51 protein-coding genes and 1 tRNA gene (2 of these 52 only partly in view) are annotated in these 56423 nt (G+C 68.1%); 16 read left to right on the top strand and 36 right to left on the bottom strand.

Going from position 1 to position 56423, the window contains the following annotated elements:
• Both cyoE and G3W89_RS23500 read left to right on the top strand, forming a co-directional pair.
• Window positions 1–542, top strand: partial view of a heme o synthase gene (gene cyoE / locus G3W89_RS23505; RefSeq protein WP_162576419.1) — the 3' portion only. 364 nt of this gene lie to the left of the window's left edge; 542 of the gene's 906 nt are visible here — the last part of the coding sequence; the start codon falls outside the window, past its left edge; its stop codon occupies window positions 540–542.
• 8 nt (window positions 543–550) lie between these two features.
• Window positions 551–1159: an SCO family protein gene (locus G3W89_RS23500; RefSeq protein ID WP_174258278.1), complete on the top strand. Its 609-nt coding sequence runs from the start codon at window positions 551–553 to the stop codon at window positions 1157–1159.
• Window positions 1160–1261: 102 nt separating this feature from the next.
• Here the strand turns inward: G3W89_RS23500 and rpoH are convergent, their stop codons facing one another.
• From rpoH to ftsY, 3 genes are all read right to left on the bottom strand, one after another.
• Window positions 1262–2197 carry an RNA polymerase sigma factor RpoH gene (gene rpoH, locus G3W89_RS23495; protein WP_162576417.1) on the bottom strand — a complete coding sequence of 312 codons (936 nt, stop codon included), beginning with the start codon at window positions 2195–2197 and terminating at the stop codon, window positions 1262–1264.
• 161 nt (window positions 2198–2358) lie between these two features.
• Window positions 2359–2820, bottom strand: a complete 462-nt coding sequence (locus G3W89_RS23490; RefSeq protein WP_162576416.1) for an Mpo1 family 2-hydroxy fatty acid dioxygenase — start codon at window positions 2818–2820, stop codon at window positions 2359–2361.
• A gap of 61 nt (window positions 2821–2881) precedes the next feature.
• On the bottom strand, window positions 2882–4108 hold the full coding sequence (gene ftsY, locus G3W89_RS23485) for a signal recognition particle-docking protein FtsY (protein ID WP_162576415.1): 1227 nt from the start codon (window positions 4106–4108) through the stop codon (window positions 2882–2884).
• Between the two features lie 29 nt (window positions 4109–4137).
• On the opposite strand from ftsY, the gene G3W89_RS23480 reads away from it, so the two are divergent.
• The 8 genes from G3W89_RS23480 to pcp all read left to right on the top strand — a co-directional run bounded on the left by G3W89_RS23480 (window position 4138) and on the right by pcp (window position 11452).
• A complete protein-coding gene (locus G3W89_RS23480) occupies window positions 4138–5595 on the top strand; it encodes a M16 family metallopeptidase (RefSeq protein WP_162576414.1) in 1458 nt (485 codons plus the stop codon).
• A gap of 19 nt (window positions 5596–5614) precedes the next feature.
• On the top strand, window positions 5615–7039 hold the full coding sequence (locus tag G3W89_RS23475) for a M16 family metallopeptidase (protein WP_162576413.1): 1425 nt from the start codon (window positions 5615–5617) through the stop codon (window positions 7037–7039).
• A gap of 120 nt (window positions 7040–7159) precedes the next feature.
• Complete coding sequence (locus tag G3W89_RS23470) at window positions 7160–7813, top strand: RsmD family RNA methyltransferase (RefSeq protein ID WP_162576412.1); 654 nt, start codon at window positions 7160–7162, stop codon at window positions 7811–7813.
• A 43-nt stretch (window positions 7814–7856) separates the two neighbouring features.
• Window positions 7857–8360 (top strand): pantetheine-phosphate adenylyltransferase, encoded by a 504-nt coding sequence (gene coaD, locus G3W89_RS23465; protein ID WP_162576411.1) that lies wholly within the window; start codon window positions 7857–7859, stop codon window positions 8358–8360.
• Window positions 8357–9013 carry a 5-oxoprolinase subunit PxpB gene (gene pxpB, locus G3W89_RS23460; protein ID WP_162576410.1) on the top strand — a complete coding sequence of 219 codons (657 nt, stop codon included), beginning with the start codon at window positions 8357–8359 and terminating at the stop codon, window positions 9011–9013. The genes coaD and pxpB overlap by 4 nt, the downstream gene beginning before the upstream one ends.
• Window positions 9010–10053: a biotin-dependent carboxyltransferase family protein gene (locus G3W89_RS23455; protein WP_162576409.1), complete on the top strand. Its 1044-nt coding sequence runs from the start codon at window positions 9010–9012 to the stop codon at window positions 10051–10053. Before pxpB ends, G3W89_RS23455 begins: the two co-directional genes overlap by 4 nt.
• Window positions 10043–10783, top strand: coding sequence for a 5-oxoprolinase subunit PxpA (gene pxpA, locus G3W89_RS23450; RefSeq protein ID WP_162576408.1), 741 nt, complete (start codon window positions 10043–10045; stop codon window positions 10781–10783). The genes G3W89_RS23455 and pxpA overlap by 11 nt, the downstream gene beginning before the upstream one ends.
• 15 nt (window positions 10784–10798) lie before the next feature.
• Window positions 10799–11452 (top strand): pyroglutamyl-peptidase I, encoded by a 654-nt coding sequence (pcp, locus tag G3W89_RS23445; protein WP_162576407.1) that lies wholly within the window; start codon window positions 10799–10801, stop codon window positions 11450–11452.
• On the opposite strand, the gene G3W89_RS23440 is transcribed toward pcp, so the two are convergent.
• The 16 genes from G3W89_RS23440 to G3W89_RS23365 form a co-directional block, all read right to left on the bottom strand.
• The gene (locus tag G3W89_RS23440) at window positions 11449–12813 is read right to left on the bottom strand and encodes a sigma-54-dependent transcriptional regulator (RefSeq protein WP_162576406.1); all 1365 of its coding nucleotides are present in this window, start codon (window positions 12811–12813) and stop codon (window positions 11449–11451) included. The two genes, pcp and G3W89_RS23440, sit on opposite strands and share 4 nt — an antisense overlap.
• Complete coding sequence (locus G3W89_RS23435) at window positions 12810–14645, bottom strand: sensor histidine kinase (protein ID WP_162577619.1); 1836 nt, start codon at window positions 14643–14645, stop codon at window positions 12810–12812. Before G3W89_RS23435 ends, G3W89_RS23440 begins: the two co-directional genes overlap by 4 nt.
• 88 nt (window positions 14646–14733) lie before the next feature.
• Window positions 14734–15729, bottom strand: coding sequence for a cytochrome d ubiquinol oxidase subunit II (locus G3W89_RS23430; RefSeq protein ID WP_162577618.1), 996 nt, complete (start codon window positions 15727–15729; stop codon window positions 14734–14736).
• A gap of 5 nt (window positions 15730–15734) precedes the next feature.
• A complete protein-coding gene (locus G3W89_RS23425; RefSeq protein WP_162576405.1) occupies window positions 15735–17159 on the bottom strand; it encodes a cytochrome ubiquinol oxidase subunit I in 1425 nt (474 codons plus the stop codon).
• 46 nt (window positions 17160–17205) lie between these two features.
• Window positions 17206–17859: a DUF6781 family protein gene (locus G3W89_RS23420; RefSeq protein WP_162576404.1), complete on the bottom strand. Its 654-nt coding sequence runs from the start codon at window positions 17857–17859 to the stop codon at window positions 17206–17208.
• Between the two features lie 10 nt (window positions 17860–17869).
• Entirely contained in the window at window positions 17870–18622 is a 753-nt protein-coding gene (phbB, locus tag G3W89_RS23415; protein ID WP_162576403.1) for an acetoacetyl-CoA reductase, read from the bottom strand.
• A 57-nt stretch (window positions 18623–18679) separates the two neighbouring features.
• Window positions 18680–19864 (bottom strand): acetyl-CoA C-acetyltransferase, encoded by a 1185-nt coding sequence (locus tag G3W89_RS23410; protein WP_162576402.1) that lies wholly within the window; start codon window positions 19862–19864, stop codon window positions 18680–18682.
• 48 nt (window positions 19865–19912) lie between these two features.
• The gene (locus G3W89_RS23405) at window positions 19913–21382 is read right to left on the bottom strand and encodes a PHA/PHB synthase family protein (protein ID WP_162576401.1); all 1470 of its coding nucleotides are present in this window, start codon (window positions 21380–21382) and stop codon (window positions 19913–19915) included.
• A gap of 12 nt (window positions 21383–21394) precedes the next feature.
• Complete coding sequence (locus G3W89_RS23400; RefSeq protein ID WP_162576400.1) at window positions 21395–22729, bottom strand: NAD(P)/FAD-dependent oxidoreductase; 1335 nt, start codon at window positions 22727–22729, stop codon at window positions 21395–21397.
• Window positions 22730–22771: 42 nt separating this feature from the next.
• A complete protein-coding gene (locus G3W89_RS23395) occupies window positions 22772–24115 on the bottom strand; it encodes a dicarboxylate/amino acid:cation symporter (RefSeq protein WP_162576399.1) in 1344 nt (447 codons plus the stop codon).
• Window positions 24116–24209: 94 nt separating this feature from the next.
• Window positions 24210–26492, bottom strand: coding sequence for an NADP-dependent malic enzyme (locus G3W89_RS23390; RefSeq protein ID WP_162576398.1), 2283 nt, complete (start codon window positions 26490–26492; stop codon window positions 24210–24212).
• A gap of 29 nt (window positions 26493–26521) precedes the next feature.
• Complete coding sequence (locus G3W89_RS23385) at window positions 26522–27313, bottom strand: alpha/beta fold hydrolase (protein WP_162576397.1); 792 nt, start codon at window positions 27311–27313, stop codon at window positions 26522–26524.
• A 9-nt stretch (window positions 27314–27322) separates the two neighbouring features.
• Window positions 27323–29134: a dihydrolipoyl dehydrogenase gene (lpdA, locus tag G3W89_RS23380; protein WP_162576396.1), complete on the bottom strand. Its 1812-nt coding sequence runs from the start codon at window positions 29132–29134 to the stop codon at window positions 27323–27325.
• A 13-nt stretch (window positions 29135–29147) separates the two neighbouring features.
• Window positions 29148–30752, bottom strand: coding sequence for a dihydrolipoyllysine-residue acetyltransferase (locus G3W89_RS23375; RefSeq protein WP_162576395.1), 1605 nt, complete (start codon window positions 30750–30752; stop codon window positions 29148–29150).
• A 10-nt stretch (window positions 30753–30762) separates the two neighbouring features.
• A complete protein-coding gene (gene aceE / locus G3W89_RS23370) occupies window positions 30763–33435 on the bottom strand; it encodes a pyruvate dehydrogenase (acetyl-transferring), homodimeric type (protein ID WP_162576394.1) in 2673 nt (890 codons plus the stop codon).
• Window positions 33436–33672: 237 nt separating this feature from the next.
• Window positions 33673–34377 (bottom strand): alpha/beta fold hydrolase, encoded by a 705-nt coding sequence (locus G3W89_RS23365; protein ID WP_232076699.1) that lies wholly within the window; start codon window positions 34375–34377, stop codon window positions 33673–33675.
• A 79-nt stretch (window positions 34378–34456) separates the two neighbouring features.
• On the opposite strand from G3W89_RS23365, the gene G3W89_RS23360 reads away from it, so the two are divergent.
• The gene (locus G3W89_RS23360) at window positions 34457–35128 is read left to right on the top strand and encodes a histidine phosphatase family protein (RefSeq protein ID WP_162576392.1); all 672 of its coding nucleotides are present in this window, start codon (window positions 34457–34459) and stop codon (window positions 35126–35128) included.
• 57 nt (window positions 35129–35185) lie between these two features.
• Here G3W89_RS23360 and G3W89_RS23355 read toward each other — a convergent pair whose 3' ends face one another.
• The gene (locus G3W89_RS23355) at window positions 35186–38185 is read right to left on the bottom strand and encodes a transglycosylase domain-containing protein (protein WP_162576391.1); all 3000 of its coding nucleotides are present in this window, start codon (window positions 38183–38185) and stop codon (window positions 35186–35188) included.
• A gap of 150 nt (window positions 38186–38335) precedes the next feature.
• Between G3W89_RS23355 and G3W89_RS23350 the strand changes: the two genes are divergently transcribed.
• The gene (locus tag G3W89_RS23350; RefSeq protein ID WP_162576390.1) at window positions 38336–38698 is read left to right on the top strand and encodes an SPW repeat protein; all 363 of its coding nucleotides are present in this window, start codon (window positions 38336–38338) and stop codon (window positions 38696–38698) included.
• Window positions 38699–38713: 15 nt separating this feature from the next.
• On the opposite strand, the gene G3W89_RS23345 is transcribed toward G3W89_RS23350, so the two are convergent.
• A complete protein-coding gene (locus tag G3W89_RS23345) occupies window positions 38714–40072 on the bottom strand; it encodes a tetratricopeptide repeat protein (protein WP_162576389.1) in 1359 nt (452 codons plus the stop codon).
• A 194-nt stretch (window positions 40073–40266) separates the two neighbouring features.
• Between G3W89_RS23345 and G3W89_RS23340 the strand changes: the two genes are divergently transcribed.
• Window positions 40267–40794 carry a hypothetical protein gene (locus tag G3W89_RS23340; RefSeq protein ID WP_162576388.1) on the top strand — a complete coding sequence of 176 codons (528 nt, stop codon included), beginning with the start codon at window positions 40267–40269 and terminating at the stop codon, window positions 40792–40794.
• 74 nt (window positions 40795–40868) lie between these two features.
• On the opposite strand, the gene G3W89_RS23335 is transcribed toward G3W89_RS23340, so the two are convergent.
• On the bottom strand, window positions 40869–41267 hold the full coding sequence (locus G3W89_RS23335; RefSeq protein ID WP_162576387.1) for a tautomerase family protein: 399 nt from the start codon (window positions 41265–41267) through the stop codon (window positions 40869–40871).
• Window positions 41268–41375: 108 nt separating this feature from the next.
• Between G3W89_RS23335 and G3W89_RS23330 the strand changes: the two genes are divergently transcribed.
• The gene (locus G3W89_RS23330) at window positions 41376–42239 is read left to right on the top strand and encodes a LysR family transcriptional regulator (RefSeq protein ID WP_162576386.1); all 864 of its coding nucleotides are present in this window, start codon (window positions 41376–41378) and stop codon (window positions 42237–42239) included.
• 15 nt (window positions 42240–42254) lie between these two features.
• On the opposite strand, the gene G3W89_RS23325 is transcribed toward G3W89_RS23330, so the two are convergent.
• From G3W89_RS23325 to G3W89_RS23300, 6 genes are all read right to left on the bottom strand, one after another.
• On the bottom strand, window positions 42255–43652 hold the full coding sequence (locus G3W89_RS23325) for an amidase (RefSeq protein ID WP_162576385.1): 1398 nt from the start codon (window positions 43650–43652) through the stop codon (window positions 42255–42257).
• Between the two features lie 2 nt (window positions 43653–43654).
• Entirely contained in the window at window positions 43655–45148 is a 1494-nt protein-coding gene (locus tag G3W89_RS23320; RefSeq protein ID WP_162576384.1) for an ABC transporter substrate-binding protein, read from the bottom strand.
• An 85-nt stretch (window positions 45149–45233) separates the two neighbouring features.
• Window positions 45234–46040: an ATP-binding cassette domain-containing protein gene (locus G3W89_RS23315; protein ID WP_162576383.1), complete on the bottom strand. Its 807-nt coding sequence runs from the start codon at window positions 46038–46040 to the stop codon at window positions 45234–45236.
• On the bottom strand, window positions 46037–47023 hold the full coding sequence (locus tag G3W89_RS23310) for an ABC transporter ATP-binding protein (RefSeq protein WP_162576382.1): 987 nt from the start codon (window positions 47021–47023) through the stop codon (window positions 46037–46039). Before G3W89_RS23310 ends, G3W89_RS23315 begins: the two co-directional genes overlap by 4 nt.
• Before the next feature lie 12 nt (window positions 47024–47035).
• Window positions 47036–47917, bottom strand: a complete 882-nt coding sequence (locus G3W89_RS23305; protein WP_162576381.1) for an ABC transporter permease — start codon at window positions 47915–47917, stop codon at window positions 47036–47038.
• Window positions 47914–48864: an ABC transporter permease gene (locus tag G3W89_RS23300; protein WP_162576380.1), complete on the bottom strand. Its 951-nt coding sequence runs from the start codon at window positions 48862–48864 to the stop codon at window positions 47914–47916. Before G3W89_RS23300 ends, G3W89_RS23305 begins: the two co-directional genes overlap by 4 nt.
• Before the next feature lie 101 nt (window positions 48865–48965).
• Between G3W89_RS23300 and G3W89_RS23295 the strand changes: the two genes are divergently transcribed.
• Window positions 48966–49256, top strand: a complete 291-nt coding sequence (locus G3W89_RS23295; protein WP_162576379.1) for a YfhL family 4Fe-4S dicluster ferredoxin — start codon at window positions 48966–48968, stop codon at window positions 49254–49256.
• Here the strand turns inward: G3W89_RS23295 and G3W89_RS23290 are convergent.
• The 8 genes from G3W89_RS23290 to G3W89_RS23255 all read right to left on the bottom strand — a co-directional run bounded on the left by G3W89_RS23290 (window position 49253) and on the right by G3W89_RS23255 (window position 55569).
• The gene (locus G3W89_RS23290; RefSeq protein WP_162576378.1) at window positions 49253–49699 is read right to left on the bottom strand and encodes a hypothetical protein; all 447 of its coding nucleotides are present in this window, start codon (window positions 49697–49699) and stop codon (window positions 49253–49255) included. The genes G3W89_RS23295 and G3W89_RS23290 overlap by 4 nt on opposite strands.
• A 36-nt stretch (window positions 49700–49735) precedes the next feature.
• A complete protein-coding gene (gene pth, locus G3W89_RS23285) occupies window positions 49736–50368 on the bottom strand; it encodes an aminoacyl-tRNA hydrolase (protein WP_162576377.1) in 633 nt (210 codons plus the stop codon).
• An 83-nt stretch (window positions 50369–50451) separates the two neighbouring features.
• A complete protein-coding gene (locus G3W89_RS23280; RefSeq protein ID WP_162576376.1) occupies window positions 50452–51108 on the bottom strand; it encodes a 50S ribosomal protein L25/general stress protein Ctc in 657 nt (218 codons plus the stop codon).
• A 98-nt stretch (window positions 51109–51206) separates the two neighbouring features.
• Window positions 51207–52181, bottom strand: coding sequence for a ribose-phosphate pyrophosphokinase (locus tag G3W89_RS23275; RefSeq protein WP_162576375.1), 975 nt, complete (start codon window positions 52179–52181; stop codon window positions 51207–51209).
• A 68-nt stretch (window positions 52182–52249) separates the two neighbouring features.
• A tRNA-Gln gene (locus G3W89_RS23270) sits at window positions 52250–52326 on the bottom strand.
• 68 nt (window positions 52327–52394) lie between these two features.
• On the bottom strand, window positions 52395–53258 hold the full coding sequence (ispE, locus tag G3W89_RS23265) for a 4-(cytidine 5'-diphospho)-2-C-methyl-D-erythritol kinase (protein WP_162576374.1): 864 nt from the start codon (window positions 53256–53258) through the stop codon (window positions 52395–52397).
• Window positions 53255–53749, bottom strand: coding sequence for a lipoprotein insertase outer membrane protein LolB (locus tag G3W89_RS23260; protein ID WP_162576373.1), 495 nt, complete (start codon window positions 53747–53749; stop codon window positions 53255–53257). Before G3W89_RS23260 ends, ispE begins: the two co-directional genes overlap by 4 nt.
• Window positions 53746–55569, bottom strand: a complete 1824-nt coding sequence (locus tag G3W89_RS23255; RefSeq protein WP_162576372.1) for a tetratricopeptide repeat protein — start codon at window positions 55567–55569, stop codon at window positions 53746–53748. Before G3W89_RS23255 ends, G3W89_RS23260 begins: the two co-directional genes overlap by 4 nt.
• Window positions 55570–55650: 81 nt before the next feature.
• Here G3W89_RS23255 and mutM point away from each other — a divergent pair, with 81 nt between their 5' ends.
• On the top strand, window positions 55651–56423 hold the 5' portion of the coding sequence (gene mutM / locus G3W89_RS23250) for a bifunctional DNA-formamidopyrimidine glycosylase/DNA-(apurinic or apyrimidinic site) lyase (protein ID WP_162576371.1). It continues 43 nt past the right edge of the window; only the first 773 of its 816 coding nucleotides appear in the window; its start codon is at window positions 55651–55653; its stop codon lies beyond the right edge, outside the window.

Raw genomic sequence — 56423 nt, 5'->3', positions numbered from 1 at the left:
ATCCGCTCACCATGTGGCTCACCTTCGCGACCTTCGTCGGCTATGCGGTGATCTACACCGTGATCCTCAAACCGCTCACCCCGCAGAACATCGTGATCGGCGGCGCTTCCGGCGCCATGCCGCCGGTGCTGGGTTGGGCCGCGATGACGGGTGAGGTGAGCCCCGAGGCGCTGATCCTCTTCCTCATCATCTTCCTGTGGACGCCGCCGCATTTCTGGGCACTGGCGCTGTACCGCGTGGAGGACTACCGCAAGGCGGGCCTGCCGATGCTCCCGGTGACGCACGGCAACGAGTTCACGCGCCTGCAGGTGCTGCTCTACACCTTCATCCTGTTTGCCGCATGCCTCATGCCATTCATCTATGGCATGAGCGGTTGGCTCTACCTGGCGGTCGCGGTGGTGGTGAGCATCGGCTTCACCGGCTATGCCTTTGCACTGTGGCGCAGCTACTCGGACATGTTGGCGCGCAAGACCTTCCGCTTCTCGCTCATCCACCTGAGCGTGCTCTTTGCCGCCCTGCTGATCGACCACTACCTGCGATGAATGAATCCATGAACAAGCGCCACGCTCTTCGACTGATGGCCTACAGCGGGCTGGCGGCGCTCGCGGGCATGGGCCTCGCGGCCTGCTCGGAAAAGAAGCCCAGCTTCAATGCCGTGGACATCACCGGCGCCGACTATGCCAAGGGCTTCACGCTCGGCGATGCCGAAGGCAAGCAGCGCACGCTGGCCGACTTCAAGGGCAAGGTCGTCGTCATGTTCTTTGGCTACGCGCAGTGTCCGGACGTCTGCCCGACCACCATGAGCGAGATGGCGCAAGTCAAGCAGCAACTCGGCAGTGACGGCGACAAGCTGCAGGTCCTGTTCGTCACCGTGGACCCCGAGCGCGATACGCCCGCTGTGATGAAGGCCTACATGGAGGCCTTCGATCCAGGTTTCGTCGCGTTGATTCCGACGCCGGAGCAACTGCCCGCGCTGGCGAAGGACTACAAGGTCTACTACAAGAAGGTCGAGGGCAAGACGCCGACGAGTTATTCGATGGACCACTCTGCCGCCAGCTTCGTCTATGACACCCAGGGCCGCGTGCGGCTGTACGCCCGTTACGGCGCGGGCGTGCCGGCGATGGTGTCGGACGTCAAGGCTCTGCTGAAGTCCGCCTGAGGCGCAGGCGCGCTGCGCATCGCCGAGGCCTCCGGGCCTGCCGGCCAGTGGCCATAAAAAAGCCCGGGCGCTGCCGGGCTTCAATGGGTGCGCTTCAAGCGCTCAGGCGAATTCCGCCAGTGCCTTCTTCATCTTCTTCATGGCCGCCGACTCGATCTGGCGGATGCGTTCGGCGCTCACCCCATACACTGCGGCGAGGTCGTGCAGCGTCATTCCGCCCGAGCCGTCGTCGTTGACCTTGAGCCAGCGTTCTTCCACGATCCGGCGGCTGCGATCGTCCAGCGTCGCCAGGGCGGTCGAGATGCCGTCGGTCGACAGCCGGTCGCGCTGACGCGATTCGATCTGCGCCGTGGGCTCCTGCGAGGCGTCGGCCAGGTAGGCGATGGGGCCGAAGCCGTCATCGCCGTCATCGGAGGGGCTGGGGTCGAGCAGCACGTCGCCGCCCGACATGCGCGTTTCCATCTCGAGCACTTCCTCGGGCTTGACGTTCAGCCGGGTTGCCATCTGGGAGACCTCGTCCGCGCTCAGGGTATCGCGGTGGGTGTCGCCGTCCGCCGAGCCGGCCTTGAAGCCCTGCTTCATCGAGCGCAGGTTGAAGAACAGCTTGCGCTGAGCCTTGGTCGTCGCAACCTTGACCATGCGCCAGTTCTTCAGGATGTACTCGTGGATCTCGGCCTTGATCCAGTGCATGGCATAGCTGACCAGGCGCACGCCCTGGTCGGGATCGAAGCGCTTGACCGCCTTCATCAGGCCGACGTTTCCTTCCTGGATCAGGTCGCCGTGAGGCAAGCCATAGCCCAGGTACTGGCGGGAAATCGAGATCACGAGGCGCAGGTGTGAAAGCACCAGCGCACCGGCGGCTTCCAGGTCATTGTGGTCGCGAAGCCGGCGCGCAAAGCGCTGCTCTTCCTCCTGCGTCAGCAGGGGGAGCCGGTTGGCTGCGGAAATATAGGCGTCCAGGTTACCCAGCGAGGGCACCATCGACCACGGATTGGCGACGGCGAGCTGGTTGGCGGGGGCTCCGGACATTGCTGTCATTGGGAAAACTCCTTGGTTCGGGGGCATGTTAGCACTCGGTTGGAGGGAGTGCTAAGCTAAGGGTTCCCCCGGAGTTTCAATGGGGTGGATAGCCAGAAGCTATCCAGGTTCCGTCCCTTGAGGATAGGACAACGCCGACTCTTGGCTGCAGAAATCGACTGTCACCAGCGGATGCGAAGGCGCAGGAACAGTCTGGACAGAACGAACAGCGGTCCGACCCACAGGTACTGGACATCTTCGAAGAAGGAGGGTTTCTTGCCCTCGATCTTGTGTCCGATGAACTGGAAGATCCAGGCCACGACAAAGATCGTGGCAGAAATCGGGAGCACAAGGTCTCCCATCGCATGCACCGCGGCCAGCGCCAGCGCGATGCAGATGCCCATCGCGATGAGCAAGCTCGCTGAGCGCAGCATCAGATAGTAGACCGCACTGGCGCCCACGAAGGCGTAGGCCACCCACGGATGAAGGGCGTACAGCAGGCCGACGATGCTCAGCATGATTGCCGGGATGGCGATCATGTGGATCGCCTCGTTGGTCGGGTTCTGGTGGCTCTCGCCGTAGTGGGCGAGCAGCCGGTCGACCTTGCGGTCGGTGTCCGGCAGGGACGTGGCGGCGCTGTGCATGGCGGTCTCCTGGCGGGCTCTGCGGCCCCTCCTCATGATGCCAGAAGCCCATTGGCCAGGGCTACCCCATCAGCGCCTGGGCGAACTCCCGGGCCTTGAAGGTCTCGAGGTCTTCGAGCTTCTCGCCAACCCCGATGAAGTACACCGGAACCGGCCGCTCGCGCGCGATCGCGCACAGCACCCCACCCTTGGCCGTGCCGTCCAGCTTGGTGATGACCAGGCCGGTCAAACCCAGCGCTTCGTCGAAGGCACGCACCTGCGCCAGGGCGTTCTGCCCCGTATTGCCGTCGATCACGAGCAGCACCTCGTGCGGCGCGGTGGCGTCCGCCCGTGCTACCACGCGCTTGATCTTCTTGAGCTCGTCCATCAGGTGCAGCTGGGTCGGCAGCCGGCCGGCGGTGTCGACCAGCACCACGTCCTTGCCTCGCGCCTTGCCGGCATTGACCGCGTCGAAGCTCACCGCGGCCGGGTCGCCCCCTTCCTGGCTCACGATCTCGACCGTGTTGCGGTCGGCCCAGACCAGCAGTTGCTCGCGCGCCGCGGCGCGGAAGGTGTCGGCCGCCGCCAGCAGCACCGAAGCGCCCTCGTTGGAGAGATGCTTTGTGAGCTTGCCGATCGAAGTGGTCTTGCCGGCGCCGTTGACACCCGCCACCATGATCACCGTCGGCGTGTGCTCGCCGATCACCAGGTCCTTTTCGAGCGGGCGCAGCAGGTCCGTGATGGCCTCGGCCAGCAGCAGCTTGACCTGCGAGGCCTCCGTCGCCATGGCGCTGCGAACGCGCCGGCGCAGGTCGTCGAGCAGGTATTCCGTGGCCTTCACGCCCGTGTCGGCCATCAGCAGGGCCTCTTCAAGCTCGTCGTAGAGGGCGTCATCGATCTGGGCGTTGACGAAGGCGGCGGTGATGCTGTTGCCCGTCTTGCGCAAACCTGTCTTGAGTTTGCTGAGCCAGCCGCTGCGCTCGGGAGGCGCGGCTTCCGCGGGCGCCGTCGCCAACGCCGGCACTGGCACTGGCACTGGCACTGGCACTGGCACTGGCACCGGCACTGGCACCGGCACCGGCACCGGCACGGGTGTCTCGGGGACGGGGGCAGAGACGGGTGCCTCAGGTGCTGCAGGCGCGGCCGGGGACGGGGCAGCCGCGGGCGGCTCGGCCGGCTTGCCGCCGAACCAGCTGGATGGCGAGAGCAACGAGCGGGCGGGCGCCGGCGGCTCAGCGGTCGTTTCGGCAGGCGCCGGCGCCGGCGCAGAGCTGTCGGGGGCCGGCTTTTTTTTGAAGAAGCTGAACATCGGGGCGTTTTTACAATCCGACCCATTCTATGAAACACCCCTCGCCACGCCGTGCTGCGTCTGGTGCGGTGCTGGCCTCGGTGCTGATGGCGCCCTGGGCCGGAGCTGCCCTGGCGCAGACACCCTCGCTTGACGCGCCTGCCCCTGCCGCAGCTATCCAGGCGGTCCAGGCCCGCCAGTTCACCCTTGCCAACGGCATGACCCTGATCGTCAAGCCCGACCGGCGTGCCCCGACGGCGGTCCAGATGCTCTGGGTGCGGGTCGGCTCCTTCGACGAGGTCGACGGCACCTCGGGCGTGGCGCACGTGCTCGAGCACATGATGTTCAAGGGCACCAGGACGCTCAAGCCCGGCGAGTTCTCGCGCCGGGTCGCCGCCCTGGGCGGGCGCGAGAACGCCTTCACCACGCGCGACTACACCGGCTACTACCAGCAGATCCCGGCCGACAAGCTGGAGCAGGTGATGTCGCTGGAATCCGACCGCTTCGCCAACAACCAGTGGGCCGACGAAGAATTCAAGCGCGAGATCGAGGTCGTCAAGGAGGAGCGCCGCCTGCGCACCGACGACCAGCCGCGCGCCCTGCTCGGCGAGCAGCAGAACGCCGCCATCTTCACCGCCTCGCCCTACCACCGCCCCATCGTCGGGTGGATGAGCGACCTCGACGCCATGACGCCGGGCGACGCGCGCGCCTTCTTCCAGCGCTGGTACGTGCCTGCGAACGCGGCGGTCGTGGTGGCGGGCGATGTCGATGTGGAGCGCGTGCGCGCCCTGGCCGAAAAATACTACGGCCGAATTCCGAGCCGCGCCGTGCCCGAGCGCAAGCCGCGCATCGAGCCGCCGCAGCGCGGCATCCGGCGCCTCGACTTCAAGGCGCCGGCCGAGCAGGCCTACGTCTCGCTGGCTTTCCGCGCACCGCAGATCCCGGCCACCGACCAGTTCGACGGCGCGAGCGATGCCTATGCACTGACGGTGCTGTCCGCCGTGCTCGACGGCTATCCCGGCGCCCGTCTCGACCGCGCGCTCACGCAGGGACCGGGCCGCGTGGCCGACTCCGCCGGCGCGTACGCGGGCTTCGTCGGCCGCGGCCCGCAGATCTTCGTGCTCGACGGCGTGCCTGCCGCCGGCAAGACGCCGGAAACCGTCGAGGCCGCGCTGCGCGAGCAGGTGGCCAAGATCGCCCGCGAGGGCATAGGCGCGGCCGAGCTGGCGCGCGTCAAGACCCAGTGGACGGCCAGCGAGACCTACAAGCTCGACTCGGTAATGGCACAGGCGCGCGAGCTCGGCAGCCACTGGGTCCAGGGCCTGCCGCTCGACGCCAGCGCACGCATCATCGCGCGCCTGCAGAAGGTGACGGCCGAAGAGGTGCAGGCGGTGGCCGCGAAATACTTCGGCGACGACCAGCTGACCGTAGCGACCCTGCGGCCGCTGCCGCCCGACCCCCAACGCCGCGCGCGCGGCCCTGCGGCGCCTGCGGGCGACCTGCGTTGAAGAACCGGAACGGCCCACCATGCTGAGCTTGAAGAACACCCGAACCCTCCTGTGCCTGGCGTACCTCGCGCTGACCGGCGCTGCCGCGCATGCGGCCGTGCCGATCGAGCACTGGACGCTGCCCAGCGGCGCCAAGGTCTACCTCGCTGCCACCGATGCCCTGCCCATCGTCGACGTGCAGATCGATTTCGATGCCGGCAGCCGGCGCGACCCGCCGGCGCAGTCCGGGCTGGCCGGCGTGACTGCCGGCATGGTCGAGAAGGGCATCCGCGCCAGCGGGCGTCCCGTCGCCGGGCCGCCCCAAGGCGGGACAGCCCCCTCGGGGGGCAGCGAGGACACGCCAGTGCCGAGCGTGGGGGCCTATGAATCGGCGATGGACCAGAACGCCCTGGGCGAGGCCTGGGCCGACCTGGGCGCGGACTTCGACGCCAGCGCCGGGTCGGACCGCATGAGCTTCTCGTTGCGCACGTTGTCCGAGCCGGCGTTGCTGCAGAAGGCAGTGCAACTCGCGGCGCGCGAGATTGGCGAGCCGGCCTTCCCCGAAGACGTGTGGCAGCGCGAGCGCGAGCGCCTGGACGCTTCGATCCGCGAAGCCAACACCAAGCCCGCAACCCTGGCAGCGCGCACCTTCTCGCAGAACGTATACGGCGACCATCCCTATGGGCTGGACACGACCGAGGCCACTTTGGCGCGCATCGACACGGCTGCCATGCGCCAGCGCTACGAGCAGCTGATCCAGCCCTGCCGCGCCAAGCTCAGCATCGTCGGCGCCGTCACGCGCGCGCAGGCCGAGACGATCGCGAACACGCTGCTGTCGCGCCTGCCAGTGGCTGCGGGCGGCTGCGCCGCGCTGCCCCCCGTTCCCGAGGTGGCGCCGCTCGTTGCCGCCAAGGACGTGCGCCTGCCGTTCGACTCGGCCCAGGCCCATGTCTGGATCGGCCAGCCCGGCTATGCCCGCCGCGACCCGGACCATTTCGCGCTCACCGTCGGCAACTACATCCTCGGCGGCGGCGGCTTCGTCTCCCGACTGACCGAGCAGGTGCGCGAAAAGCGTGGCCTCGCATACAGCGTCTACAGCACCTTCTCGCCGGGGCTGCACGCGGGCGCGTTCCGCATCGGCTTCCAGACTCGGCCCGACCAGGCGGACGAGGCCGTCAAGGTCTCACGCGAGGTGCTCGCCAGGTTCGTCGCCCAAGGCCCGACCGCGGCCGAGCTCAAGGCCGCCAAGGACAACCTGATCGGCGGCTTTCCGCTGCTGCTCGACAGCAACCGCAAGCTGCTCGGGAACGTGGCCAACATCGCGTGGAACGACCTCCCGCTCGACTACCTCGAGACCTGGACCGCGCGCATGAACGCCGTCACCGCAGCCGATGTCAAGGCCGCCTTCGCGCGCAAGCTGCAGCCTGATCGCATGGTCACGGTGGTGGTCGGCGGAAAGCCTTGAAGGCGCTGCCGTCGCCTGGCTACCATCCTCGACTCACGGCGCAAACAAGGAGCGACAACATGACGATGGATGTGGTGGACTGCGAAAAGCATGGGGCCGAAACGCGGTTCGTCGAGCGCGATGAATAAGCGGACACCTACCCGCAGCGGCGGCGCGAAGCCGGCCCCCAGGCCGGCCGCTGCGCTGCGCAACGAGGTCCGCATCATCGGTGGCCAATGGAAACGCACGCGCCTGGCGGTGGCGGACAAGGCGGGCCTGCGTCCCACGCCCGACCGCGTCCGCGAGACTCTCTTCAACTGGCTCGCCAGTCTTGCTGGAGCCGGCGGCGGCGAGCTGCCCGGCTGGCATTGCATCGACGCCTTCGCAGGCACGGGTGCGCTCGGCTTCGAAGCGGCCTCGCGGGGCGCAGCCTCCGTGCTGCTGTGCGAGCAGGACGCAGAGCTGGTCGCGCAATTGCAGGGATTGAAAGCAAAGCTGAAAGCCGATGCCGTGCGCATCGAGCGAGGCAATGGCGTCACCGCGCTCGAGCGCGCCGCGCCTGGCAGTCTGCATGCGGTGTTCCTCGATCCACCCTTCGAGAACTCCGCGCTCTACGCGCCCGCCCTCCGCGCCGCCGCACGCGCATTGCTGCCCCAAGGCGTGGCCTACCTCGAAGCGGCGCGTCGCTGGCCCGATGAAGAACTCGCGGCGTTGGGCCTCGGTTTGTTCCGATATCTCAAGGCCGGCGCAGTGCATGCGCATCTCTTGGTACTCGAGTCTGACAGCGCTGCATAATCCGCCGGAACCGGCCGCATCGGCTGCACAGGAGGAAGCAACCATGTCCAGCAATGTGATCGCGGTGTACCCCGGCACTTTCGACCCCATCACGCTCGGCCACGAAGACGTGGTGCGCCGGGCGACCCAGCTGTTCTCCAAGGTCATCGTCGCAGTGGCGGCAGGGCATCACAAGAAAACGCTTTTCACGTTGCAGGAGCGCATCGACATGGCACGCAGTGCGGTGGCGCCTTTCAGCGACCAGGTCTCGGTGGAAAGCTTTTCGGGCCTGTTGCGCGACTTCGTCGTGGCGCGCGGCGGCAAGGCCATGGTGCGCGGCCTGCGCGCCGTGACCGACTTCGACTACGAGTTCCAGCTCGCCGGCATGAACCGCTCGCTGATGCCCGATGTCGAGACCGTGTTCCTCACGCCCAGCGACAAGTACCAGTTCATCTCCAGCACCTTCGTGCGCGAGATCGCGGTGCTCGGTGGCGAGGTCGACAAGTTCGTCTCGCCCAACGTGCAGAACAACCTGATGGCCAAGGTGCGCAGCCTGGGCCGCGAATGACGCACGGGCCGCGCCTGCACGCGCTGGGCGACGCGGCGTTGCTGTGCGAGCTGCCGCCGCCCGCGACGCTGGCGCAGCAGCAACAGATCTGGGCGCTGGCGAACGAAGCCCTGCAGTGGCGCGGCGTGCACGAAGTGCTGCCGGGCATGAACAACCTGAGCCTGCTCTTCGACCCCGAAGAAGTCGATGCCGCCGAGCTCGAGATGCAGGTGCTGTCGGCCTGGCCGCAGCTGGCGGGAATGGCGATCGAAGGACGCGAGATCCGCATCCCCGTGGCCTATGGAGGCGAGGCGGGTCCCGACCTGGGCGACGTGGCGGCGCACACCGGGCTGGCGCCGGCGGAGGTGGTGCGGCGCCACAGCGGCGCCGATTATGTGGTCTACCTGCTCGGCTTCCTGCCGGGCTTCGCTTTCATGGGCGGCTTGCCGCCGGAACTGGCGACCCCACGGCGTTCGGAGCCCCGGGTTGCGGTGCCGGCCCGCTCGGTCGGCATCGGCGGGGCGCAGACCGGCATCTATCCGCTGGTCTCGCCCGGCGGCTGGCAGCTCATCGGCCGCACCTCGCTCGAGCTCTTCGATCCGCGCGCCGCCGAGCCCACGCTGCTGCGCCCCGGTGACCGGGTGCGCTTCGTCGTCGAAAGTGCCGAACTGTGAGTGCCGCGGGTGCGCTCACGGTGCTGCGCCCTGGTCTTCTGGCCTCCGTGCAGGACCTCGGGCGCTACGGGCACCGGCAGCAGGGCATTTGTCCGGGCGGGGCGCTCGACGCGCTGGGGCTCGCGCTGGCGAATCGGCTGGTGGGCAACAGCGACGGCGCGGCCGGCCTCGAGCTCACCCTCGGCGGCTGCGAGATCCGCTTCGAGACGCCCACCCGCATCGCGCTGACGGGCGACGACTTCGGCGCCCGGCTCGATGGCGCGCCGCTGTGGCCCTGCTGGAGCTTCCCGGTGCAGCCCGGCCAGGTGCTCCGGCTCGGGCCCGCGAACGAATGGAGCGCGAAGACCGGCCTGCGCAGCTGGCTCGCCGTGGCCGGCGGCATCGACGTGCCGCCGGTCATCGGGTCGCGCAGCACCGACCTCAAGGCGGGCTTCGGCGGCCATCTGGGTCGTGCGCTGAAGAAGGGCGACCGCCTGCCGCTGGGCGTCTCGGGCGTCGACGCTGCCCGCCTGGCGCGCCGCGCCTTCGGTTTGCGCGCGCCCGCGTGGGAGCCGGACGAGGAGGGCGCGATGGTCCTGCGGGTCATGCCCGGCCCCGAGTTCGAACAGTTCACCGTCGCTGCGCGCGAGCAGCTGTGGGGCGCATCCTGGCGCATCACGCCGCAGAGCAACCGCATGGGCAATCGGCTCGATGGGCCCGAGCTCAAGCGCAAGCGCAGCACGGACATGCTGTCCTCCGCCGTGATCCCCGGCACGATCCAGGTGCCGCCCTCGGGGCAGCCGATCATCCTGATGGGCGACGCCCAGACCACCGGCGGCTATCCGCGCATCGGCGTCGTGATCCGCGCCGATCTCTGGAAGCTTGCACGGGCGCCGCTCAACGGTCGCCTGCGCCTCGCGCAGGTGGATGCCGCGGCGGCCCTGCAGGCCTGGACCGAGCAGCGGCGGTACCTGGCGCAGGTCGGGCAAGCCCTGGCCGCTGCGGGGTGGCCGGTGCCGGCGCACAATCCGGCCGAAGGAGAAAGCCACCATGCGGATTGACCTCAACGCCGACCTCGGCGAGGGCTGCGACAACGACGAGGCACTGCTCAAGCTCGTGAGCTCGGCCAACATCGCCTGCGGCTGGCATGCGGGCGACGCGAGGACCATGCGCCAGTGTGTGCGATGGGCGCTGGACAACGGCGTCGCCATCGGTGCCCACCCCAGCTTCCCGGACCGCGAGAACTTCGGCCGCAGCGAGATGCATCTGCCGCCCGAGGAGATCGTCGCTGGCGTGCTTTACCAGGTCGGCGCGCTGGCGGCCCTCGTCAAGGCAGAGGGGGGCACGCTGGCGCATGTCAAGGCGCATGGCGCGCTCTACAACCAGGCGGTGAAGGACCCGGTGCTCGCCGAGGCACTGTGCGAAGCCGTGCGCCGCTTCGACCCCGGCCTGCGCTTCTTCGGCCTTGCCGGCAGCGGCATGATCGGCGCTGCCGAACGCGCGGGGCTGGAGCCGGTCGAAGAGGTGTTCGCCGACCGCGGCTACATGCCCGACGGCAGCCTGGTGCCGCGCAGCCGGCCCGGCGCGCTGATCGAGGACGAAGAGCAGTCGCTGGCCCAGACGCTGTCGCTGGTGCGTGATCACCGCGTGACCGCGATCGACGGCACGGTGGTGAGTGTCAACGCGCAGACCGTGTGCTTGCACGGCGACGGCGCGCATGCGCTGGCTTTTGCGCGCCGCATCCGCGAGCGCCTCGAGAGTGAAGGCATCACCGTCGCTGCGACGGCCTGAGCGTCCGAGCCGCCTGTGGCGAACGTGCTGCTCACGGGCTTCGAGCCCTTCGACAAGGATGCGTTGAACCCCTCGTGGGAAGCCGTGCGCGCACTTCAAGGCTGGCGCTGCGAAGGCGCCACGGTGCAAGCCCGCCGCATCTCGTGTGTGTTCGGCGTTGCGCTGCAGGAGCTCGACGCTGCCATCGACGCGTTGCAGCCGCAGCTAGTGATCGCTGTCGGCCAGGCCGGCGGGCGCAGCGAGATCACGCCCGAGCGCGTGGCGATCAACGTCGACGACGGCCGCATCTGCGACAACGCAGGCTGCCAGCCCATCGACATCCCGGTGGTGGCGGGCGCACCGGCGGCCTACTTCTCGACGCTGCCGATCAAGGCGATGGTGCGCGACCTGCGCGCAGCCGGCATACCCGCCGCGGTCTCGAACAGCGCCGGCACCTTCGTCTGCAATCACCTCTTCTTCGGCCTCATGCACCGCATCGCGACACGGCCGGCCGGAACGGGCGTGCGCGCGGGATTCATCCACATCCCTTTCCAGCCCGAGCAGGCGGCGCGCCTTCCGGGCGCGCCGAGCATGGCGCTCGACACCGTCATCGCCGCGCTGCGCATCGCCGTTGCCACGGCGGTGGCGGTGCGCGAGGACGTGCGCGAGACCGGCGGCCAACTGAGCTAGGACTTGAATTCTTCCGCGGCGATGCCGAGCTTGCGCAGCTTGTCGTGCAGCGTCTGCCGCGCGATCGACAGCGCCTGGGCCGTGGCAGGCTGGTCCCCCTGGTGCTTGCGCAGCGTTTCGACGATCACCGCCCGCTCGAACGACTCCACCTGCTGCGGCAGGCCGCGCGGCAGCGCCGGCATCCCTTCGGCGGTGCCGCGTGCCTGCGTCAGGCGCTCGCCCAGCAGGCCCAGCACGAATCGGTCGGCCACGTTGCGCAGCTCGCGCACGTTGCCGGGCCAGGCGTAGGCCATCAGGTCGGCGATCTGAGCGCCGCTCAGGATCGGCGCCACGCGCCCGTGGCGCCCAGCCGCCAGCAGCGTGAAGTGCTCGAACAGCAGCGGGATGTCCTCCCGCCGCTCGCGCAGCGGCGGCAGCTCGATGAAGGCGACGCCGACGCGGTAGTACAGGTCGGCCCTGAACATCTGCCGGTCGCTCAGGTCCTTGAGGTCTTCCTTGCTCGCGGCCACCACGCGGCAGTCGAAGGGGATCGCCCGGTTGGAGCCGATGCGCTCGATCGAGCGCTCCTGCAGGGCACGCAACAGCTTGATCTGCACCGCCATCGGCATGCTCTCGATCTCGTCGAGGAACAGCGTGCCGCCATGGGCGTACTCGAACTTGCCGACCCGCACGCGGTTGGCGCTGGTGAAGGCCCCCGCCTCGTGGCCGAACAACTCGCTCTCGGCCAGCGACTCGGGCAAGCCACCGCAGTTGAGCGGCACGAAATGCTGGCGGCGGCGTTCGCTGTGCTCGTGCAGGCAGCGGGCGACGAGCTCCTTGCCGGTCCCGGTCTCCCCGTAGATCAGCACATCGGCCGAGGTCTCGGCCAGCGTCATCACGGTGCGGCGCACCTGCTGCATCTGCGCCGAGCGGCCGATCAGCACCGCCTGGATGCCATGCCAGTTCTCCAGTGCGTCGCGCAGCGCGCGCACCTGCAGCGCGAGCTGCCGCCGTTCGATGGCGTGGCGCACGATGGCCACCAGCCGCTCGGAGCTGAAAGGCTTCTCGATGAAGTCGTAGGCGCCCTCGCGCATGGCCTGCACCGCCATGGCGATGTGGCCGTGGCCGGTGACCAGGATGACGGGCAGTTCGGCATCGACGTTGCGCAGCTCGAGCAGCCATTCGGTGCCGCTCAGGCCCGGCAGGCGCACGTCGCAGACCACGATAGCCGGCACGCCGAAGCGGATGTGCGCACGCGCGCGCTCCGCGCTCGCAAAGGCTTCGACCTCGAAGCCGGCCAGGGCCAGCATCTGCGTCGTGCTGAGCCGGACGTCCTCGTCGTCCTCGACCAGCAGCACGCGAATGGAAGGGGCATCGCTCACTTGTTGATCACTCCTTCCAGCTGCGGGCTGGCAACGTTGTGGATGGCAGCCGGCAAATCGACGACGAAGCACGCGCCGCCTTCCGGCAGGTTGGCCGCACGCAGCGTGCCGTCCATGGCACGTACCAGCTGTGCCGAAATGACGAGGCCCAGGCCCAGCCCGGTGCCCGCCGGCTTGCTGGTGACGAAGGGCTCGAACAGGCGCGCCAGGATGCCCGGTGCAATGCCGGGGCCGGTGTCGCTCACGCGCAGCATCACGCGGCCCTCGAGCGCTCTCGCCTCGAGCCGCAGCGTGCGCCGAGGCGAGTCGTGCATGGCGTCGATGGCGTTGCGCATCAGGTTGACGAGCACGCTGCCGAGTGCAGCCTCCTCGGCCACCACGGCCAGGTTGGCGGGCTGCACGTCGATGTCGATCGCCACGCCGTTCTTCTTCGAAGCCGTCGAGACGATGAGCTGCGCATCCGCGACCGCAGGTGCCAGCGCCACCGGCGCGAGCTGCAGTTCGCTCTTGTGCGCGAAGGTCTTGAGCTGCGAGGTGAGGCGTGCCAGGCGGTCGACCATGCCTCGGATCCGGTGCAGGTTGCCGCGCACGTCGTCGAAGCGGCTCTTGTCGAGCAGGATGGCGGCGCTCTCCGACAGCGTGCGCATGGCCGTGAGAGGCTGGTTGAGCTCGTGCACCACGCCGGCCGACATCTGGCCGAGCGCGGCCATCTTGCCGGCATGCACCAGCTCGCCCTGGGCTGCGCGCAGCTGCGCGGTGCGCGCGACCACGGTCGATTCGAGGCTGTCGTGCGCCGCCTGCAGCGCAGCCTGGTTGGCCAGCTTCTGGCGCACGGCGCGGCGCCGCTGCCACAGCGTGACGGCGATCAGCAGCAGCACTGCCATGGCCAGGCTCGCGGTGATGGCCGCGTAACGCGCGCCCACGCGCATCGGCGCCAGGTCGTCGAGCACCACCAGCTGCCACGGCGCCCCGCGCAGCGCGCGCGTGGAGGCGAGCTGGTCCACGCCGTCGAGCGTGATGATCTGCACGCCGCCTGCCAGTGCTTCCTTCTGCGTCCACCGCAGCGGCTCCAGGGCGGCCTGGCCATAGGGGCGGGAGCGCTGCACCTCTGCGCGCTGCAACGACTCCAGCGCCCGCAGCGGACGGAACTTCAGGTCGTCGCGGGTGGCGAGGATCACCACGCCGCGCTGATCGATCAACATCACGTTTCCCGGCAGCAGGCGCCAGGCGCGCTCGGATTCCTCGAGGTTGATCTTGACCGCCACCACGCCGCGCGCCGGCTCGTCACGGCGCAGCGCGTACGACAGGTAGTAGCCCGGCTTGCGACTGGTGATGCCGACGCCGTAGAAGCGGCCCCTGCCTTGGCGCAGCGCATCGATCACGTAGGGCCGGAACGAGAGGTCCTGGCCGACGGTGGTGCCCGGCCGGTCCCAGTCGGAGGCGGCCAGCGAGGTGCCGGCGGCATCCAGCACATAGAGCATCTCGGCGCCCGCGGTGGCGTTGACGCCGTCGAGATAGCGGTTGACCGCATCGCGCAGGCCCGCATCCGACGGGGCGCCGAGCAGCGCCGGGACGATGGGTGTCATCTCCAGCAGCGCGGGGAGGTACTCGAAGCGGGCCAGGTCGGCATCGAGCCCGGTCGCCAGCATGTCGAGCCGATGCGCGGCCGCCTCGCGCAGCCGAGCCAGGCCGTTCTGCAGGGCGAGCTGATGGCCGGCGACTGCTGCCAGGGCCACCAGTGCCAGCGCGCCGCACCAGCGCGGCAGGCCGCGCCAGCGCCTCGGGGTCGCAGAAGGTACTTCGAAGCGCCGGGCCGGCTCCGATGGATTCATGAAGCCGTTATTGCACAAGGCCGCGTGGGCCGCATCGGTGCCTGCCCGGTGGCGCGCGTTGCGCAGTTCAGCCAGATCCCATGCGCGATCAGGCATAGCGCAGTTCGCCGGTCTTCCCGCGGAAGACCCGGTAGGAGAACACGGTGTACCCCACGATGGCCGGCACCGAGATGCAGGCGCCTATCAGGATCACCTTGAGCGCCGGCGCGCTGCTCGCGGCCTGCCAGATCGTGAGTTGGCCGATCACCACGTAGGGAAAGATGCTGTAGGCCAGCCCCAGGAAGCCGAGCACGAACACCAGGATGAGCAGCACGAAAGGCAGCCAGCACAGCGGCCCGCGCACCATGCGCGTGTCCAGCAGGCTGCGCACTGCGAGCAGCGCCACGCCGGTCATGAGCGGAATGGCGGCCAGTGCCAGGATTCCGGGCAGCGCGAACCAGCGCTCGCGCACCTCGGGGCTGACCCAGGGCGTGGCCATCGAGATCAGCAGCATGCCGGCGACCATCGGTGCCCAGGCGGTGCGTGCCCATTGCACGGCGCGCTCCTGCAGCGCGCCCTCGGTCTTCATGACGAGCCAGGTCGCGCCCATCAGCACATAGGCCATCGGCAGTGCCAGCGCGATGGCCGCGGCGAACACCGGGTAGTTCCAGCCGGCGCCGAAGCCGCTGACGTAGCGCCCGAGCATCCAGCCCTGCGCCATCGAGGCCAGCGTGGAGCCGGCGAAGAAGAGCCGGTCCCAGGTGCGCTTGTGGCTGTCGCGCGCCTTCACGCGGAAGTCGAAGGCCACGCCGCGCAGCATCAGGCCGACGAGCATCAGCGCCACCGGCAGGTAGAGCTCGCCGAGCACCAGGCCATGCGCCTTGGGGAAGGCGACCAGCAGGATGCCCACGCCCAGCACCAGCCAGGTCTCGTTGGCGTCCCAGAAGGGCCCGATGGAGGCGACCATCACGTCCTTCTCGGCGTCGGTGGCGCGGTGCATGAGCATGCCCACGCCGAGGTCGTAGCCGTCGCTGACCACGTAGACCAGCATCGACACGCCCATCAGCACCATGAAGATCACCGGCAGCGCGGCGTCGAAGCTCATCGCGGTCATGCCCGGCCTCCCTCGATTGCGGGTGAAGTGATGGGAGTGATGGCGGTGATCGCGCCCGCAGGCGTCGCCGCGCGCTCTGCGGCTTCGCCCGCCAGCACCTCCTCGGGCTTCTCGGCCATGTACTTGAGCACCGCGACGTAGGCCACGATGAGCGCAAGGTAGAGCGCGACATAGAGCGCCAGCGTGAGCCCGATCATCGCGGACGGTACCTTCGACACCACGTCCGCCGTGCGCACCAGGCCGTAGACGATGTAGGGCTGGCGGCCGATCTCGGTGACGTACCAGCCCGCCACCGTGGCCACCCAGCCCGAGAAGGTCATCCCCGCGAACAGCCACAGCAGTGCGCGCGGCAGCAGCGCCGGCTGCCATCGCGCACGGCGATACGACCACCAGCCCAGCCAGCTCGTGGCCAGCATCAGCATGCCCACGCCGACCATGATGCGAAAGGCGAAGAACATCGGCAGCGGCGGCGGATGCGCACCGGCGAAGTCGTTGAGCCCGCGGATCTCGCCATCGGCCTCGTGCGTGAGGATCAGGCTCGCGACCTTCGGCACCGCGACCTCGAAGCGGTTGCTGCGCGACTCGGCATCCGGAAGCGCGAACAGCAGCAGCGGCACGCCGCGCGCGGTCTCCCACACGCCTTCCATCGCGGCGATCTTGGCGGGCTGGTGCTTCAGCGTGTTGAGCCCATGCATGTCGCCCACCACGATCTGCAGCGGGATCGCCACCGCTGCCAGCGTGAGCCCCACGCGCATCACGCGTGCCGCGCTGCGCTGTCCCACGCCGCGCAGCACCTGCCAGGCCGACAGGCCGATCAGCAGGAAGGCGCAGGTCAGCGCCGAGGCCAGCAGCATGTGCGCGAAGCGGTACGGGAACGAAGGGTTGAACACCACCGCCACCCAGCTCGCGACATGGAACTCGCCGTCCACGATCTCGTGGCCCGCGGGCGTCTGCATCCACGAGTTGAGCGCCAGGATCCAGAAGGCCGAGAGCGTGGTGCCGAAGGCCACCATGAAGGTCGACAGCAGGTGGACGCGCTCGCCCACCTTGCCGTGGCCGAAGAGCATCACTCCGAGAAAGCCCGCTTCCAGGAAGAAGGCCGTGAGCACCTCGTAGCCCAGCAGCGGCCCCGCCACGTTGCCCACCCGCTCCATGAAGCCCGGCCAGTTGGTGCCGAACTGGAAGCTCATGGTGATGCCGCTGACCACGCCGAGTGCGAAGCTCAGCGCGAACACCTTGGTCCAGAAACGGTAGGCGTCGAGCCAGCCTTGCGCCAGCACGGCGTCGGCGCGGCGCGCACGCAGCCAGCGCCAGCGCAGGAACAGCAGCAGCCAGCCCAGGGCGATGCTGATCGTGGGAAACAGGATGTGGAAGGTGATGTTGGCCGCGAACTGCATGCGGGCGAGGATCAGGGCATCCATCAGGTTCCTTTGGTGCCGGCGGCGGCGCGGCGGCCGCCGGCGTGGGTCATGGCTTCGCCGTGCCGCCCTGCTTCAGCGCTTCCGACATGCCGATGAGCACGCCGCTGACCAGGGTCGAGTAGCTGTCGATGAGCGCCTGCGAAGCGCGCAGACCCATCTCGCGGCCGTCGCGCAGGCTCTTCTGCGTGTCTTCCACCAGTTGCTCGAGCGCCGCGCTGGCGCGCGCGCCGGTGCCGGTGCTCTTCGGCTGCATCGCCTCGAAGACACCGCTCCACGGACCGTCGGCCGGCGCCGCCTTGCGTACGCTGGCGAACAGCGTCTCCTCCATCTTCTCGAGGTCGGCGAGCGCCTTCTTGAGCTGCGTCTCGCGCAGGTTCGCGCCCTGGTCGACCAGCTGCTGCAGCGCGCGCTGGTTGGCCAGCACCGCCTGCTCCATCGCGCCATCCATGCCGGCAAAGGCCTTCGTCAGCAGCGCCTCGACATCGGGCGTGGGCAACTTGCTGCCGGCAGCGCCCGCCGAGGCCGCCTCGGTGACCGTGCCCAGCACCTGCCGAATGTTCGCCAGCGTGAGCTCGCGGCCCTGCAGCGCCTTGAGCGTGGCCTCGTGCACCGCCTTGCGCACGGCCTCGCCTTGCCTGGCGGAGGCTTCCGCGAACTGGTTGATCAATGCGGCCTGATCGATGCCATTCTTGAGGATCATGGTCGTCCGCTCATTGCATGTGCTGGCCGCCATTGATGGCGATGTTGGCACCGGTCACGAACGCCGCCTCTTCCGAGGCGAGGTAGATGATCAGGCCCGCCACTTCCTCGGGCTTGCCGAGGCGGCCGACGGGGATGTGCGGCAGGATCTTGCTGTCGAGCACCTCCTTCGGAATGGCCGTGACCATCTTCGTGCCGATGTAGCCGGGCGAGATGGTGTTCACGGTCACGCCCTTCTTTGCCACCTCCAGCGCCAGGGCCTTGGTGAAGCCATGCACACCCGCCTTGGCTGCCGAGTAGTTGGTCTGGCCGAAGGCGCCCTTGGAGCCGTTCACCGAAGACACGTTGATGACGCGGCCCCAGCCGCGGTCCACCATGCCGTCGGCCACCTGCTTGCTCATGTTGAACAGGCTGTCGAGGTTGGTGCGCAGCACCGCGTCCCAGTTGATGCGGTCCATCTTCTTGAAAGTCATGTCGCGCGTGATGCCGGCGTTGTTGACCAGCACGTCGACCGGGCCCAGTTGCTCCTGCACCTGCGACACGGCACTCGCGCACGAATCGAAGTCCGCCACGTCGCACGGCACGGCCACGATCTCGTAGCCGCGCTGCGCCATCTGCGCCACCCAGTCGGCGTGCGACTTGTTGCCCGGCGAATAGGTCACGGCGAGCTTGTAGCCCGCGTCGACCATCTTGGTGGAGATCGTTTCGCCCAGCCCACCCATGCCGCCGGTGACCAGGACCACCTTCTGCTGCTTCTCGCTCATCTGCTTTCTCCTTGTCATGAAATAAAAAGATCCTCTTGAACCACTGCGGGGTGCGCGTCAAGCACGCTCGACCGCCAGCGCGACGCCCATGCCGCCGCCGATGCACAGCGACGCCAGGCCCTTGTTGGCGCCGCGGCGGCGCATCTCGTGCAGCAGGGTCACCAGCACGCGGCAGCCGGAGGCGCCGATCGGATGGCCGATGGCGATGGCGCCGCCGTTGACGTTGATGCGGCTGGTGTCCCAGTCCATCTCGCGGTTCACCGCGCAGGCCTGCGCCGCGAAGGCCTCGTTGATCTCCATCAGGTCGAGGTCCTGCGCCTTCCAGCCGGCCTTCTTCAGTGCCAGCTGAGAGGCGGGCACGGGGCCCATGCCCATGAGCGACGGGTCGAGCCCGGCACTCGCATAGGCGCGGATCACCGCCAGCGGCTGCAGCCCGAGCGCGGCGGCGCGCGAGGCCGACATCACCAGCACCGCGGCAGCGCCGTCGTTCAGGCCCGAGGCATTGCCTGCCGTCACGGAGCCGGCCTTGTCGAACGCGGGGCGGAGCGCGGCGAGCGCATCGGCGTTGGTCTTGCGGTTCACGAACTCGTCGGCCGCGAACACGATCGGGTCGCCCTTCTTCTGCGAAATGCTGAAGGGCAGGATCTCGTCGTCGAAACGACCCGCGTCCTGCGCGGCGGCGGCCTTCTGCTGCGAGGCCAGCGCAAGCGCGTCCTGCATCTCGCGGCTGATGCCGTACTTCTTTGCCACGTTCTCGGCCGTGGTGCCCATGTGGTACTGGTTGTAGACGTCCCACAGGCCGTCGACGATCATGCTGTCGACCAGCTTCCAGTCGCCCATGCGCTGGCCGTTGCGCGAGTTGGGCAGCACGTGCGGCGCCGCGCTCATGTTCTCCTGGCCGCCGGCCACCACGATCTCGGCGTCGCCGCATTTCACGGCCTGCGCAGCGAGCATCACGGCCTTCAGGCCTGAACCGCACACCTTGTTGATGGTGAGCCCCGGCACGCCGATCGGCAGCCCCGCCTTGATGACCGTCTGCCGCGCCGGGTTCTGGCCCGATCCGGCTGCGAGCACCTGGCCCATGATCACCTCGGACACGGCATCGCCCGGCACGCCGGCCTTGGCGAGGAGGCCCTTCACCACGTGCGCGCCCAGGTCCGGGGCGGCGGTGCCGGCGAGCGCGCCGCCGAACTTGCCGACCGCCGTGCGTTGCGCGGCCACGATCACGATCTCGTCTGACATAGAAATCTCCTTGGGGGTTGATGTGAAGGGAGGGCAGGTGGCCTGGGCTCAGGCCGCCTTTTCTTTGACATAGCGCCCGGGCGCGGGCTCGATCGCGGGGAATTCGGCGCTGCCCAATGCGCTGCGCGCGGCGACTTTTACGCCGGCATGCGCGGCGAGCCAGTCGCACCAGGCGGGCCACCAGCTGCCCTCGACGCTTTGCGCGCCGTCGAGCCACGCGCCGGCATCGGCAGCGAGATCACCGACCCAGTGGTTGCGCTTCTTCTTCGCGGGCGGGTTGATCACCCCGGCGATGTGGCCGCTGGCCCCGAGCACGAAGCGGGTTTCTCCGCCGAGCAGCCGCGTGCCGGCATAGGCGGTCTTCCACGGAACGATATGGTCTTCGCGCGAGGCGTAGACGAAGGCCGGCGCGTCGATGCGCGACAAGTCCACCGGCACCCCGCACTGCACCGTACCGCCCGGCTCGCGAAGCTTGTTCTCCAGGTAGGTGTTGCGCAGGTACCAGCAATACATGGGCCCCGGCAGGTTGGTGTCGTCGCCGTTCCAGTACAGCAGGTCGAAGGCCGGCGGCGCCTTGCCCTTGAGATAGCTGTTGACCACGTAGGGCCAGATGAGGTCGTTGGCGCGCAGCGCTGCGAACACGGTCGCGAGCTCGCGGCCCTTGAGAAGCCCGCCGCGGCCGATGGTCGCTTCGCGCGTGGCCACCATGGCTTCGTCGACCATGAGTCCGAGTTCGCCGGTGTCCGAGAAGTCGAGCATCGCCGTCAGCAGCGTGACGCTGGCGGCCGGCTTCTCGCCGCGCCCGGCTGCCACGGCAAGCGCGCTCGCGAGCAGCGTGCCGCCGATGCAGAAGCCCAGCGTGTTGACCTTGTCCGAACGCGCCACGCCGCGCGCGACCCCGAGCGCGCGCAGCACGCCCTGCTCGATGTAGTCGTCCCAGCGGAGATGGCCTTGCTCGGCCGAGACATTGCGCCACGACACGAGAAACACCGTGTGCCCTTGCGCCACCGCATGGGCGACCAGCGAGTTCGCCGGCTGCAGGTCGAGGATGTAGAACTTGTTGATGCAAGGCGGCACGATGACCAGCGGACGCTTGTGCACCTTCGCCGTGGACGGCGTGTATTGCACCAGCTGCATGAGCTCGTTCTCGAACACCACGCTGCCCGGGCTGGTCGCGACGTTGCGGCCGACCTCGAAGGCCTGATCGTCCGACATCGAGATACGGCCCTTCGCCAGGTCCGCAAGGAAGAGGGACGCGCCTTCGACCAGGCTCGCGCCGCCGCTGTCGAGCGCGGCCTGCATCGCCTCGGGGTTGGTGGTGAGGCAGTTGGCCGGGTTCATCGCATCGACCACCTGGCGCAGCGCAAAGTCCATCTGTGCCTTGGCGCGCACGTCGAAGGGCGCGGCCTCCAGTGCGCTGCGCATCCATGTGCCGAACTGGACATGGCCTTGCGACAGCCCCTGCTGCCAGGCTTGCAGCCACGCGTTCGCATCGAAATCGGGTGAAGGTCGGGTCATGGGCGTGGCTGCTCAATGCAGCTTGACGTGGGGTTCCGTGCGCCGCGTGATGAGTCGGGCGAGCGAGTCGAGAGAGACCTTGACGGTGCCGTGCAGCGCCAGCTCGTGCATCTTGTAGAGCGACATGTACATGAGCCGGGCGAAGAGCCCCTCGACCATCAGGCTGCCGCCGATCAGGCCACCCATCATGTTGCCCACGGTGCTGAACTCGCCGAGCGACACGAGCGAGCCGAAGTCCCGGTAGCGGTAGGGCTTGAGCGCCTTGCCGGCCATGCGCCGGCGGATCTGCGCGGCCACGTGCGAGGCCTGCTGGTGCGCCGCTTGCGCGCGTGGGGGCACCAGGCCACCCTTGCCGCCGTTGGCCTCGGGCCACTCGCAGGCCGCGCAATCGCCGATGGCGAAGATGTCTGCATCGCGTGTGGTCTGCAGTGTCGGCAGCACCGCGAGCTGGTTGCTGCGATTGGTCTCGAGCCCCGCGATGTCCTGCATGAAGTCGGCGGCCTTCACCCCTGCGGCCCAGACCACCAGCTCGGCCGGCAGCGTGCGGCCATCCGCCAGGCGAACGCCCTCGGGCAGCACCTCGGCCACCTTGGCGGAGGTGTGCACGTCCACGCCCAGCTTGCGCAGGAGCGCCTCGGTGGCCGCCGACATGCGCGGCGGCAGCGCGGGCAGCACGCGGTCGGCGGCCTCGATCACGCTGACCTGGATGTCCTTCTCGGCGTCCACGCGATCGAGCCCGTAGGCGATGACCTCGCGCGTGGTGCGATGCAGCTCGGCCGCCAGCTCGACGCCGGTCGCGCCCGCGCCGATGATCGCCACGTGCAGCTGCTCGGGCCGCAGCGGCGTGGTCTGCGCATGCGCCCGGATGCAGGCGTTGACCATGCGCTGGTGAAAGCGCTGGGCGTCCGCCTTCGACTCGAGCCGCAGCGCATGCTCGCGCACGCCGGGCGTGCCGAAGTCGTTGCTCAGGCTGCCGATGGCGACCACCAGCGTGTCATACCCGAAGGCGCGTGCCGGCGTGACCAGCCGGCCCTCGTCGTCGAGGTAGGGCGCAACGCGCACTTCGCGCTGCTCGCGGTCGATGCCCGTCAGCTCGCCGAGCCGGAAGCGGAAGCGGTGCCAGTGCGCCTGTGCGAGGTAGTCGACCTCGTGCGCGCTCATGTCCATGCTGCCGGAGGCGATCTCGTGCAGCTTGGGCTTCCACACGTGGGTGCGATGCTTGTCGACGAGCGTGACGTCCGCCATGCCGCGCTTGCCCAGCGTATCGCCGAGGCGGGTCGCCAGCTCCAGGCCGCCGGCGCCGCCGCCCACGATGACGACTCGGTGCCTCTGTACGGGATGGTTCATGGTCGGCTGCTCCGTACATGCATGGGAAGCATGGGAACCGCTTCAGCGCGCCGGCGCCACGGGCATGTGGGTTTCGACCTGGTCCAGCACGGCCTCGGGCGCGTCGGAATCGGCGGGCGCCTCGCTGTTCAGGACTTGCTTCATGCGGACCGTGTCGAGGTCATTGGTCCACTTGGCAACCACGACCGTGGCGACGCCGTTGCCGATCAGGTTCGTCAGTGCGCGCGCCTCCGACATGAAGCGGTCGATGCCCAGGATCAGCGCCAGCCCTGCCACCGGCACGTGCCCCACCGCCGACAGGGTGGCTGCCAGCACGATGAAGCCGCTGCCGGTCACGCCGGCCGCGCCCTTGGAGGTCAGCAGCAGCACCAGCAGCAGGGTGATCTGCTGCATCAAGGTCATGTCGGTGTTGGTGGCCTGGGCGATGAACACGGCCGCCATCGTCAGGTAGATCGAGGTGCCGTCGAGGTTGAAGGAGTAGCCGGTCGGGATGACCAGGCCGACCACCGACTTCTTGGCGCCCAGGTTCTCGAGCTTGGCCATCATGCGCGGCAGCACCGATTCGCTGGAGGACGTGCCCAGCACGATCAGCAGCTCCTCCTTGATGTACTTGATGAACTTCCAGATGCTGAAGCCATGCGCCCGCGCGATGCTGCCGAGAACCACGAAGATGAAGAGCAGGCAGGTGGCGTAGAAGGTTGCCATCAGCTGGCCCAGCTGCAGCAGCGAGCCGACGCCGTACTTGCCGATGGTGAACGCCATCGCACCGAAGGCACCGATGGGCGCCACCTTCATGATGTAGCCGACGATGACGAACAGCACGTGAGAGAACTTCTCGATGAAGTCGAACACCAGCGTGCCGCGCCCGCCGAACTTGTGCAGCGCGAAGCCGAACATCACGGCGAACAGCAGCACCTGCAGGATCTCGCCCTTGGCGAAGGCATCGACCACCGTGCTCGGAATCACGTGCAGCAGGAAGTCGACCGTACCCTGCATCTGTCCCGGCGCCGTATAGGCGGCGATCGCCTTGGTGTCGAGCTGGCTCACATCGATGTTCATGCCGGCACCCGGCCGCACGATGTTGATGATGAGGAGCCCGACCAGGAGGGCGATGCTGCTCACGATCTCGAAGTACAGCAGCGCCAGGCCACCGGTCTTGCCGACCTTCTTCATGTCTTCCATGCCGGCGATGCCGACCACCACGGTGCAGAAGATGATCGGCGCGATGATCATCTTGATCAGCTTGATGAAGCCGTCGCCCAGCGGCTTCATGGCCGCGCCGGTCTGCGGGTAGAAATGGCCCAGCAGAACGCCGACGACGATCGCGGTGATGACCTGGAAGTACAGGGACTTGTAGAAGGGCTTGGATACGGGTTGGTGGTCCACGAAGGTCTCCTAGAAAATTCAGGCGCCGCCGGCATGCGTCTGCCGGTCGGCGTGGTGCGGCCCATGGAGCACGGTGTCGTTCATCGTCGTGCCCTCAGGCTGCGCCTCGATGCGAGTGGGCATCGACCACCGCCAGCGCCGTCATGTTGACGATGCGGCGCACGGTGGACGACGGCGTCAGGATGTGCGCGGAGCGCGCAGCCCCCAGCAGGATGCCGCCTACCGTGATGCCGCTGCCGGCTGCCATGCGCAGCAGGTTGTAGGAGATGTTGGCCGCGTCCACGTTGGGCATGATGAGCACGTTGGCCTCGGTCTCCAGGGCCGAATCCGGGAACTCGTGATCGAGGATCGACTTCGACAGGGCTGCATCGCCTCGCATCTCGCCTTCGACCGCAAGCCGCGGATCGCTCGCCTTGATGAGCGCGAGGGCCTCGCGCATCTTCACGGCCGATGCCGCGTTCGAGCCGCCGAAGTTGGAGTGCGACAACAGCGCCACGCTCGGCGTGACACCGAAGCGGCGCACCTCTTCGGCGGCGAGCAGGGCGATCTCGGCGACCTGCGCCGCGTCGGGTTCGCGGTTGACGTGCGTGTCGCAGATGAAGAGCTGGCGGCCCGGCAGCATCAGCATCTGCATGGCGGCCAGCGTCCTGGTGCCGGGGCGCAGACCGATCACGTCGCGCACATGGCGCAGGTGATCGCCGTAGCTGCCCAGCGTGCCGCACAGCATGGCATCGGCGCGTCCCTGGCGCACCAGCATGGCTGCGAGCAGGGTGCCGCGGCTGCGCATCTCGGTCTGCGCCACCAGGCGCGAGACGCCCTCGCGCCGCTTGAGCTGGTAGTAGGCCTCGGCGGCATCGTCGTGCACGGCGGGGTCGAGCAGGTCAACGGCCTCGCAGTCGCTGCCCAGGGCCAGTCGCAGGCCGTACTGCGCGATGCGCTCGGCGATCACCTCGGGGCGGCCCAGCAGCAGCGGCCGCGCCAGGCCTTCGTCCACCACCACCTGCGCGGCACGCAGCACGCGCTCGTCCTCGCCCTCGGCGTAGACCACGCGCTTGGGCGACTGCTTGGCCGCCGCGAACAGCGGCTGCATGCTGGTGCCCGACTGGTAGACGAACTGCGAGAGACGCTGGCGGTAGGCCTTCATGTCGGCGATGGGCCGGGTCGCGACGCCGCTGTCGACCGCGGCTTGCGCCACCGCGGGCGCAACGGCCTCGATCAGGCGCGGGTCGAAGGGCTTGGGGATCAGGTACTCGCGACCGAAACGCAGGCCCAGGGCGCCGTAGGCCTGCGCCACCACTTCGGGGATCTCGGCATGCGCGAGCTCGGCGATGGCGCGCACGGCGGCAAGCTTCATCTCTTCGTTGATGGTGGTGGCACCCACGTCGAGCGCACCGCGGAAGATGAACGGGAAGCAGAGGACGTTGTTCACCTGGTTCGGATAGTCCGAGCGCCCGGTGCCGAGGATGGCGTCCGGCCGCACGGCCAGCGCATCCTCCGGACGGATCTCCGGCGTCGGGTTCGCCATCGCGAGGATGATCGGGTCGCGCGCCATCTCCTTGACCATGTCGGGCTTGAGCACGCCGCCGGCCGAGAGGCCGAGGAAGATGTCAGCGCCCCCGATCACGTCGGCCAGCTTGCGCGCCGCCGTGTCCTGCGCATAGCGGGCCTTGTTCGGGTCCATCTGCTCCTTGCGGCCGGTGTAGACCACGCCCACGCTGTCCGACACATAGATGTTGTGCATCGGCAGGCCGAGGCTCACGATCAGGTCGAGGCAGGCGAGGGCCGCCGCGCCCGCCCCCGACGCCACCAGCTTCACCTCGCGGATGTCCTTCTTCACATGCCGCAGCGCATTGAGGATGGCTGCGGCCGCGACGATGGCGGTGCCGTGCTGGTCGTCGTGGAAGACGGGGATCTTCATGCGCTCGCGCAGCTTCTTCTCGATGTAGAAGCACTCGGGTGCCTTGATGTCCTCGAGGTTGATCCCGCCGAAGGTCGGCTCCATGCGCGCGATGGTGTCGATGAGCGCATCGGGATCGGTCTCGTCGAGCTCGATGTCGAACACGTCGATGCCGGCGAACTTCTTGAACAGGCAGCCCTTGCCTTCCATCACCGGCTTGCCGGCCAGCGCGCCGATGTTGCCGAGTCCGAGCACTGCCGTGCCATTGGTGATGACCGCCACCAGGTTGGCGCGTGAAGTGAGGTTCATGGCCTCCGCCGGATCGCGGGCAATCTCCATGCAGGCGTCGGCCACGCCGGGCGAATAAGCGAGCGCGAGGTCGCGTTGCGTGGCCATCGGCTTGGTCGGGTTCACCGAGATCTTTCCGGGCGTGGGATAGCGGTGGTAGTCGAGGGCGGCTTCGCGCAGGTTGTCGGACATGAGACGGTCTCCGTGTGGCTGTAGAGGAATCAGTTCTGGGCGAGCGCGCAGGCCTCGCGCAGCCAGTCGTTCAGTCCGCACAGCAGGGCCTCCGGCTGGTCCGCGTGCACCCAGTGGCCGGCGTCGGCAATGCGCGCGAGCTCGGCGCCCGGAAACAGCGCCCGGATGCCCGGCAGGGATGCGGGCTGAAGGTAGTCGGACTCCGCGCCCGCGATGAAGAGCGCGGGTCCTTCGTAGCGGGCATCGCGCAGCGCCGCTGGAAAGTCGCACAGATCGCGCATGCACAGGCCGGTCGCGAGCAGGTTGAGGCGCCAGTCGAAGCGGTCGCGCTCCCGGCGCAGGTTCTGCATCAGGAAGTCGACCGGCGCGTGGGCGCCCAGGCTTTCGGCCAAGGCACGGCGGATCTCGCGGCTGGCGGCGCCGGCCACGTCGAGATTGCGCATGGCCGACACGTAGGAGGAGAACTGCCCCGTGTAGCTTTCCGGGGCGATGTCGATCACGGCCACGCCGGCCACGGCGTTCGGGTGCGAGAGCGCCAGCGTCATCGCCGTCTTGCCGCCCATGCTGTGGCCGACGACGAAGGGCCGCTGCAGCGCCTCCTGTTCGATGAGCGCGAGCACGTCGTGCGCCATCTCGGCGTACGACATGGATTCGGCCCAGGGCGAGGCGCCGTGGTTGCGCGCGTCGGGCAGGTAGACCCGGTACTCCGCAGCCAGCGACTGCGCGACATGGGTCCAGTTGCGCCCGGCACCGAACAGGCCGTGCAGGATCACGACCGGGGGACCGGACCCCAGGGCCTCGAAGGCGAGTTCCATCGGCATGTCGTCGGCCTACTTCTTCTTCACCGGGGGCAGGTCGGTGCAGACGCCCTCGAACAGCTCGGCCGCCATGCCGATGGATTCACCGAGCGTGGGATGCGGGTGGATGGTCTTGCCGATGTCGCCGGGCTCGCACCCCATCTCGATCGCCAGGCACAGCTCGCTGATCAGGTCGCCCGCATGCGTCCCCACGATGCCGCCCCCGACGATGCGGTGCGTGGTCTCGTCGAACAGCAGCTTGGTGAAGCCATCGTCACGCCCGTTGGCAATGGCACGGCCCGATGCGGCCCAGGGGAACACGGCCTTGCCGATCTTCAGGCCCTCGGCCTTGCACTGCTCCTCGGTCTTGCCGGCCCACGCGACCTCGGGGTCGGTGTAGGCCACCGAGGGAATCTGCCGTGCATCGAAGTACGCCGCCTCTCCGTGCGCCGCCTCGGCTGCCACGTGCGCCTCGTGCACCGCCTTGTGGGCGAGCATGGGCTGGCCGACGATGTCGCCGATGGCGAAGATGTGCGGCACGTTGGTGCGCATCTGCTTGTCGACATCGATGAAGCCGCGGTCAGTGACCGCCACGCCGGCCTTGTCGGCGCCGATCTTCTTCCCGTTGGGGCTGCGGCCCACCGCCACGAGCACCAGGTCGTAGACCTGCGGCTCCTTCGGTGCCTTCTCGCCTTCGAAGCTGACCTCGATGCCCGCCTGGGTCGCCTTGGCGCCGACGGTCCTGGTCTTGAGCATGACGTTGTCGAAGCGCGGCGTGTTGAACTTCTCCCACACCTTGACGAGATCGCGGTCGGCGCCCTGCATCAGGCCGTCGAGCATCTCCACCACGTCGATGCGCGTGCCGAGCGTCGAATAGACGGTCGCCATCTCGAGCCCGATAATGCCGCCGCCGATCACCAGCATGCGCTTCGGAATGCCCTTGAGCAGCAGCGCACCGGTCGAGTCGACGACGCGCTCGTCCTCGGGCATGAAGGGCAGTTTCACGGACTGCGAGCCCGCAGCGACGATGGCCTTGGCGAACTTCACCACCTTCTTCGTGCCGCCCGTGCCGACGACTTCGACGTGGTGCGGGTCGAGGAAACTGCCGAGGCCGGTGACGATCTCCACCTTGCGAGCCTTCGCCATGCCGGCCAGGCCGCCGGTGAGCTTCTTGACGACGCTGTCCTTGAAGCCGCGCAGCGCATCGATGTCGACCTCGGGCGCGGTGTACTTGATGCCGTGCTTTCCGAGCAGCTTGACCTCGTCCATCACGCCGGCCGTGTGCAGCAGCGCCTTCGACGGAATGCAACCGACGTTGAGGCACACACCGCCGAGGGTGGCGTAGCGCTCGACCAGCACCGTCTTCATGCCGAGGTCGGCGCTGCGGAAGGCTGCCGAATAGCCGCCGGGGCCGGCGCCGAGCACGAGCACCTCGCACTCGATGTCGGCCTTTCCGTTGTAGCTTGCGGCGGCGGGGCCGGGGGCACCCTCACCCCCCGCCCTCTCCCGCGGGGCGGGAGAGGGAGCCGGAGCCGCCCCGCTCCCGCTGGTCTCGCTCCCTCTCCCGCTTGCGGGAGAGGGCTGGGGTGAGGGTGCCCCTGCCCCCGCCGCCTCCACGACGAGGATCACCGACCCCTCGCTCACCTTGTCGCCCAGCGCGACCTTCAGCTCCTTCACGGTCCCCGCATGGCTCGACGGGATCTCCATCGACGCCTTGTCGGACTCCACCATGATCAGGCCGGTATCGACCGCGATGACCTCGCCGGGCTTGACCAGCAGCTCGATGATCGCGACATCCTTGAAGTCGCCGATGTCGGGAACCTTGACTTCCACCATGCTTGCCATTGGGGGGCTTTCTTCAGAACAGCACGCGCCGAAGATCGGCGAGCACGTTGGCGAAATAGACGTTGAAGCGTGCGGCGGCGGCGCCGTCGATCACCCGGTGGTCCCACGACAGGGACAGCGGCAGCGTGAGGCGCGAGGCGTAGGTCTTGCCGTCGCTGGAGTGCTGCTTCCAGTAGCTCTTGCACACGCCCATGATCGCGACCTCGGGCGCGTTGATGATCGGCGTGAAGTAGATGCCACCAATGCCGCCGAGCGAGCTGATGGTGAAGGTGCCGCCCGACATCTGGTCTGGCTTGAGCTTGCCGTCGCGCGCGAGCTTGGCGAGCTCGCCCATCTCCTTCGCGATCTCGGGCACGGTCTTCTTGTCGACATCGCGGATCACCGGCACCATCAGGCCATTGGGCGTGTCGGCCGCGAAGCCGATGTGCCAGTAGTTCTTGAGCACCAGTGCGTCGCCGTCGAGGCTGGCGTTGAACTCCGGGAACTTCTTCAGCGTCGCGACCGCCGCCTTCATCATGAAGGGCAGCATGCTGATCTTCACGCCCGACTTCTCCAGCTCCTTGTTCATCTGCACGCGGAAGCCTTCGAGGTCGGTGATGTCGGCCTCGTCGTGCGTCGTCACGTGCGGGATGACGACCCAGTTGCGGTGCAGGTTGGCCGCGCTGATCTTCTTGATGCGCGACAGCTCCTTGCGTTCGGTCGGGCCGAACTTGCCGAAGTCGACCTTGGGCCAGGGCAGCAGGTCGATGCCGCCCACGCCAGCGCCTGCAGGCGCCGCGGCGGTCTTGCCGGAGGCCGGTGCAGCGGCTGCGCCGCCACCTTTTGCAAAGGCCTCGACGTCGGCGCGTACGATGCGGCCGTGCTCGCCGGTGCCCTTGAGCTTGCCGAGATCGACCCCGAGTTCGCGTGCGAGCTTGCGCACGGCGGGGCCGGCGTAGGCGAGCGCGAAGGCGGCTTCGATCTCCGCCTTGCCGGCAGTCAGCGCCGCCGCCGCTTCACTCCCTCTCCCGCTCGCGGGAGAGGGCTGGGGTGAGGGAACAACTGCCGAGGCAGGGGCATCGCCCGTCGCGAGCGACAGGATCACCGAGCCTTCGCTGACCTTGTCGCCGATCCTGACGCCGATGGCCGTCACCACGCCCGAGAGCGGCGCGGGCACATCCATCGTCGCCTTGTCGGATTCGAGCGAGACGATCGGGTCCTCGGCCTTCACCGTGTCGCCGATCTTCACGAAGATCTCGATGACGGGCACGTCCTTGAAGTCGCCGATGTCGGGCACGCGCACTTCGGCCACGCCGGCCGGCGCGCTGGTGGCAGACGGTGCGGCGCTCACGGTGGGCTTGGTCACCTCTGCCGGCGCCGCTGGCGCGGCTGTGGCGCCGTTGGCCTTGAAGCTCATGATGACGCTGCCCTCGCTGACCTTGTCGCCCAGCTTCACGGCGATGGCCTCGACCACGCCGCCGCGCGGCGCGGGCACGTCCATCGTCGCCTTGTCGGACTCGAGCGAGACCAGCGGATCTTCGGCCTTCACCGTGTCGCCCGGCTTCACGAAGATCTCGATGACGGGCACATCGCTGAAGTCGCCGATGTCGGGAACCTTGATGTCGATTGCGTTGCTCATTGCTCGTGCCTCAGACGGTCCAGGGGGCGGCGCGCTCTGCATCGAGCCCGTACTTTGCGATCGCTTCGGCAACCACCGCGGGCTTGATCACGCCGTCATCGGCCAGCGCCTTGAGCGCGGCCACCACGACGTGCCAGCGGTCGACCTCGAAGAAGCGGCGCAGCTTGCGGCGGTAGTCGCTGCGGCCGAAGCCGTCGGTGCCCAGCACGGTGTAGCGGCGGCCCGCGGCCTGCACGTACTCGCGGACCTGGTCGGCGTAGTTGCGCATGTAGTCGGTGGCCGCGATGACGGGGCCGTCGTGCCCTTCGAGGCATTGCTCGACGTGGCTCTTTCGAGCAGGCTCGGTGGGATGCAGCCGGCTCCAGCGCTCGGCCGCCATGCCGTCGCGGCGCAGCTCGTTGTAGCTGGTGGCGCTCCACACGTCGGCCGCAATGCCGAAGTCGTTCTTGAGCAGCTCGGCCGCGAACATCACCTCGCGCAGGATGGTGCCGCTGCCCATGAGCTGCACGCGCTGGCCCTTCTTTGGTGTCTTGCCGCCGTCGCTCAGGGGGTAGAGGCCCTTCAGAATGCCCGCCTCGCTGCCCTCGGGCATGCCGGGGTGCGGGTAGTTCTCGTTCATGAGGGTGATGTAGTAGTACACGTCCTCCTGCTCGCCGACCATGCGGCGCATGCCGTCGCGCACGATGGTCACCACCTCGTAGGCGAAGGTCGGGTCGTACGAGACGCAGTTGGGGATGGTTCCGGCCAGGATGTGGCTGTGGCCGTCCTCGTGCTGCAGGCCCTCGCCGTTGAGCGTGGTGCGCCCGGCAGTGCCGCCGAGCAGGAAGCCGCGCGCGCGCATGTCGCCGGCCAGCCAGGCCAGGTCGCCCACGCGCTGCAGGCCGAACATCGAGTAGTAGATGTAGAACGGGATCATCGGCACGTTGTTCGTGCTGTACGAGGTGGCTGCGACGATCCAGCTGGACATCGCGCCGCCCTCGTTGATGCCTTCCTGCAGCACCTGCCCGTCCTTGGACTCGCGGTAGTACATGAGCTGGTCGGCGTCCTGCGGCTTGTAGAGCTGGCCGAGCGAGGACCAGATGCCAAGCTGGCGGAACATGCCTTCCATGCCGAAGGTGCGCGACTCGTCGGGCACGATGGGCACCACGTGCTTGCCGATGACCTTGTCGCGCACCAGCGTGCCGAGCATCTGCACGAAGGCCATGGTGGTGGAGATCTCGCGCTCGCCGGTGTCCTTGAGCAGCCGCTCGAAGGTGGCCAATGGCGGGATCTCGAGCGCGGTCGACTTGCGGCGGCGCTGCGGCAGGTAGCCGCCGAGCGCAGCGCGGCGCTCGCGCAGGTACTGCATCTCGGGGCTGTCCTCGGCGAGCCGGATGAAGGGCATGTCGGGCAGCTCTTCGTCGGACACCGGGATCTGAAAGCGGTCGCGAAAGTTGCGCAGCGCGTCCTGCGTCATCTTCTTGGCCTGGTGGGCAATCATCTGGCCTTCGCCCGATTCGCCCATGCCGTAGCCCTTGACCGTCTTCGGCAGGATCAGCGTCGGCTGGCCCTTGTGCTTGACGGCGGCGGCGTAGGCGGCGAACACCTTCTCCGGGTCGTGGCCACCGCGGGTCAGGGCCCAGATCTGTTCGTCGCTCATGTCGGCGACCAGCGCCTTCGTCTCTTCGTACTTGCCGAAGAAGTGCTCGCGCACGTAGGCGCCGCTCTTGCTCTTGAAGTCCTGGTACTCGCCGTCGACGCACTCCTCCATGCGCTGCAGCAGCTTGCCGCTCTTGTCCCTGGCGAGCAGCGCGTCCCAGCCGCTGCCCCAGAGCACCTTGATGACGTTCCAGCCGGCGCCGCGGAACACGCTCTCGAGCTCCTGCACGATCTTGCCGTTGCCGCGCACCGGGCCGTCGAGGCGCTGGAGGTTGCAATTGATGACGAACACGAGGTTGTCCAGGCTCTCGCGGCCTGCGAGCGAGATGGCGCCGAGCGATTCGGGCTCGTCCATCTCGCCGTCGCCCATGAAGGCCCAGACCTTGCGCGGTGCCGTGTCCGCGAGGCCGCGCCCCTGCAGGTACTTGAGGAAGCGCGCCTGGTAGATCGCCATCAGCGGCCCCAGTCCCATCGAGACGGTGGGGAACTGCCAGAAGTCGGGCATGAGCCAGGGGTGCGGGTACGACGGGATGCCCTTGCCATCGGCCTCCTGGCGGTAGTTGAGCAGCTGCTGCTCGCTCAGGCGGCCTTCGAGGAAGGCACGCGCATAGATGCCGGGCGAGCTGTGGCCCTGGATGAAGAGCAGGTCGCCGCCGTGCGTGTCGGTTGCCGCATGCCAGAAGTGGCCGAAGCCGATGTCGTAGAGCGTGGCCGCGGATTGGAAGCTCGCGATGTGGCCGCCGAGCTCGGACGAGTCCTTGTTGGCGCGCAGGATGATCGCCATGGCGTTCCAGCGGATGATGGAGCGCAGGCGGTGCTCGATCTCGCGGTTGCCGGAGGACTTTTCTTCCTTCTCGGGAGGAATGGTGTTCTTGTAGGCCGTGTTGAGCGAACGGGGCACGTACACGCCGTCGCGGCGGCCCTCGTCGACGAGGCGATTCAAGAGGAAGTTCGCTCGCTCGCCGCCGCGGTGTTGCTGAACGGCGCCGAGTGCATCGATCCACTCGCTGGTTTCCGTGGGATCAAGGTCACCCATGGTGCTCATCGGTTTGTCTCCTGTTTCAGGGCCGTGACCGGTGTCGGGCGACGCGGTCAGCCTTGAAATAGAGCAATCGATGTGCCACGCGCTGCGCGGCGAGGAAAGCGCGTTAAGTCGTTGATTTCATGAGGGGTGGGCGGAGAACGAGGCAGGTGCTCCGCCGAGCTTCCGGATCGGAAGCGAAACGGCTGTCCGATTCACCGGACCGTTGATTGGGGGCAAACCCTGTGAAGCCCGAAGGCCTCAGGCCAGCAGGCGCTGCAGCCACGGCATCAGCGTGGCATTGACCTCGGCGGGCTTCTCCATGGTCAGCATGTGGCCGCAGTTCTCGATCCACACGAGCTCGGCCTGCGGGACCAGCTGCGCGATCTCCTTCGAGCATTCGGGGGGCGTCAGGCGATCGGCATCGCCGCAGATCACGAGCACCGGGCAGCGCAGCGACGGGAGCGCTGGACGCTGGTCGGGCCGCACCATCAGCGCACGGTTCTGGCTGACGAGCTGGTCAGTGCCGGCATCGAGCACGAGTTCCACATAGCGCCGCACCAGCGCCGCATTGCCGGCCTGCTCGGGATGGAAGGCGAAGGCCGCATTGAACTGGATCACGTCGCGCGCCTCGCCCTGTTCGAAGAGCTCGATCGCCGAGCCGCGCAGCTCGTGCATCTCGGGTGTCTCGGGCCGCGGGTTGGTGCCCAGCAGCGCGAGGCCGGCAATGCGCCCGGGCGCCTGGCGCGCGACCTCCATCGCGATCATGCCGCCCATCGAGGCGCCGCAGAGGACCAGCGGGCCTTCATGCTCGCGAAGCACGGCCTCGGCCATGGCTTCGATGCTCGGATGGCGCATGTGGGCGTCGCTGACGCGGGCGTCGATGCCGGCGGGCAGGGACGCGAGTTGGGCTTCCCAGAGGCGCTCGTCACAGGCGAGGCCGGGCAGAAGGACAAGGCAGGGCATGGGGCGATTCTCGGCCATCCATGCCGCCCGCCTCGTGCCATCGCCTGGCCACGTCTTGCGGGGACAATAGCTTCATCCCATGACCACAGACCTCATCCTGATCCGCCACGGCGAGACCGACTGGAATCGCGAGTTGCGCTTCCAGGGCCATATCGACGTTCCCCTCAACGACACCGGCCACGAGCAGGCACGCCGGCTTGGGCTGCGCGTTGCGCGCGAATCGGTGCAGTACCTGGTCAGCAGTGATCTCTTGCGCGCCCAGCAGACAGCGGCACCGGGGGCGCAGCAGCTCGGACTCGAGATCGTCACCTCGGTCGAATTGCGCGAGCAGAATTTCGGCGTTGTCGAAGGCATGCGGGCCGACGAGATCCAGCGCCTGCATCCGCGCGCCTGGGAGGATTGGCTCAAGTTCAGCGAGGACCACCGCATGCCCGGGGGCGAGTCGCCGCGCGAATTCCATGCGCGCGTCATCGATGCGCTCGGCCATATTGCGGCTGCGCACAAGCAACGGACGGTGATGGTGGTGACGCACGGCGGCGTGCTCGACATGGTGTGGCGCACGGCCATGGGACTGGGCCTCCACGGCCCGCGCCAGAGCGCGATCCCCAATGCCGGCTTCAACCGCATCCGCATTGCCGACGCCGCGAGGCCCGCACAGATCGAGATTGTCGACTGGGCCGATACCGGTCATCTCGATGGCATGCCGGCGCAGCCCAACTACGACCAGCGGCGGCACCTGGGCAAGTCGTGAGCCGCGCGGCGGCTCCGAAGGCCCATCGCACTGCAGTCGAACGCGAAGGTACTTCAGTCAGCCACGATCGCCGGCGCAGCCGTCGCGCTGCAGCACCGGCAGCAGCTGCGGCGCCATGGACCTCAGCAGCTGCACCGGCAGGGCACTGGTGAAGCGGTAGCGCGCTGCGTAGGGCTCGCGCACGTAGGCCACGAGCGTCCCGAAATAGCGGTCGCCGAGCGTGAAGACGAAGGTGGCCGTGCGCTCGACCTTGCGCTCCGCGATCACGCGCCCGCCGCGTCCGATGACCTGGTAGCGGTGGTCTCCGGTGCCGGTCTTGCCGGCGATCTCGATGGGCCGCCCCGTCGCATCCGGCACGGCATCCTTGAGGCGTCGCGCGGTCCCGTTGTTCACCACGTCGGCCAGTGCCCGGCGCGCGGCCTGTGCCACCTCAGGCGCCAGCAACTGCTGCGGCGCCGCGCCGCGCCGCTCGAGGCGCGTCTCGTAGGGCATGTCGCGCGCGAAGTGCAGCACGCTCACGCGCTGCTGCGGCAACTGCCGGCCGTCGTTCGCCAGGATACCCATCAACTCGGCCAGCGCCGCGGGCCGGTCGCCCGAAGCCCCGATCGCGCTCGCGTACGAAGGGGTCAGCGAGGCGAAGGGATAGCCCAGGCGCTGCCATGAGCGGTGGATCTGGGCGAAGGCCGCGCGTTCGAGCAGCTCGCGGATGCGGCGGTCCTGTGCGCTCTTGTGGCGCGTCCTGAAGAGCCATGCGTAGGCGTCCTGCCGTTCCTGCACGCTTGCGTCCAGCACCTCGGTGAGTGTCGCGCCGGGGTGGCGCTGCAGGTGCCCGACCAGCCACAGCTCCAGCGGATGCACGCGCGCCACGTAGCCGCGGTCGTCCAGCGACAGGCCCGAGTACGTATCGTGCATTGCACGCAGCGCGCGCGGCGATCCGGCCCCGCGGCCGAGGCGCCGCGCGAGGAACTGATCGAGCCGCGCCTGGCCGGCTTCGGGTTCGAGGGTGAACAGCACGCTCGCGAGACGCGGTGCCGACGGGTGCACGCCGTTGAGCAGCAGTGCCTCGGCCTCGGCGGGCGACTTGCCCTTGTACTTCCGGTGGAAGCGCGTCAGGTAGGCAGAGCCCTCGCGGTCGGCAAAGAGGACCAGCATCTCCCGCCGGCCCGGGTCCGATGGATCCTCGAGCATGCCGCGACCGACGGCCTCGTCGCCGTACATCCGGTGGCGCACGATGTCGCGCATCAGGCGAATGAACACCAGGTTGACCGAGTGCCTGAAGCCTTCCTGCACCGTCGTCGGCCCGGCGTGCGAGCGATCGAAGTTGCTGAAGCTGTGCAGGCCGCCGCCGGTGAAGAAGGCCTCGCCCGCGCCTGCCGAGTAGCGCCGCTGCATCGCCGCCTCCAGCATCGGGGCGAGGCTGCGATCGCGGGCGCGCAGCAGGTATTCGCGCGCCCAGATGCCGAGCGGATCGCGCTTGCTTGGCGTCCACGCGGAGAGCTCGGATGCGCGCCCGGCCCAGCGTTCGTGCAGTTCGCCGACCAACTCGAGGTAGCTCACCAGCGTGCGCAGCTTGGCGGTGGAGCCGAGGTCCAGGCGCGCACCCTGGTTGACGTCGAAGGGCTGGTCGATGTTGTCGGCCTGGATGCGCTGCAGGTTGGCCTGTGCACCGCGCTCGTACAGGGTGAAGCTGTAGACGAGGTGGCGAGGGTCGTCGCCCGGGTCGAGCAGGTGATGGCCGTACAGCCCTGACGCCTTCGCCCCCGCCGGGGTGCCCAAGGCGGTTAGTGCCCGCGCCGCGATGGCCTGCGCCTCGCTGTCCATGCTGCCGTCCACCTCGAGGTCGAGCCGCTCGAGATCGTAGGCACGCGGCACGCCGAGCAGGGTCGACACCTCGCCGCGCAAGGCATTCAGGCCCTTGCGCTCGATGAAGTCGGGCCGAGGCGTCGCCGGCCGCGCGGCCGTCCGTTGAAGGGGGACCTGCAATGCCGCATCGCGCAGTGAGGGGGCGATGACGCCCGCGTCCGCCATCAGCCGCAGGTAGCTGTCGGTGAGCCGGCCCAGGCTCTCGCCCTTGTCAAACAGATGCTGCGAAGGCCGGCGCTGCGCGACCATCAGCGACAGCGCCTGCTTGAACGCCTCGGCCTGGCGCCGCAGGGCCTCCTCGGATGGCGCGGCGCCCTCCGCGTTGTCGGACAGCAGACGGTTGACCTCGCCCACGTCGCGCCCGTACCAGGCCCACAGGCCGTCGCCGAGGCCGTGCACCTCGCCGAATCCGGGCCGCGCGGCCAAGGGCACGGTGTCGAGGTAGTCGACCACGACCTGGCGTCGCCGCGCCTGCGTGTCTTCGCCGTCCTGATAGGCGCGCAGCGAGGCCGACGCCATCTGGCGCAGCTTGTCGCCGATCGACTGGGTGCGGCCCTGGGGCGAGTGGCGGTACTTCTCGATCTGGGTCGCCAGGGTGCTGCCGCCGGAGGCCGATTGACGTGCACCGAGAGCACGGTGCAACTGCTCGAACGTCGCTTTCGCGAAGCGCTCGGGATCGACCGCCGGATTGCGCTGCGCCGGCTGCGTATCCAGCAGGTGCCGGTCTTCGACGAAGAGCAGGGCGTCGACCAGCAGCGGAGGCACGTCCTCGAACCGCTCGTACACGCGCTCGGGCACGCGCGATTGCGACAGGGTCCGGGCGCGGCAGTCGCGTATCGTCAGGCCGGCCTGGTTCTTCTCGCGGTAGGGGCCGTAGAGGCCGTGCTCGTGCAACTCGACCAGTCGTGGCGACATGCGGGCTTGCTGCGTCACCGCGTAGCCGCGGGCCTGCAGGCGCTCGATGAACGCCGGAAGCTGGCGGTAGCCGAGCCGCTCGTCATAAGGCCCCGAATGCGGGAAGCGAATGGCGTCGCTGGGTCCGGCGTCCAGGCTGAAGCGCGCATCGCGCCCCAGGTCGCGCCACAAGGCCGACTGCAGCCTCGAGGTCTTCAGCTCGTCCACGGTGAAGGCCACGAGCGCGGCCATCGCGGCGAGCCCCGCGCCAAGCCAGAAGACCGTCTTGAGCCTTGCCACGACCTGCCTCGCTGTGAGCCCGTACCGTGGGTTCTTCAGCCTGGATGATGCGCCTTTCGCGGCCTCTTGGGGAACGGGGGGGCCCGGAACCTGCGATGAATGCAAGGCTCAAAGAAAGACCGGCGTTCCAGCCGGCAGGAGGTACGAACCATGTTCCAACTGAAACATTGGCAAGACCCGGTGAATGGGGCGCTGGGTGCCTGGTTGCTTCTTTCGCCCTGGATCCTCGGCTATGACGCCGAGGCGGCCGCGATGACCAACGCGGTGATCGCCGGCGTCGCGCTGATGGCCGCCGCGCTGGGCGCCATGCTGCTTCCCCGCGCCTGGGAGGAGTGGACCGAGGCGGCGCTCGGCCTATGGCTGATGGCATCGCCCTGGGTGCTGCGCTTCAACGGCAACGGCGACGCCATGCTCACCGCAGTCATCACGGGCCTGGTGGTCCTGGTGCTGGCGGCGTGGACGCTTCTGGCAGACGAGGAATACAGCCGCTGGTGGCACCGCGCTGCCCACTGAGCACGGGCCTGGCGCCTACGCGGGGCGCTTGGCGGGCGAGACGTGGGGAGCCAGTTGCGGCAGTCTTAGCGAGGTGTAGACCTTGTCGGCTTGGCGCCGGAGGCGCCGGGATTCCGGCTGGGCATTGACCTGCTGCTGCAGAAGACCCTGGGCGCTCGCCAGTGTTGTTTCGGTGCCGGTGGCAATCAGGGCGTCGAGGTACAGCTGCTCGAACAGGTCGCGCTGCGCATGGCTGCCGCCGATTTCGACCAGGCGCGGCAACGCTTGCCCAAGCCCCTCGACCGCACCGGGCGCGTCGCCCCGCGCATGGGCCAGGAGGCCGCGGGCGGCTGGCACCGCCACGCGCTGCCAGCTGGCCCGCGTCGAAGGCACGGCCTGCGGCGCGAAGCCCTCGATGTTGTGCAGCAGGCGCTCGGCCTCGGGCCGGCCGGCGCGCGCCAGCCCGTAGAGGTATTGCAGGTCGAGGAAGGGCAGCACATGGTCGTCGAGCCGCTGCGCAAGGTAGCCGGCCAGCGCCTGCCAGCGCTCGCCGACATCGATGCCCGCGAGTTCGAGGCGGGCTAGCAGGGACACGGCGCCGATCTGGTCCTGCGAGTAGTCCATGGCCACGCCCCACACCTGCTCGTCGTACACGGCGAGCGCCTCGGTGTCGCGGCCCAGGTCGATCAGGAACAGCGCCACATGCCACCAGTTGTGGGTGACCATGAACGAGTTGAGGCCGACCCAGCTGTCGCTCACGCTTCGCATGAAGTCCAGGCCCTCGGAAAGCCGGCCCTCGGTCAGCATCACGTGCCCGAGCGCATGGTGGGCCCATGGCTCCTTGCGCGCCATCGCGATGGCGCGGCGGGCACTGGCCTCGGCTTCGCGCATGAGGTGGCATTGCTCGTACCCGAAGGCCGCCATGCCGTGCAGGTAGGGTACGTCGGCCACCGCCGGCAGCGCCGCCAGGGCGAGCCGCAGCATGCCGGGGCAGTCGCCGATGTTGAAGCAGTGGTACTGCCCGAGCTTGAGCGAGGCCAGGTCGCGCGGATGCTCCCGGGCCTGCTCGTGGTGCAAGGCGATGGCACGCAGGATGTCGCCTTCGGCCCAGGCCGAGACGGCCTCGATGTAGCGCTGCTCGCGCTTGCTGGCGCGGGAGGCGCCGGCCCGCGCGCGTTGGAGGAAGGGGCGCGCGTTGGAGACGGCATCGCGCGATTCGGCGAACAGGTGCAGCGTCGCGCAGTAGGCCTGTACGAGAGGGCTGTCGTCCTGCGAGGCCGCCAGCACGTCGGCCGCGCGCGCTTCGCAGGCGATGAAGCCCTCGACGAAGTCGTTGATCGCGCGCAGGCCGGCCGGCTCGGCAACGGTGATCGGATTGCCCAGGCTGTCTTGCATGGTGCATTTTTGCCCAGGATCTGCTCCTTGCGCTGTGAGCCGCTCACTCCTGCGGCTGCGTGTGATATCGACGCGCTACGATCACCCATGAAAAAGACATTCCTGCTGCACGTCGAAGGAAAGAAGGCTGACCGGCTTCTCGCAAGGCCCAGCCATCGCAATGCGGGGACCGAAGACGTGGGCAACACGTCGTCATGACGGGCATCCAGGCCAAGCGCAGGTTCATCGTCATCGCGCTGCTGTGCGTGGCGCTGGGTGGTGCACTGTTGCGACAGTTGTCAGAGCCCGATTCGACGGCCCGCGACGTCGGCACCTTGTTGATGCTGCTGTGGCTGCCGATCATCGGCAACGTCATCGCCTGGCTCATTGCCAGGGTGCGGCGCCCGGTGGCTGCGGAGCCGGCGGGTTTCGAGTCGGGCAGCACCTTCCACCCCCATGCCCTCGTCGAGTTCACGATGCGCACGCCCCAACTCCCGTCCGAAGACTCGCCAGTCCTCGAAGGCGAGCATCACTGCGTCCTCGTGGTGGACAACGAAGGCTTCTCTGCGCGCTGGATCGTGGCGCCAGGGCAAGCGTTCAGGCGCGGGACGGCGCAAACATTCCAGGTCGAGTTCCTGAAACCGGCGATCGCACGACAGCGCTTCCAACGCGACAAGGCATTCCGGATGCTGGTGGCCGAATCGTTCGTGGGTGAAGGCCGGGTGCTTGGGCTGCTCGACTGAGCGCCTGCGGAAGCGGGCATGTCACGGTGCACCGCGTCGCCCCCTGAGCCGTGAGCGCGTTTTCCCCAGGTCGCCTAGACCCCGGCCTGCTGGTGGCGGTACTCCTGCGTCAGCCCACCGTAGCCGTAGGCGGCGGCGCGTGCGTCGATGAGGTGCACGTACGACACCTCGTGCAGGTTCTTCCGCAGGGCCGCCATCGCAGCGTAGACCTCGCGCAGGTAGCGTGCCTTTTCCGCCTTGGTGTTGGTCTCGTCGGTGATGCTGATGTCCAGATGGAAGGCGGACTTGCCGAGCTCGGCGAGCGACCGGCCACCGATGAACCAGGCGTCGTCCGCGATGTACTGCACGGTGGTGGCGATCACCGGCAGCTTCTTGTCCAGGACGCTCTGGGTCAGCTCGGCGACGGTGTCGACCACGCGGCGGGTGAGCTGGGCATCAGGCTGGCCGGAGAGGTGGATCACGATGTGGGGCATGGCGCTTTTCCTTTCGAATCGATGAGGCCTTCATTGTGGGAAGTTGCAGGCCATCGGAAAAGCAGGAAGATATGATGGATATCATCGACTTTGCGAATGGATGGCGTCGTGCAGACCTTCGACCTGGAGCAACTCAGGACCTTCGTCGCCGTGGTCGAGGCAGGCAGCCTCACAGCCGCCGCGCCGCAGGTATTCCTGTCGCAGTCCGCCGTCAGCGAGCAGATGCGCAAGCTCGAAGAGCGCGCCGGCCAGTCGCTGCTGACGCGCAGCAAGGCCGGGGTGGCGCCCACTGCGGCGGGCTCGCGGCTGCTGGAGCACGCTCGGCGCCTGCTGGCGCTGGCGGAAGAAGCCCTGCGCGACCTTCGCGGTGAAACCCTGCAAGGGGAGCTTCGGCTGGCGGTGACCGACTATTACCGGCCGGGCGAGCTGGCGCGGCTGCTGGGTCGCCTCGGCGAGCGGTACCCGCAAGTGCGGCTGCATGTGAGCGTCATGAAGAGCGGCGCGATCGAGGCCGGCTATGCGCAAGGGCAGTTCGACCTGGGCTTGTCGATGCGCATCGGGGGGCAGGGCGATCCGGCTGCTCCCAGAGTGCCGGCGCTGCGCCGCGAATCCCTGGCCTGGATGGGAGCGACCGGCCTGCGCGTCGCACGCGGCGAGCCGCTGCGCCTGCTGGTGCTGCCGGACACCTGCTCCTTGCACCAGTTCACGATCAAGCTGCTGAAGCAGCGGCGCGTCCCCTTCATCGTGGCGCATGTCGCCTCGGGGGTCGCAGGCCTTCAATCGGCCTTGGCTGCGGGGCTGGGGGTTGCCTGCCTCAACGAGTCCTCGCTGTGCGAAGGCGTCACGCGTCTGCCGCCGCCGCACGGACTGCCTGCGCTGCCGAGCGTGGGGTTCCATTTCCTGCCGCCCCGGCGTGGCGAACCCGAGTTCGTGGCGCGTGCGCGCGAGCTATTGGCCTCGCACCTGGTCTGAGGTGCGAGGCGCAGTTCAGGCCACCGGCGGCTGCGGCCAGGGCCGTTGCGGGCCGCGGATCAGCTCGAAGGCCCGCGAAACCCTGAGCACGCCCAGGTCGTCGAAGCGCTGCCCCGCGATCTGCAGCCCGATGGGCATGCCGCTGCGGCTGTAGCCGCAGTTGATCGAGGCGGCCGGCTGCTCCGACATGTTGAAGGGTACGGTGAAGCCGATGTGCTCCAGCGGCCGCAGCGGGTCGTTGGTGGGCGAGGGCAGCTCGGCCTCGACCGGCAGGTTGGGCGCGGTGGGCGAGATCACGTAGTCGTACTTCGCGCAGGCGGCTACCGCCGCCACGCGCGTGGCGTGGAACTGGCTGAACGCGCGGAAGACATGCTCGCCGCTGAAGCCCGCGGCGCTCTCGGCCCATGCGCGGATGTACGGCAGCACCTTGGCACGCCGTTCGGGGGGCAGGGCATCGATGTCCACCAGCGAGCGCATGCGCCAGAGGTGGTCCATCCCGTCGAGCATGGCCTGGGACATGAACGGTTGCATGACCTTCACGGCGGCGCCGGCGCGCTCGAAGAGGCGAGCCGCCTCTTCGACGGCCGCCCGGATCTCGGCATCGACAGCAAGACCGCAGCCCGCGTCGAGCAGCAGGCCGATGCGCAGGCCGCGCAGATGCTCTGCGCCCACGTCGAAGGATGGCCAGTCGATGTCCTGCGGCGGCAGGCTCATGCTGTCGCGCGCGTCGGGTTGGGCGAGCACCTGCATCATGAGCGCGGCATCGGCGACGCTGCGCGTCATCGGCCCGGCGGCACGACCCATATAGGGCGGGTCGATCGGAATGCGGCCCAGGCTGGGCTTGAGCGTGAAGATGCCGCACCAGGCGGCCGGCAGCCTGAGCGAGCCGCCGATGTCGGTGCCGATGTGCAGCGGGCCGTAGCCGGCCGCGGCGGCGGCCCCGGCGCCTGCGCTCGACCCGCCCGGCGTCTTCGTCAGGTCCCAGGGATTGCGCGCGAGCGCATGGAAGCTGGAGAGGCCGGAGGACAGCATGCCGTAGTCGGGCATGGTGGTCTTGGAGACGATCACCGCACCCGCTTCCTTCAGCCGTGCCGCCGGCGGCGCGTCGGTGGCGGCGGGCCGCAATTCGACGGCAGCTGTGCCGGCAGGCAGGGGGTCTCCGCGAGTGGCGATGTTTTCCTTGATCGTGGTCGGTACCCCATCGAGCAAGCCCAGCGGCTCGCCGCGCCGCCAGCGCTCCTCGGAAGCGCGCGCCTGCTCGAGCGCGGCCTCGGGACGCAGCAGCCAGGTGGCCTGCAGCCTGGGCTCCCAGCGCGCGATGTGGTCGAGCACGGCCTGCGTGACCTCGACCGGGGAGAGGCTGCCCTCCCGATAGGCACCGACCAGTTCGTGGGCAGACAGGTCGTTCAGCATGCTCAGGACCAGGACAGCGCGGCGAGGTCGTTGACGAAGATCGGGCTTTCCTTCCACAGCCCCTTGACGCCCTTCTTGGCGACGCTCGGGAACTGGGGCTGGTAGAGGAAGCCGTTCGCTGCGTCGGTGGCGAGCAGCTTCTGGGCCTCTGCGAGAAGCTTGTTGCGCTCGGCCTCGTTGGCGGTCGCCTTGATCTTGGCGTAGAGGGCGGTGAACTCCTTGGAGTCGTAGCCCCAGTAGTAGTCCGGCTTGGCGTAGTTGCCCAGATCGAAGGGTTCGACATGCGACACGATGGAGAGGTCGTAGTCGTGTGGCCCCCCGTAAGTGTTGCTGAGCCACTGGGCCCATTCGACGTTCTGGATCTTTACTGTGATGCCGATCTTGGCGAGCTCGGCCGCGATCACTTCGCCGCCCTGGCGCGCATAGGGCGGTGGCGGCAGCGTCATCGTGAGTTCGAGCGGCGTTTTCACACCCGCTTCGGCCAGCAGTTTCTTGGCCTTCTCGACGTCATAGGGGTTGATCGCGGTGGTATCGACGTAGCCGGGCGCGCCCGGCACGTAGTGGCTGCCGATGGGCGTGCCGAAGCCGTCCGCGGCGCCTTCGATCACCGCCTTGCGATCGATCGCGGCGAGGATGGCGCGCCGCACGCGCACGTCGTTGAGCGGCTTTTTCTTGCTGTTGATGGCCAGGATGGTCTTGGCGCGCGATCCGCCCTGGATGACCTGGAACTGCGGATTGTTCTTGAACTGCGCCACTGCGCGCGTGCCGATGGGCTTGAACAGGTCGACATCGCCAGCCATCAGCGCTGCGGCCTGCGCGGCAGTATCGGAAATGAATCGGAAAGTGACCCTTCGGAGCTTGGCCTCCGCCGGATTGCGGTAGCCGTCCCACTTGCTCAGGACGACCGAGGAGCCCTTGGCCCAGCTGTCGAGCTTGTACGGGCCGGTGCCGACGGGCTTCGTGGCGTTGGTGTCCACGCTCTTGGGCTCGACGATGATGGCGGTCGCCTGGCCCAGCAGAAAGGGCAGGTCGGGGTCGATCTCCTTGTTGATCAGCACCACGGTGTTGTCGTCGACCACCTGCGTGCTCAGGTTGGCAAAGGTTCGCTTGTCCTTGTTGGTGCTTTTCTCGGCGCCGGCGCGATCGAACGCGAACTTGACCGTCTGCGCGTTGAAGGGCTCGCCGTTCTGAAACTTGACGCCGCGGCGCAGCTTGAAGGTGTAGGTCTTGAGGTCGGGCGAGATCTCCCAGCTCTCGGCCAGCAGCGGCGTGACCTTGCCATCGGCGTTGATCTTGGTCAGCGTCTCGTAGATGTTGTAGTGGGTGATTTCCGCGATGGCGGAGGCGGCGCCGGTGGTCGGGTCGAGGCCCGGCGGCTCGAGCGTCATGCCGATGACCAGCGTGTCCTTGCGTCCCTGAGCCAGGGCCGCCTGCGGCAGGGCGAGCGGCACGGTGGCGAGGGCGGCGGTGGTCAGGAGGGTGCGGCGTTTCAACATGGTCGAGGCTCCGGGCAAAAAACTGAGAAGGGGAAAGCGACGTTACATCATGCGCGAGCGGCGCGTGCTCGGGACAAGCACCTGCTCAGGGGAGCGCCGCCGCGGGCTCGGCGCGCGGCACGGCTGCCAGCAGTGCCTGCGTGTACGGATGCTCGGCATGCGCGAACAGGTGCTGCGGCGCGCCGCGCTCGACGACGAGGCCGCGGTGCAGCACGCACACCTCATCGCACAGGTGGTTCACCACTGCGAGGTCGTGGCTGATCAGCAGGTAGCTGATGCCGAACTTCTGCTGCAGCTCCTGCATCAGGTTCAGCACCTGGGCCTGCACCGAGACATCGAGTGCGCTCACCGGCTCGTCGGCCACGATGAGCTTGGGCCGCGTGATCAGTGCGCGGGCGATCGCGATGCGCTGGCGCTGGCCGCCGGAGAACTCGTGCGGGTACTTGTCGAGGTCGCCGCTGCGCAGGCCCACGGCCGCCAGCGATTCGCCGGCCCTCTCGCGCTGCTCGGCCCGGGTGGTTTTTGCCAGAGCCTCCAGGGGCTCGGCGACGATGCGTGCCACGGTCTGGCGCGGGTCGAGCGAGCCGTACGGGTCCTGGAACACCATCTGCACGTCGCGGCGTGCGGCGCGCAGCGCGTCCGCGGACAGGGTGTGGAGGTCGCGGCCGAGCAGCTTCACCGCGCCGGCCGTGGGTGTGTCGAGTGCCATCACGAGGCGCGCGATGGTCGACTTGCCCGAGCCCGATTCACCGACGATGCCCATGCTGCGCCCGGGCTGCAGGCTGAAGCTCACGCCATTGAGCGCCTTGACCGTGGGCGGCGGACCGAAGAGGCGTTCGCGCGGCAACGGGTAGTGGCGCACCAGGTTGTCGACCTCCAGCAATGCCGTCATGCCGGCGTTCCTTCGGCGAGCACTTCGCCGAGGCGGATGCAGCGCACTTCATGGCCGTGCGGCATCGGCGTGGGCGGCGGCCGTGTCGCGTGGCAATCGTCGATGGTGAATCGGCAGCGGCCGGCGAAGGGGCATCCGCCCGGCAGGTCGGCCAGGTCGGGAACGCTGCCGCGAATGGTGGCCAGCTTCTGCCCGCGCGGCGCGCCGAGCGCCGGACGAGCGGCGAACAGCCCCTGGGTGTAGGGATGGGCACGCTCCGCGAAGACAGCCGCCGTGGGCCCGCTCTCGACCACGCTGCCGCCGTACATCACCAGCATCTTCGAGACGTTCTGCGCGATGACGCCCAGGTCGTGCGAGATCAGGATCAGCGCCATGCCGCGCTCGTCTACCAGGCCCTGGATCAGCTCGAGGATCTGCTTCTGGATGGTGACGTCGAGCGCGGTGGTGGGCTCGTCGGCGATCAGCAGGTCGGGCCCGCAGGCCAGCGCCATGGCGATGCCGATGCGCTGCCGCTGGCCGCCCGAAAACTGGTGCGGGTAGGCGTCGAGGCGCGTGGCCGCGTCCGGGATGCCGACGCGTTCGAGCAGGGCCAGCGCCTCCTTGCGGGCCTCGGCGCGCGACAGGCCCCGATGCAGGCGCAGCGGCTCACCGACCTGCCGGGAGATGGTGTGGACGGGGTTCAGTGCCGTCATCGGCTCCTGGAAGATCATGCCCATGCGGTTGCCCCGGATCTCGCACATTGCGCGCTCGGGCAGGCCGACGAGTTCGGTGCCGTCGAAGCGGATGCTGCCCCTGACCTTGGCGCTCGCGGGCAGCAGGCCCATCAGCGACTGCACGGTGACCGACTTGCCGCAGCCGGATTCGCCGACGATGCCCATCGTCTCGCCGCGTTCGAGCGTGAAGCCGATGCCACGCACCGCCTCGGCCGGCCCGCGCTGGGTCTGCAGTTGGACATGGAGGTCGTCGACTTCGAGCAGGGGCATGTCGGTGAGAGGTCAGCGGGCGCGCGCGAGGCGCGGATCGAGCAGGTCGCGCAGGCCGTCGCCCAGCAGGTTGAGGCCGAGTACGGCCAACGCGATCGCCATGCCTGGCCACACGGCGAGCAGGGGGGCCTGGAACATCATGGTCTGCGCCTCGCTGAGCATGCGGCCCCACGAGGGCTGCGGCGGTTGCGTGCCGAGACCGAGATAGGAGAGGGCGGCTTCGGCCAGGATCGCGATCGCGAAGCGGATGGTGGATTGCACGATCAGCACCGCCGAGATGTTGGGCAGCACGTGCTGCATCGTGATCGCGAACGCGCCCTTGCCGCAGGCGCGCGCGGCGGCGACGTACTCGCGTGACCAGATGGCGTTGGCAGAGGCCCGCGTGATGCGCGCGAAGGTCGGGATGTTGTAGATGCCGATCGCGATGATCGCGTTGACGATGCCCGCGCCGAACACCGCCGTCATCATGATGGCCGAGAGGATGGCGGGGAAGGCCATCGAGAAGTCGGCGAACCGCATGATGGCTTCTTCCACCCAGCCGCGCCGCGCAGCGGCGAGCAGGCCCAGCGCCGTGCCGACCACCAGGCCGATGCCGACCGCGATCACGCCCACCAGGATGGAGGCACGCGCGCCCACCAGCAGCAGCGAGGCCACGTCGCGCCCGAAGGTATCGGTGCCCAGCCAGTGCGCGGCCGTCGGCGGCTTGAGCTTGTTGGCAATGTCCATCTCGTAGGGCGACCAGGGCGTCCACACCAGGGAGACCGCGGCGGCCAGGACCAGCAGCAGCGTGAGAACGCCGCCGATGGCGAAGCTGCGGTGATGCACCGCGCGGCGCCAGAAGCCGGGCATCTTGAAGGCGGCGGCGCTCGGGACTTGTGCGGGGACTGCGCTCATATGTCGGAGGCCTTGATGCGCGGGTCGATGACGGCGTAGAGCACATCGACCACGAAGTTGACGATGACCACCATCGCCGCCAGCAGCATCACGCAGTTTCGCACCACGATCAGGTCGCGGTTGCTGATGGCCTGGAAGATCAGCCGGCCGAGGCCCGGGAGATAAAACACGTTCTCGACCACGATGGTGCCGGCCAGCAGCTCGGAAAACTGCATGCCCATGACGGTGATCACCGGGATCAGCGCGTTGCGCAGCACATGGGTCCACAGCACGGCACGCTGCGAGACGCCCTTGGCGCGCGCGGTGCGCACGAAGTCCTCGCGCATCACCTCCAGCACGGCCGAGCGCGTGATGCGGGCCAGGATGGCGGCCTGCACCACGGCCAGCGAGAGGGCGGGCAGGAGCAGCGCCTTCAGCCCGGCCAGTACGCCCCCGTCCCATCCCTCGAAGCCGCCGGCCGAGAACCACTGCAGTTGCACCGAGAAGACCAGGATCAGCAGGATTGCGAACCAGAAGTTGGGAATGGCGATGCCCACCTGCGTCAACCCCATCAGGCCGACGTCGCCCAGCTTGTTGTGGCGCGCCGCGGCGGTCACTCCCACCAGCAGGGCGAGCACGGTGGTGAAGGCCATTGCGAGCAGGGCCAGGGGCACGGTCAGGGAGAGGCGCTCGAGGATCAACTCCATCACCGGCGTGCTGTAGGCGTAGCTGTCGCCGAGGTTGCCCGTGAGCAGGCCGCCGATCCACTGCCAATAGCGGGTCCAGGCCGGCTGGTCGAGCCCCAGCTTGGCGGCGAGGGCGGTCACGGCCTCGGGTGAGGCGTCGGGGCCCATGAGCATCTGCGCGGCATTGCCGGGCAAGATCTCGAGCACGAGGAAGACGATGACCGAGGCACCGACGAGGGTGGCGATCAGCGTCACGATACGCTTGAACAGGAAGAGGCTCACTGGAATACCTTCGCCTCCGGAACAGCCGTGCGGCTCATGGGGCGGGCCGCAGCATAACCTGACTGACGCAATGAGCGTGCCGGGGCGGGATAATGCAGGCCATGGCCCTCATGATCACCGACGAATGCATCAACTGCGACGTCTGCGAGCCGGAGTGCCCCAACGATGCGATCTACATGGGCGAAGAGATCTACGAGATCGATCCGCACAAGTGCACCGAATGCGTGGGCCATTTCGACGAGCCGCAGTGCGTGCAGGTGTGCCCCGTGGCTTGCATTCCCAAGAACCCCGCTCACGCCGAATCGCAGGAGAGCCTGTGGCAGAAATTCGAGCGGCTGGCGGCGGCCAAGGCGGGCGTCGCAGGCAAGCCGCCCGAGGCCGCGCAGGCCTAGCTTTTCTCGGCGCTGCGGCGTCCGGCTTTCTCCGCCTTCTTCTTTGCCGTGGCCACCGGGTCATGGGCGCTGAAATAGTCGGAGTCTTTCTTGCCCTTCTTCTTTTTCCTTGCACCGTCCGAATCGGCAATGGACTTCGGCGCTGACGGCCTGCTGTCGATGAGCGTCGCGCGGCGGCCTCCCTGTGCCTTCTCCTGCTGCAGGCGCTCGCGTTCCAGCCGGTCGCCGGCCGCGCGGGCCTCGCGCGTCGCGTCGTCGGCCTCGCGCTTCCGTCCAACATCCCGCGTATCGCCAAGGGCGAGCGGCTTGCCGTCCTGGCAGGGCTGGTCACTGTAGGCATTGCCGCAGCGCCAGGCGGTACCGGCCGTGGCTGCTGGCGCAGCCCACACCACGCAGGCTGCTATCGCCAGCATGGCGATTGTCGGTGTCGAGTCCTTCTTCATTCTTCCTTCTCTCCCCTTCGTTTCGATGGTTTCCGCTCAGGCCGGAGCGGAGGGTCCGCCTTCACCTGGCTCCCGGCGCGGCGGCTTGGGACGCGGCGGCTTGCTCGTGTGGATGAGCAGCGTCGCCTTGTCCATCTCGCCGGCGATCAGAGCCGGGAAGGCGTGGAGGGTGCGGGTGATCGCATCCTCGATCGCCTCGCGCTGTTCCTTGAGCGGCTTCTTCAGCACCCAGCCGACCACCTCGGACTTCACGCCCGGGTGGCCGATGCCGAGGCGCAGCCGCCAGTAGTCGTCGGTGCCCAACTGGGCATGGATGTCGCGCAGCCCGTTGTGCCCCGCGTGGCTGCCGCCGCGCTTGAGCTTGGCTTGGCCGGGCACCACGTCGAGCTCGTCGTGCACGACCAGGATCTCGTGAGGCGCGATCTTGAAGAACCGGGCCAGCGCGGCCACCGACTTGCCGGAGAGGTTCATGAAGGTCTGCGGTTCCAGCAGCCACACTGGTTGCCCGCCCACTTGCATGCGCGCCACGAGCCCGTGATAGCTGCGTTCCGGCACCAGCGTGAGCTTGCGGTCGTGCGCGAGCGCATCGATCCACCAGAAGCCGGCGTTGTGCCGCGTGGCTTCGTACTCGGGGCCGGGATTGCCGAGGCCGACGAACAACTTGATCATGGGGCGGAATTATCGGCGCCACCACTCGCCAAAAGAAACGGCCCGCGTGAAGCGGGCCGTGTGGCGAAGCAGGCGCTAGGCGATTACTTCTTCTTGGCGGGCGCTGCCTTGGCGTCCGTCTTGGCGGCCGCAGGCGCGCCTTCGGCAGCGACGCCTTCAGCCGGCGCGGCTTCTTCTGCGACCAGCGGCGACACGGCCGAGACCACCACCGGGTTGCCCTTGCCGTGGCTGATGTACTTCAGGCCCTTGGGCAGCTTGATGTCGCTGACGTGCAGCGTGGCGTTCTTGGTGAGGCCGGACAGGTCCACCTCGATGAACTCGGGCAGGTCAGCCGGCAGGCAGCTGACTTCGAGTTCGGTCATCACGTGGTTCACCAGGTTGTGGTCCAGCTTGACCGCCGTGGACTCTTCCTCACCCTTGAAGTGCAGCGGCACCTTGACGGTCATGCGCGTGCGGGCATCGACACGCTGGAAATCCACGTGCTGAACCATCGGGCGGAAGGGGTGGTACTGCACATCTCGCAGCAGCACTTTGCTCGTGGCGCCAGCGACTTCCATCTCGAGGATGGACGAGTGGAAGGCTTCCTTCTTGAGGGCGTGCCACAAGGCGTTGTGATCGAGCTCGATCAACTGCGGCTGGCCTTCACCCCCGTAGACGATACCGGGCGTCTTGCCCGAGATGCGGAGACGGCGGCTCGCACCCGTGCCCTGCTTGGCGCGCTCGTAAGCGACGAATTTCATGACTCACTCCTGTGGAAGTCGACCGCGACCAGTGCGACTCCGGTTTCAAAAAAGGACGCCACGGAGGGCGCCCGGCTCTTGCTCAGGCTCGGAACACCTCAGAAGAGGTTTTCCTGGTCCGAGAACAAACTCATGACCGACTCGCCCTTGGCGATGCGCTGGATTGTTTCGGCAATCAGCGGCGCCACGGAGAGCTGGCGGATCTTGGTGCACCCCATCGCACCGTCGTTCAGCGGGATCGTGTTGGTCACGACCACTTCGTCGAGTGCGTTGCCCTTGGCGATGCGCTCGATGGCCGGGCCCGAGAAGATCGGGTGCGTGCAGTAGGCGTAAACCTTCTTGGCACCGCGCTCCTTGAGCACTTCGGCCGCCTTCACCAGCGTCCCGGCGGTATCGATCATGTCGTCCATGATCACGCAGTTGCGGCCGTCGATCTCGCCGATCACGTGCATGACTTCGCTCACGTTGGCGCGGGGGCGGCGCTTGTCGATGATGGCGAGGTCGCAGTTGAGCTGCTTGGCCAGTGCCCGGGCACGCACCACGCCGCCGACATCGGGCGAGACCACGATGAGGTCTTCGTAGTTCTGCTGGCGCAGGTCGCCCAGGAGAACCGGCGAGGCATAGATGTTGTCGACCGGGATGTCGAAGAAGCCCTGGATCTGGTCGGCGTGCAGGTCCATTGTCAGCACACGGGCCACGCCGACCGTCTCGAGCAAGTTGGCCACCACCTTCGCCGAGATCGGTACGCGGCTCGAGCGTGGACGGCGGTCCTGGCGCGCATAGCCGAAGTAGGGAATCACGGCACTGATGCGCTCGGCCGAGGCGCGCTTGAGCGCGTCGACCATGATGAGCAGTTCCATGAGGTTCTCGTTGGTCGGGGCGCAGGTGGACTGGACCACGAACACGTCGCGAGCGCGCACGTTCTGGTTGATCTCGACAGTGACTTCGCCGTCGGAGAAGCGGCCGACGCGGGCAGCGCCCAGCGAGGTACCGAGGTTGTGCGCGATCTCGGCGGCAAGGCCCGGATTGGCATTGCCGGTGAAAACCATGAAGTCAGGATGGTGAGCCTGCATGAGCGTCCCGGCAAAAAAGGAAATGGCCCGTTTGAGGGGCCGCCAATACTCTCGCGAACGTAAAGATTTGGCAGGGGAGAAAGGATTCGAACCTTTGCATGCTGGAATCAAAATCCAGTGCCTTAACCAGCTTGGCGACTCCCCTACACAGGTTGATGACCGAAGCCATCCACCGATATATGTCGCATCAGACCACAAAAGCGATCTGACTTTTTAGACCGCCCACCCCGCCAGGGGATGGATGGCCAGATTGCTGCACTTGCGAAGCTGCCAGCCCGAGGGCGCATCGGCCAGTTCCACGTCATGCGGCATCGCCGCAAATACCGAACTCCCCGAACCGGTCATTCGAGCCTCGAGTCCCTGGCGACCGAGCCAATCGATGGCGTCAGTGACTGCGGGACAGAGCCTCTCGGCGACCGGCTGCAGATCGTTGCGACCAAAACCGAGACTTCTGATCTCGCCCCCGTTTCGCCCGGCATGTGCAGCAAAGCCAGAAATTATAGCAGCGGGTGTTGCGCGTTGAAGTTCGGGCGCTGCAAAAATAAGACGGGTTTCTAGGCCGTCACTCGGCTTGACAACGACGAACCGCCGCGACGGTAGCTCGATCGGCGTGATCTGCTCTCCGATGCCTTCGACCCACGCATTGCGCCCGCGCAGGAAGAAGGGCACGTCGGCCCCCAGCGAGAGGCCGATCTGCTCGAGTGTCGGCAGCGGCAGATCCAGGCGCCAGAGACGGTTGAGCGCCAGCAGGCAGGTGGCCGCATCCGAGGAGCCGCCTCCCATGCCAGCCTGCGCGGGCACCCGCTTGGCGATGCCGATGTGGGCTCCCTCCGCCGTTCCGGCGAAAGTCTGGAGTGCCTTGGCGGCGCGCAGCACCAGGTCATCGTTTGGGAGCGGTGAAATGAGGTCTTCGCGCGTCAGGCGACCGTCGCTGCGCTTCTCCACGTGCAGGGTGTCGCACCAGTCGATCAGCATGAAAACCGACTGCAACAGGTGGTAGCCGTCCGAGCGCCGGCCAGTGACGTGGAGAAAGAGGTTGAGTTTGGCCGGCGCCGGAAGGTCGTAGAGCGCCTTCATGCACGTTCGAAGGCAATGCGCAGGTCCGCTCTCGGCTGCGGCGAGTCGCGCGTGGCCTGCAGGCGGCCGGCGCCGATCCGGGACAGGTCGGGCCGCCAGCCGGGCACACGGTCCTCACGTCCCGCCAACCAACCGAACAGCGCGGCCACCGGGATGACGGCGCCGGTCGCGGCCTCGATCAGCGCGTCGACCGAGTCGAAGCGCCGCGTCTCGGCGCCGTTCTTCAGAAGCGCCTCACCTGGGGACCAATGCAGTTGCGCCAGCGTGTTGCCGAGCGGACTCGTGAGGATGAGCTCGCCCGCCTGCGGGGCGCCACGGAGGTCGAACATCGCCGAGAAGGTCTGCACCGGCTCGCTGTCGACGCGCAGCGAAAGTCTGCCGCTCCATGCCTGCCCCGTGTCCGAGTCCTGCGGCGGGCCTCCGGGACTGGCACAACCGGCGGCCAGCAGCAGGCCGGCCCAACCAGCGCATAGGACGAGACGACGCTTCAAAGCTTCACGCGCAGACGCTTGAGCGTCTCCTGCAAGGTCTCGTTGTCCGAGTCGACCAGGTAGGCCTCCTTCCAGATCGACATGGCGCGATCGCGCTGGCCCCTTGCCCACAGGACCTCGCCAAGGTGCGCACCGATCTCCGGGTCAGGCCGGCGCTTGTAGGCGGTCTCGAGGATGCGGATGGCTTCGTCGGTGTTGCCAAGCCTGAACTCGACCCAGCCGAGGCTATCGGCGATGAACGGGTCCTCGGGGGCGAGCTGCACGGCCTTCTTGATCAGCGTGCGTGCTTCCTCGAGGCGGATCTTGCGATCGGCCAGTGAGTAGCCGAGTGCGTTGTAGGCGTTCTGGTTGTCGGGCTTGAGCTCGATCAGGCGGCGCAGCAGGCGCTCCATCTCGTCGAGCCGGTTCAGCTTCTCGGCCACCATGGCCTTGTCGTAGATGAGGTCCGTGTCCTCGGGCTTGGCCGAGCTGGCCTGCGCCAGCATGTCGTAGGCGGCCTGGTACTGCTTGGCATCACGCAGCAGCTGGACCTCGGCCATGAACTTCTGCTTCTTGTCTTCCTCGGTGCGCTCGGGCAGGGACCGGACCAGCTCGCGAGCCTCCGGCAGCTTGCCCTGGCGTGCCAGCAGTGCGGCACGCCGCGTCTGCGCGCCGGCCAGGTCTTCGGTGCTGTCGATGCGCGATAGCCAGTGCTCGGCACCGACGAAGTCCTTGCGGCGTTCGGCCAACTGCGCGAGCAGCAGGAAGGCTTGCGTCTGGCCACGGCCGCGCGTTTCGGCATCGGCCTGCGTGTCGGCCATGTTGATGTAGCGCTTGAGCGAGGCTTCGGCCGCTGCGTCCTGGCGTGCCTGGGTCTGCAGGCTGCCCAGCAGCAGCCAGGGTTCGGGCAGCTCAGGGCGCGACGTCGTCAGCGCTGCGAGTTCGGCGGTCGCGTCGGTGTATCGGCGGCCTTCCACCAGCACGCGGGCGTAGGCAATACGCATCTCGGGCTGGACCTTGGGCCCAGCCAGGTAGCGCTTGACCAGCGCCTCGGCCTCTGGGTGGGCGGGGTCGACCATTTCCAGGGCCAGCATTGCCGGTCCGTCGGCAGAGGGATCAATCTCCTGGCCTTTACGTGCCGCTTCCAGCGCACCGGCTGCATCACCGGCCGCCAGTCGCAGACGACCGACCGTTGCCCACGCCGCGCCGCCGGTGGCCGGGCTTGTGAGTTCATCGGCCAGCGCCTGTTCGACGACCGAGACAGCCAGCTTCTTGTCGGTGGCGCGGGCATAGTGGCGCGCGATGACCGCCATCAGGAAGGGCCGCTCCACCTGCGGCGTAGCCGCCAGCTCGGCCTTCAAGGGCTCGACGGTCTCGCTGATCCGGTTCAGCGCGATCAGGATCTGCAGCTCGAAGCGTCGCGCCTCGCGCGATTGAGGCAGGCTGTCTTTCCAGGCGCGTGTCGCGGCGAGAGCGGCATCGCCAGAGCGTGCCTGGAGCGCGATTTCCACAGCGCGCTGGAACAGCTTGGGGTCGCGAGAATGGCGCGCGGCGTCAAGTACGAGCGCATAGCCCGAGCCGGGGTCACCCGAGCGTGTCGTGAGTTCGCCCATCAGCACTTCATAAAAGAGCTCAGCCGTCATCGCTGACGCTTGCGCCTTCTCTTCGCGCTGGGCCGTGGCGGCAGCGGTCGTCACGGGCGGCGCTGCCGGTTCGATGAGCGGGGCGGGGCTGGTCGGTGCTGCCGGGGCGGGTGTTTGGGGCTGCGCCTGCGCGCCCAGAGAGAGTAGGGCCAAGAGCGCGGCCGCCGCAAGGCGGGATCGGCGGAGCGAAGGGGTCATCGAGCCATAATAATCCAAGGTTTTCGAGCCATGGCCGCATGGGGCTTCGATCTCGCCTTGTTTTCATGTCGGCCTTTCTCCATGCCTGAACTACCCGAAGTTGAAGTGACGCGACTCGGCTTCGCCGAACGGATCGCGGGCGCGCGCGTCGAAGCCGTGCGCCTGGGCAAGCCGCTGCGCTGGGCCCTGGCTGCGGAGCCTGCGACGCTGGTGGGGCGCACGGTGCGCGCCGTTCGCAGGCGCGGCAAGTACCTTTTGATCGACATGGATTCGGGTCTGCTGCTGATGCATCTGGGCATGTCGGGCAGCCTGCGCTTCGACACCCTGCTGCCCGCGCCTGGGGTGCACGATCACTTCGACCTGGCGACCACCCGCGGGACCCTGCGGCTGAACGATCCGCGGCGCTTCGGCGCGGTGGTGTACGTCGAGGACGAGGCGACACCGCTGGCGGTGAAGCTGCTGGGCGGCCTCGGCATGGAGCCCCTGGATGCGTCCTTCGACCTGGATCGCTTCCATGCGGGCCTGCGACGACGAAAGGCATCGATCAAGCAGGTATTGCTGGCCGGCGACGTGGTGGTGGGCGTGGGCAACATCTACGCTTCGGAGGCGCTCTTCATGGCTGGCATCCGGCCGACCCTGTCCGCCTCCCGCATCAGCCGTCCCCGTGCGGCGCGGCTGCATGCGGCGGTGCGAGCGATCCTGGCGCGGGCGGTCGAGCGTGGCGGCAGCACCCTGCGTGACTTCTCCAATGTCGACGGGCAAAGCGGTTATTTCCAGCTGGAGGCGACCGTCTACGGGCGCAACGGCGAGCCCTGCCGGGTCTGCGCCACACCTGTGCGCCAGGTACGTCAGGG

It is taken from the genome of Variovorax sp. PBL-H6, from assembly GCF_901827155.1.
Taxonomy (GTDB): Bacteria; Pseudomonadota; Gammaproteobacteria; order Burkholderiales; family Burkholderiaceae_C; genus Variovorax.
This window is presented reverse-complemented; position numbering and strand designations above follow the sequence as displayed.

Bases quoted from the DNA above. Each gene is read 5' to 3' on its own strand.
- G3W89_RS23345 (WP_162576389.1), bottom strand. From the start codon at position 40,072: ATGCAAGACAGCCTGGGCAATCCGATCACCGTTGCCGAGCCGGCCGGC.
- pxpB (WP_162576410.1), top strand. From the start codon at position 8,357: ATGACGCACGGGCCGCGCCTGCACGCGCTGGGCGACGCGGCGTTGCTG.
- G3W89_RS23375 (WP_162576395.1), bottom strand. From the start codon at position 30,752: ATGAGCAACGCAATCGACATCAAGGTTCCCGACATCGGCGACTTCAGC.
- G3W89_RS23500 (WP_174258278.1), top strand. From the start codon at position 551: ATGAACAAGCGCCACGCTCTTCGACTGATGGCCTACAGCGGGCTGGCG.
- coaD (WP_162576411.1), top strand. From the start codon at position 7,857: ATGTCCAGCAATGTGATCGCGGTGTACCCCGGCACTTTCGACCCCATC.
- G3W89_RS23425 (WP_162576405.1), bottom strand. From the start codon at position 17,159: ATGGATGCCCTGATCCTCGCCCGCATGCAGTTCGCGGCCAACATCACC.
- G3W89_RS23295 (WP_162576379.1), top strand. From the start codon at position 48,966: ATGGCCCTCATGATCACCGACGAATGCATCAACTGCGACGTCTGCGAG.
- G3W89_RS23325 (WP_162576385.1), bottom strand. From the start codon at position 43,652: ATGCTGAACGACCTGTCTGCCCACGAACTGGTCGGTGCCTATCGGGAG.
- G3W89_RS23420 (WP_162576404.1), bottom strand. From the start codon at position 17,859: ATGATCCTCAAGAATGGCATCGATCAGGCCGCATTGATCAACCAGTTC.
- lpdA (WP_162576396.1), bottom strand. From the start codon at position 29,134: ATGGCAAGCATGGTGGAAGTCAAGGTTCCCGACATCGGCGACTTCAAG.
- aceE (WP_162576394.1), bottom strand. From the start codon at position 33,435: ATGAGCACCATGGGTGACCTTGATCCCACGGAAACCAGCGAGTGGATC.
- G3W89_RS23480 (WP_162576414.1), top strand. From the start codon at position 4,138: ATGAAACACCCCTCGCCACGCCGTGCTGCGTCTGGTGCGGTGCTGGCC.
- G3W89_RS23490 (WP_162576416.1), bottom strand. From the start codon at position 2,820: ATGCACAGCGCCGCCACGTCCCTGCCGGACACCGACCGCAAGGTCGAC.
- G3W89_RS23385 (WP_162576397.1), bottom strand. From the start codon at position 27,313: ATGCCGATGGAACTCGCCTTCGAGGCCCTGGGGTCCGGTCCCCCGGTC.
- G3W89_RS23435 (WP_162577619.1), bottom strand. From the start codon at position 14,645: ATGAATCCATCGGAGCCGGCCCGGCGCTTCGAAGTACCTTCTGCGACC.
- ispE (WP_162576374.1), bottom strand. From the start codon at position 53,258: ATGAAGGCGCTCTACGACCTTCCGGCGCCGGCCAAACTCAACCTCTTT.
- G3W89_RS23315 (WP_162576383.1), bottom strand. From the start codon at position 46,040: ATGACGGCATTGCTGGAGGTCGACAACCTGGTGCGCCACTACCCGTTG.
- rpoH (WP_162576417.1), bottom strand. From the start codon at position 2,197: ATGACAGCAATGTCCGGAGCCCCCGCCAACCAGCTCGCCGTCGCCAAT.
- G3W89_RS23405 (WP_162576401.1), bottom strand. From the start codon at position 21,382: ATGACCCGACCTTCACCCGATTTCGATGCGAACGCGTGGCTGCAAGCC.
- G3W89_RS23280 (WP_162576376.1), bottom strand. From the start codon at position 51,108: ATGAAATTCGTCGCTTACGAGCGCGCCAAGCAGGGCACGGGTGCGAGC.
- G3W89_RS23350 (WP_162576390.1), top strand. From the start codon at position 38,336: ATGTTCCAACTGAAACATTGGCAAGACCCGGTGAATGGGGCGCTGGGT.
- G3W89_RS23255 (WP_162576372.1), bottom strand. From the start codon at position 55,569: ATGACCCCTTCGCTCCGCCGATCCCGCCTTGCGGCGGCCGCGCTCTTG.
- G3W89_RS23360 (WP_162576392.1), top strand. From the start codon at position 34,457: ATGACCACAGACCTCATCCTGATCCGCCACGGCGAGACCGACTGGAAT.
- pxpA (WP_162576408.1), top strand. From the start codon at position 10,043: ATGCGGATTGACCTCAACGCCGACCTCGGCGAGGGCTGCGACAACGAC.
- G3W89_RS23475 (WP_162576413.1), top strand. From the start codon at position 5,615: ATGCTGAGCTTGAAGAACACCCGAACCCTCCTGTGCCTGGCGTACCTC.
- G3W89_RS23365 (WP_232076699.1), bottom strand. From the start codon at position 34,377: ATGCCCTGCCTTGTCCTTCTGCCCGGCCTCGCCTGTGACGAGCGCCTC.
- phbB (WP_162576403.1), bottom strand. From the start codon at position 18,622: ATGAGCGAGAAGCAGCAGAAGGTGGTCCTGGTCACCGGCGGCATGGGT.
- G3W89_RS23390 (WP_162576398.1), bottom strand. From the start codon at position 26,492: ATGTCCGACAACCTGCGCGAAGCCGCCCTCGACTACCACCGCTATCCC.
- G3W89_RS23290 (WP_162576378.1), bottom strand. From the start codon at position 49,699: ATGAAGAAGGACTCGACACCGACAATCGCCATGCTGGCGATAGCAGCC.
- G3W89_RS23400 (WP_162576400.1), bottom strand. From the start codon at position 22,729: ATGAACCATCCCGTACAGAGGCACCGAGTCGTCATCGTGGGCGGCGGC.
- G3W89_RS23410 (WP_162576402.1), bottom strand. From the start codon at position 19,864: ATGTCAGACGAGATCGTGATCGTGGCCGCGCAACGCACGGCGGTCGGC.
- G3W89_RS23305 (WP_162576381.1), bottom strand. From the start codon at position 47,917: ATGAGCGCAGTCCCCGCACAAGTCCCGAGCGCCGCCGCCTTCAAGATG.
- G3W89_RS23310 (WP_162576382.1), bottom strand. From the start codon at position 47,023: ATGCCCCTGCTCGAAGTCGACGACCTCCATGTCCAACTGCAGACCCAG.
- G3W89_RS23320 (WP_162576384.1), bottom strand. From the start codon at position 45,148: ATGTTGAAACGCCGCACCCTCCTGACCACCGCCGCCCTCGCCACCGTG.
- G3W89_RS23470 (WP_162576412.1), top strand. From the start codon at position 7,160: ATGAATAAGCGGACACCTACCCGCAGCGGCGGCGCGAAGCCGGCCCCC.
- G3W89_RS23430 (WP_162577618.1), bottom strand. From the start codon at position 15,729: ATGAGCTTCGACGCCGCGCTGCCGGTGATCTTCATGGTGCTGATGGGC.
- G3W89_RS23340 (WP_162576388.1), top strand. From the start codon at position 40,267: ATGACGGGCATCCAGGCCAAGCGCAGGTTCATCGTCATCGCGCTGCTG.
- G3W89_RS23335 (WP_162576387.1), bottom strand. From the start codon at position 41,267: ATGCCCCACATCGTGATCCACCTCTCCGGCCAGCCTGATGCCCAGCTC.
- pth (WP_162576377.1), bottom strand. From the start codon at position 50,368: ATGATCAAGTTGTTCGTCGGCCTCGGCAATCCCGGCCCCGAGTACGAA.
- G3W89_RS23275 (WP_162576375.1), bottom strand. From the start codon at position 52,181: ATGCAGGCTCACCATCCTGACTTCATGGTTTTCACCGGCAATGCCAAT.
- ftsY (WP_162576415.1), bottom strand. From the start codon at position 4,108: ATGTTCAGCTTCTTCAAAAAAAAGCCGGCCCCCGACAGCTCTGCGCCG.